This window comes from Neobacillus sp. OS1-32, from assembly GCF_030915425.1.
GTDB lineage: Bacteria > Bacillota > Bacilli > Bacillales > Cytobacillaceae > Neobacillus > Neobacillus paridis.
Map to the genome: position 1 here is coordinate 3,804,882 of NZ_CP133263.1, position 57,671 is coordinate 3,862,552.

Genomic DNA, 57,671 nt, shown 5'->3' on the forward strand with positions numbered 1-57,671 from the left:
GAACATATGGATGAATGCCAGCAGCTTTACTTAATGAGTGAGTTCAATACTGCAACAGCTGAGATGCTGGAAATTGATTTGATGAAAGGATATTTTACGGAACAAGTACGGCCGGATTATCTCCATGATCCGAAAAAATATTGGGAGGTAGTCGACCGGACAAGCGGTGAAGTGGTGAACACGGCTGATTGGGAGGTTGACAAAGAGACTAACCGGGTAGTGATTGCGAAGGCGGTTCCTTGGCACGAATACACCGTATCGTTCCTCGTATATATGATTTGGGATCCGACGCAAATGTACAATCATATCACCAATAATTGGGGGGATAAGCCGCACGAGATTCCTTTTGATGTAAGGCAGCCGCATGCCAATCAGTACATGTCATCCTATTTAAAGCAATGGCTAAAGGATAATCCGGATACCGATGTGGTCCGGTTCACGACGCTCTTCTATCATTTTACACTGGTGTTTAATAACCTTGGTAAAGAAAAATTCGTCGATTGGTTTGGCTATGGTGCCAGTGTATCGGTGGCGGCTTTAGATGCATTTGAAAACGAAAAAGGCTACCGTCTGCGGCCGGAGGATTTTGTTGACCAGGGGTATTATAATAGTTCCTTTCGTGTGCCTACCCCGGCCTATTTGGATTATATTGATTTTGTGCAGCATTTTGTTGCCGAAGAAGCAAAGAAACTTGTCGATCTTGTCCATGAAAGCGGCAAGGAAGCCATGATGTTTCTGGGCGACAACTGGATTGGCACAGAACCGTACGGAAAGTATTTCGCCAGCATTGGTCTAGATGCTGTTGTCGGCAGTGTCGGCAGCGGGGCTACGCTCAGGATGATTGCCGATATTCCAGATGTTCGCTATACAGAAGGGCGATTCCTGCCGTACTTTTTTCCGGACACATTTTATGAAGGCAATAACCCTGTGATAGAAGCGAATCAGAACTGGCTGACCGCACGGAGAGCGATTTTACGGAATCCGGTCGACCGCATCGGCTATGGTGGCTATTTGAGCCTAGCTTATAAATTCCCGGAATTTGTTTCCTATATTGAAAAAGTCACCGATGAATTCCGTGATATTTATGACAAAATCAAGGGTGTGAAGCCGTACTGCGGCTTGAAAGTGGCAATCTTAAATGCCTGGGGCAAACTGCGGACATGGCAGACGCATATGGTCGCTCATGCTTTATGGTACAAACAAATTTATTCCTACCTCGGTGTGTTGGAAGCCTTAAGCGGAGCGCCGGTTGATGTTTGCTTTCTTAGTTTTGATGACGTGATGAACGATGGGGTGCCAGAGGATGTTGATGTGATTATCAATGCCGGTGACGCCGGTACCGCTTTTTCTGGCGGTGAATATTGGGCGAATGAAACATTGGTTGCTACAATCAGAGCCTGGATCCATAACGGCGGCGGCTTTATTGGGGTCGGCGAACCATCAGCCTATCAGTATCAAGGCCATTATTTCCAATTAGCAAATGTGTTAGGTGTCGATAAAGAACTGGGTTTCAGCTTATCGACCGATAAATATTTTGTTACTCCGGTTAACGAGCATTTTATTGCTGCGGATCTAACCAGGTTTGATTTTGGTGAGAGTATGAAAAATATTTATGCCTTGTCAGAGGAGACGGAAATCATTGAGTATTCCGATGGGGAAGTCCATCTTTCCAGTCATTCATTTGGTGCTGGCCGGGCTGTCTATATAGCTGGACTTCCGTACAGTGAGGAAAATACGAGGCTGTTAATGCGGGCATTATACTATGCTGCCCATAAAGAGTCGGAATTTCATCAATGGCATGCCAGCAATATGTATTGTGAGGTTCATGCCTATCCGACGATTAAAAAAATGGCAATTGTCAATAATTCGATGGCGGAACAAACGACGCTTGTTTATGATGGTGACGGCTACAGCAGAAAAGTAACGCTGGAGCCAAGCGAGATTCGCTGGGAGGATTTTTCTGATGAAAGATAAAATTCTGGTTGTCATTAAGCTGGTTGTGTTCGTCCTGAGCTTGGCATTGATTATCATCGGGCAAAAGACGGTTGGCAAACCCGAGCTTGGACTGATGCTGCTTGGCCTTTCCGGCCTGTTGGGCTTGCTTTACGATTATAATCGGAAATATGCTTAAGGGGGAAATGGGGCCGGTCCCAAAAGTTTCGACTGAAAGGACTGCCCCGTTTTTTCCATTGACGAAATGGATCTATGTTTGGTACGATTTGTTTAATTCAATAGAGCGCAATGAAGGCTGTGGATCAAACTATAGCTGGAGCAGCTTCTGGAGAGACCGCGTGGCAAATGGGCTATGTGGCGCCGAAGGATTCATAATCTCAGGCAAAAGGACAGGAGAAGGATGCTGTGCAATAGCGAAACTGTTACACACATTTTTTCCCCTGAGATTGGAGCAATTCCAATCTTTTTTATTTTTCTAAAAGAGGTGGAGGAAATGGAAACAAGACGTGCCGTTGTAAGTGTGATCGGAAAGGACAAGGTGGGCATTATTGCCCGGGTGACGACCGTATTGGCGGAAAACCGGATGAATATCTTGGACATCAGCCAAACGATTTTGCAGGATTTTTTCACGATGATGATGTTGATTGATATCTCGGAAACCGCCAACCTGCATTCCTTACAGGATCAATTGAATCAGGTTGGCGATGAGCTGGGTTTAACGATTCACGTTCAGGCCGAAGAAATTTTTCAAGCGATGCACAGGGTATAAGGGGAGGATGAACGATGAAGATTGCAATGGATGAAATTCTCCAGACGATTCGCATGGTGCAAATGGAAAATCTCGACATCCGCACAGTAACGATGGGCATCAATTTGCACGACTGCGCTAATTCCGATTTTAGCAAAATGCAGCAGCGAGTTTATCAAAAAGTTACTTCCTATGCCCGAAATCTAAAGGCGGTTGCCGAGGAAACGGAAAAGGAATATGGCGTACCGATTGTTAACAAGCGGATTTCGATTACCCCGATTGCTGAAATTCTTGGCAATGCCTCTGTCGCGGAGGCGGTGGAACTGGCGAAAACACTTGATCAGGCGGCAGCGGAATTGGGGGTCGATTTTATCGGTGGCTTTTCCGCGCTCGTTCACAAAGGGCTGTCAAAAAGTGACGAGACCTTATTGAAGGCCCTTCCCGAGGCGCTGAGTGTAACCGAGCGGGTGTGTGCCTCTGTTTCGGTGGCAACCACCAGGACGGGGATTAATATGGATGCCGTATGCGAGCTGGGCTTTATCATCAAGGAAGCAGCGGAGCGGACTAAGGAGCAAAATGGGATTGCCTGTGCCAAACTGGTCGTATTTTGCAATCCTGTTGAGGATAATCCGTTTATGGCCGGAGCCTTTCATGGTGCCGGCGAAGGTGAAGTGGTGCTGAATGTTGGTGTCAGTGGCCCGGGTGTTGTCTTAAATGCCCTGAAGCGCCACCCTGAAGCGGATTTGGGAGAAGTTTCCGATATTATTAAAAAGACGGTTTTTAAAATAACCCGCGCCGGGGAACTGATTGGCCGCGTCGTCGCAAAACGTCTCGGTGTCCCATTTGGGATCATGGATCTTTCCCTTGCGCCGACCAATGCTTTAAATGACAGTGTCGCCGAAATTTTAGAGGAAATTGGCCTGGAACGGGTCGGAACCCATGGTACGATTGCCGCGCTAGCGCTGATGAATGATGCGGTGAAAAAAGGCGGGGCGATGGCGAGCTCCTATGTTGGCGGTTTAAGCGGCGCCTTTATCCCGGTCAGTGAGGATAACGGGATGATTCGCGGGATCGAGGAAGGGGCGCTCTCGCTATCGAAGCTCGAGGCAATGACCTGTGTGTGCTCGGTTGGCCTTGATATGATCGCTCTTACTGGCGATGTCACGCCGTCGACTCTTTCGGGGATTATTGCCGACGAAGCAGCAATTGGGATGATCAATAAAAAGACTACCGCTGTTCGCGTTATTCCGGTTCCCGGCAAGACGGAAGGCGACATCGTCGAATTCGGCGGCCTGCTTGGCCGAGCTCCCGTGATCGGCGTTAATCCCTTCAGTTCGCAAAAAATGATCAGCCGCGGCGGAAGAATTCCCGCACCGCTGCAGGCGTTAATTAACTGATTCGGAAGGGCACTTCTGTATTGCAATAGTTGGGAAGTCCCCAAGCTTTGTTAAAGGAAGTGGAATTTTGCTGCTGTGGTTAATAGGAGATATTGAAGAGGGGATATGCATAGATTAAGGATGAGGGGTGTCACATGACGCCCCTCATCCTTAATCTTTTAATAGAAATAGATTGTGTTTACAAAACTCTTACATATTTATTTTTGCTTTTGTTTTTTGCTTTGTCTATTGCATAAATCGTAAGGGTACTCCGCTTTTTCTGGGCTTTAATTTTGACCTTGAAATTGCCTTTGCTGCTTACGACCGCTTTCCCTAGACTCTGTTTTCCACGGTACACATAAATCGTGCTACCTTTTTCTGCTTTACCTGTTATCGTTTTGCTTTTATAAGTCACCTTATTGACGGTGGGGATTTTTGGCGGTGTTTTATCAATTACCTTTATCACGCTTTGGCTCGTATTATTTGCAAGATCAAAAGCGATGATTTTGATTTCAGTTCCTGCTTTTTGTTTAGAAATGGTAAATGTATATTTCCCATACTTGTCCGCTTTAACTTCTTTTTGATAACTCCCCTTTATATAGAGCTTCACCTTCGCGTTAGGTTCTGTTTTTCCGTAAATGGATGTTGACTGGTCAGAAACTGGATTTATCGAAGGTTTAGCCGGCGGGGTAAGGTCTTTAATGTTTACGATCTTTTTTATTTTCCGTTCATCATCATAACCTGTAACTTCCACGGCTGTCCCGGGAGAAAGTTTAGGAATATTGATGCGGAATGGATTGCCTTTTTTGGCTGTAGCCGTTCCTACCGATTTTCCTTTTACAAGGGCCTCCAGTTTTATTGGGGTGCTGGATGTGACGGATCCGGTTATCGCCGTTTCGGATTTCATGTTATCCGTATAAATGAAAGGTGAGTCAACGATTTTCTTTAGTACCGCGCTTTTTCTTCCTTTTTTATCTTGTGCATATACTTCGAGATTTGTTTTTACGTTAAGTGAATTTAATTTAAATTCGAAAAAACCTTGTGTGTCGGCCGCATCTTTTCCAATTACCACACCGTCTTTTTTTACAAAAACTTCAGCGTTTGCTGCTGTTTTTCCTGATACTTCTTTGTCACTGTTATAAATGGAGCTTACATAAATAGGGACAGCAGGTTGGCTGGCTGGAACGGTAAATTTTTGAACTTTACTCTGATTGCCATCGGGGCTGAACGCATAAACATAAATTGTTGAACCAGCCGGTTGATCAGTTAAAGTAAAAGAAAACTCGCCATACCGGTCAGGTCTTGTTCGTTTGCTTTCTCCCTTTCCATCTTTGACGAAAATACTCAAGTCTTGTCTGTCCGTTTGACCGGTGATTTCTGTATAGTCTTGTTTTAAAAAGGTCACAGGGTCCAGTTCCGTAGGAAACAATTCCTCCCCATCAGCCAAAACAGGCTCCTCTCCATCTCGGTCTGCTGTATTATAGTAGCTATTGAGATTTTGATCCCGGTATTTTTTCAGATTACCGTATAGGTCATGTACTTGAGTGGTAAAAACATTTTCCCTTGTTGTTTCAATTGTATAAGCATTCCCGGTCTGTGCAATCTTCCCTTTCACATATAGATTTCCTTTGTCCAAAGAAATTCCCGTTTGTGTAGGGCCATTGATCGTGGTATCCCCTTCCAGCAGGACGGATCCCTTTTGGATCAACATTCCCTTCTCAGTATCCGTGTCAATCAATAAGTTTTTTATCGAAACAGATTCCGCGGCTATTGTTAAAGGGGTAGTTGGAGAAGTAACCGCATCTTTTGAGTAGGTCATTTTTACATTCTCTAATTTGCTGTTCCAGCTGTAAACTCCTACCGAAGAATTATTAAATGTCACATTCGATAAAATAAGCGGATCCAGTAAAGGCTTGGTAATGGACGACTTATCCAGAGTGCTATCATAAATTTTCAGTTCCTCGGACCCATCCATTAGGCTGTCAACCAGCTGCGAATTTTTAATTGTAAATGTATTGGTAAATCGAAATAATTTAATCGAACTATTTGTAACATTTTCAACGGAGATGCTGCCTGCAGAGTCAATATTTATTAAGCTGTCTTTTAAATGAATAAACTGTAAGCCGGGGCCGGAAAGGAGTTTCATATTTTGAGTCGTAAACGAGAACCCATTTCCATTAATAATTTTGGTAGTACCGGCAATTTGCATTTCCTGATATCTCTGGTCAATTATTATGTTGTTCTCAAAATTAATTTGTTGAATATCGGGATCTTCTAAAGCATTAACCAGTTCATTTGCTGTGCTGACAGATATCACGCTAGCGGCTGCTTTGACGTTTATCAGTGGAAAAAAAGAAAAAATTAGAAATAAGCTGACTAGTTTTGAAGTGAAAACTCTTATCCTCATAAAATGCGATCATCCTTTCATCATTTAAAAAACGGAAAAATTGGGACTTACGTGATTTTCCGTTTTTGCCATTAAACTGATTATACCTCACGCAAACACAGAGATTTTTTACAAAAAAAATTACCGTTTATTCCAATAAAGGGGAATTCCCCTCTTTTTAGTGCTATCACCGACTGATTTTGTAAGCATCCTAACAGTTTTGGTGTTGAAAATTACCACATTGTATTGCGGAATCATCCACAATGGATGGTAACCGATTCGTTTACAATAAGGATGTAGCAATTGCTAGACAAAAAAAATCGGAGAGAAGGGTTTCAATATGTTTAAAAATGTGATTGTACGGGTACCATCAAAATCAGTAGTGGAAGGAATTAGCAGTGCGAATCTAGGTAAACCGGACTATAATCTTGCACTAAAACAGCATGAACTTTATGTAAGCGCCCTCACAAAAACCGGTGTCAATGTAACAGTACTTGAACCAAATGATGAGTTTCCTGACTCTTGCTTTGTTGAAGACGTTGCGTTATGTACAAGGAAATGTGCGATTATCACCCGTCCTGGTGCCGAAACAAGAAGAAATGAATCAGCTTTACCTGACCTTCAAGAAGCTTTAAGTAAATTCTATGAACATATTGAATATATCAAAGCACCGGGGACGATTGAAGCCGGCGATATTATGATGGTTGGCGATCATTTCTACATTGGCGAAAGTGCCCGGACGAACCGCGAAGGGGCAGAGCAAATGATTGCGATTCTCGAAAAATATGGCTTATCCGGCTCGATCGTTCCATTAAAAGAAGTCTTGCATTTGAAAACCGGTTTAGCTTATTTGGAAAATAATAATCTTTTAGTTGCCGGTGAATTCGTTAAGTCTCCGGAATTTGAAAAGTATAATAAAATCATCGTTCCGGAAGACGAAGCCTATGGTGCGAACTGCATTTGGGTCAATGACTATGTATTAGTACCGGAGGGCTATCCAACTGTGCAAAAAGCAATTGAAGACCTTGGCTATAAAGTATTGGTCGTTGATACTTCGGAATTTAGAAAGATTGATGGCGGCTTAAGCTGTCTATCACTGCGATTCTAATAGATTGAAAATCCATGAGAAGAGTATGGGGAATGATTTTCTCATACTCTTTTCTATGTACGTCCAACCTAGGAGGAATTCTAAATGGGAGAGGAAAAAAAACTAAACCTTGGTTCTTTAACCGCTGTCATCATTAGTTCGATGATTGGTGCCGGGATTTTCAACTTAATATCAGATATGGCCTCTCAAGCTGCTCCGGGCGCGATTATTTTAGGCTGGCTCGTTACCGGAATCGGAATGGGTACGCTTGTCTTTTCCTTTAAAAATTTAAGTGAAAAACGACCAGAGTTAGACGCTGGCATTTATAGATATGCCAAGGAAGGTTTTGGCGATTATATGGGGTTTAACTCAGCGTGGGGGTATTGGTTATCGGCGTTATTGGGAAATGTTGCATTCGGAACATTAACCTTTAGTGCCTTAGGCTATTTTTTCAAAACATTTGGCAATGGTCAGAACATTTATTCCGTTTTAGGGGCCTCCATCGTATTATGGATCATTCATTATATTACCATTAAAGGTTCGGGCACTGCTTCCTTCGTCAATTTCATCGTAACCGTGGCCAAAGTGATCCCAATCATTATGTTTATTATCGTCGTTATTTTTGCCTTTAAAGCAAAAGTGTTTTCATTGGATTTTTGGGGAACCATTTCAGGGAATTTTGAGTTTTCATCCGTTGCCACACAAGTGAAAAATGTCATGTTAACCACCGTTTGGGTCTTTATTGGGGTAGAAGGCGGGATTATTTATTCCGGCCGCGCGAAAAGAGCGAAGGATGTCGGTAAGGCCACTTTAATTGCCTTTACATCCGTGCTTGTCCTATATGCTTTAGTCACGATTCTATCCTTTGGTGTCATGCCGCAGGATGAATTGGCCAAAATGCCAAAACCGTCGATGGCACATGTGCTGGAGAGCATTATTGGAAAACCGGGCGCGATTATTATCAATATTGGAGTCATTATCTCGATTATTGGCTGCTGGCTTGCCACTACGATGTATACCGGAGAAGTACCCTATCGGGCAGCACAGACAAAGAACTTTCCGCGTCTGTTTACAAAAGTGAACGAAAATGGTGCGCCGACAGCAGCGCTCTGGGTAACCAATATGTTAATCCAAATCTTTTTATTCACCTTTTTAATCAATGACAGCGCCTATAACTTTATGTATTCCCTTTCAGCTTCAGCCATTTTGTTACCATACGGATTAGTGGCCTTTTATCAATTAAAATACTCACTGGGTGAAGAAAAAGGGACAAAACATCGTGTTCAGAATATTATTTTGGGAATTGTCTCCAGTGTGTTTGTGATTTGGGTAACATTTGCCTCAGGAATTGAGTATTTCTTATTAACGATGTTTGTCTTTGCCGCCGGATTCTTCGTGTTTGCCTGGGTGCAAAAAGAAAACAAGCGCAAGTTATTCGCAACAAAACTAGATTTGCTTTTTGCCGCTATCGTCTTAATTCTGTTTATCACCTGTATCATCCAAATCGCGACGGGCGCAATTGATTTAAGAACGATCTAAAACAAATCATTGGCAGTATAAAACAACGTGTTCCAAACGCACTAATGAAAAATGAGCGACAGGTAAGAGATTAAAAACAGCTCCTCCTACATCTATGAGTTTGTTCAAATGGGGACAAGAACATGGATGTTGGGGGTTTTTGTTGTCTAGGCAGATTTATGCTATTGATTTACTCATCATTCCCGGAAAATCCCCATGACTGATTATGAAAAATATCAGAAATCTGTAAAAATCTTCAGTTTATATGCACAATATTGTGCATTGTTTCACAAGTTATATTGATACAATAAAACGTGTATTAAAATGAAAAGTGTTCACGAGGAGGATTCACATGAAAAAAACAGACGACACTTTATTTAACGAGGTGAAGGATAAAAAATTCACTAGGCGTACGTTCATTAAAGGATTAGGGACTATAACAGTTGTCAGTTCTATCGGTTTTGGAACCGCCTCAAGATCAAAAGATGTACTTGCAAAAGAGAAAAAAAGCGAAACAGGTAAAGTTGTCGGTGGCCTTTGTACCTACAATTGTACGTCGCGCTGTCACTTGAAAGCGCATGTAAAAGATGGCCGTATCATTACCGTCACACCTGGAGAAATGCCAGGAAGAGCAGATTATGCGAACTGCTGCTTAAGAAGCATTGCTTATAGTCAAAGACTGCAAGATGAAGATGCAAGGATTCTTTACCCGATGAAACGAGTAGGAAAGCGCGGCGAGAAAAATTTTGAGAGAATTTCATGGGAAGAAGCATTCGATACAATCGCCAGGAAACTAAAAGAGGCAAAGGAAAAATATGGACCGGAATCCGCCGGGTTTTTTACGATGACGGGGAATCTTGCAAAGCTTGCATGGGAATCTCCTATTCGTTTTGCTAACTGTTTTGGGGGAACTACTTTTGATGTGGAGGCTTTGATGTCTGACCACGGGGCAACGATGGGGATGGGTCTTGTATACGGACAGGGAAGAGGTGGGCACGATACCCGGGATTATATGAATTCGAAATTAATTATCCTTTGGGGAAGAAATGTCGTTGATACTCATACGAGTGAAACAAGATACCTTATCAAAGCAAGAGAAAATGGTGCGAAGATCATCGTTATCGATCCAAGACAATGTCCGTCTGCTGCGATTGCGGATCAGTGGATTGCTATTAATCCTGGGACGGATACAGCATTAGCTCTTGGGATGATGAATATTATTATTTCGAAAGATTTACATGATAAAGAATGGCTGCGTAAGTATAGTTGTGCCCCATATCTTGTCAATGATCAAGATGGAAAGTATATGCGAGACGGGAACCATTATCTCATCTGGGATACAAAAACGAAAAAGGCTGTCTATGCTGATAGTAAAAAGGCTGTTGGAGCTATCAATGGAGAATTTACTGTCAACGGAGTAAAGTGTAAGCCTTCATTTGAATATCTCGTTGCTGAAACCAAGAAATATAATCTAGAAAAGACCGCAGAAATTACCGGCATTGACAACCAGGTCATTGAAACCTTAGCAATGGAATATATCACGATGAAACCCGCAGGTATTCGTATGGGACAGGGCATGCAACGGGTATACAACGCCCATTCCCCATTCCGGACAGTCGCGACACTAGCCGCTGTTGCTGGATACATCGGAATTCCCGGAGGAGGCGCATCTCACATGGGAGGAACCTCTGCTAATAAACCATTGCCGGGTGTAACGACACCTGTTTTTAACTATGAGGATTGGACGGATTATGGCGGGAATTCTGGTAAGATGCAAAAAAGTTCGCTTATGTATGACATGATCACGAAGAAGGATCCCTATCCAATCGATTTTTTATGGCTTGCCGGAACGAATTTCTTGAACCAAAATCCAGATCCAAACAGAGTGATTAAAGAGGTATTCCCAAATATCTCATTTATTGTCAGTGTCGATCCTTTTTGGACATGGACTTCCCTTTATGCCGATATTATTTTACCAGGTAATACATATTGGGAAAAATGGGACTTTTATGATCGAGCACCTTGGGTTTTTATCATGCAGCCAGCCATTAAACCAATCGGTGAAAGTAAATCCGATCCTGAGATCTTTGCCGAATTGGCGAAGAGATTGGACTTTGGCCATTTATGGAAAAAGACTGATGAGGAATGGGTTAAAGGGTTTATTAATCTTGAACATCCGGCATTTGAAGGCTTTGACTGGGATAATGTATTAAAGGATGGTGTATGGGGGCGTAAAGATGGAATTTATGAACCTGTTTTCGCCTTTGGGCCTGAATACCAATATCAAACACCTACCGCTAGATTTGAGTTTTATACAGAGAGCTTGAAAGAATTTAACCAAGAGGTTCCAACGTATACACCAGGATTAGAAAACCCTAAATCCGAATTAGGGAAAAAGTATCCGCTATTAGTGTTTAACTACCATGACCGCTTTAACGTCCATAGCCAGCATGTATTAGAAGAGTCGTTGAAAATTGTCCAAAAAGAACCTGAAGTATGGATCAATACGAAAGATGCTAAAAAACGAGCGATCAACCATGGTGATGTGGTACGGGTATTTAATGATCGCGGATCCTGTACACTTAAAGCTTTTGTTACGGAAGGAGTCGTACCAGGGGCAATCGCTCTGGCCAGCGGCTGGCAGCCTGAAAGTTATATTGAGGGACATCACCAAACCTTAACTCAATTAACGATTAATCCGGTTGAAGAACAGATTAGTGCAACGAATACCGCCTATGGCGATGTATTAGTACAAGTAGAAAGAGTATAGGAGGTGCGAAAATGGTTAAGAAAATTCAATACGGCATGGTGATTGATACAACGAGGTGTATGGGCTGCCATACATGCGTTGTTACATGTAAGGTTTCCCATCAAAATCCAAAAGGGGTGTATTGGAGTAAGGTTAAAACGGTTGGAAGCGATGTTAATTACAAACCAACGGGAAAATACCCAAACCCTGAATTAGTTTTCCAACCATTATTATGCAATCATTGTGAAAACCCTGCTTGTGTAGCTAATTGTCCAACAGGTGCAATGCATAAGCGCGCTGATGGCATTGTAGAAGTGAATCAGGAAGTTTGCATAGGCTGTCAATATTGCAGTTGGAATTGTCCATATGATGCCCCTGTATTTGATCCTGTAAAGAAAACAGTGAGTAAATGTAATCTCTGTGCGGAACGGATTGAAGGTGGAGAAGAACCATATTGTGTGGAAGCCTGCCCTGCTGAAGCACGTCACTTTGGGATGATCAGTGACCCTTCCAGTGAGATTTCTAAATTGATTGCCGCTAAAGATGCTAAGCCATTTAAACCACAATATGGAACAAAGCCGTCTGTTTATTATATTTAATTTGTAGGAGGTGTAAGGAATGAGCGAACTTCCAATTTCATTAATCGTGTTTACGTATCTTAGCGATATTAGTGCTGGTACGTTTATCTTTTATCTTCTTTATCAAGCATTCTTTTCAGGGAATGCAACCGTCGAAAAAATACAGCAACGGAAAGGTGGTATCTTTACTTCTATAGACGCAAAAGTATCCGTACTTTCTATCATTTTATTGGGAATAGGAATGCTGGCCTCAGCACTTCATTTAGGCCATCCTTTCCGATTTTTAAATGCTTTACACAATCCTAATTCGATGATTACCCAGGAAGCTTACTGGTCTATTGGATTTGGAATTCTGTTATTAATCGTTACAATCTGGGCCTTTAAGGGAAAAAAGCCTTCTTTCGCTTTAAACTTATTAACTGCTTTAGCCGGCTTAGGTCTATTAACGGTCACAGCTTTAGCCTATGCGAAACCAAAGGGTATCCCAGCATGGAACCAAGGGCTAACCCCGATCATCTTTATCATAAGTGCGTTGATTATGGGAAGTGTCGTTTTCTTACTGTTATTAGTACTTCAGTCTAACGATACAGATGTACTCAAAAAGATGGTATTTATTTTCCTTGGGTTGTTATTTATCCAATTCTTTGTTGAAATTGCCTACTCTATCCAACTTTCGATGGGAACGTATGGTGTAGAGCTTCCTGACTTGCTTACCCTAAACATCAGCCGATGGTTAATTGGTTTACTTGCTCCATTGGTGGTTCTGTTTGCATTATTCAAAAAATCTTTAAAAATGAAAACGGGAATTACTCTCATATTTGCTACAATCATAATAGGGGAAGGCATCTCCAGAATCATCTTCTTTATGAATGGGGTACATTTATAGACTGGATTTCGGATCATGTTTGTCAAGAGGGGGCAAAGAGTTCATCAATCCTTTTCTCCCTTTTCAGTTAGGGAGGAACTAATATGAGCAAATGCATAAATCCCTTTATTTCTTCAAACGAACAATTAAAATTATTTACAGATATTTTTTCCAACCATTTAGTCCCTTTTTCAAAGAAAAAAGTCAAAAAGGATGATATTATTTTTCATCCTCAGTCTTCCCACCAATATAGCTACTATGTAAAAAGCGGTTTGATTAAAATTTCCGCTTTTGGCTATGAAGGAAAAGAAAAGGTTCTATTTTTCCACCAATCAGGGTCGCTGTTTGGTTTTCAAAATATTAATCTAAAAAAAATCACCATTACAAAAGCAACCGCTGTAACAGACTCAGTGTTATATCAATTTGAATATGAATTCTTCCATGAGTTTTTACGGAACTCACCTGACTATTTTTCTTTATTTCTAAGCTATATTTTTAACATGATGGCTTTACAAGCCGAGGAAGCGATTAATCTCTCTTTTTACCCAACCAACGAACGATTAGCCGGCTTATTGATAATTCTTGAGGAGGAATATAACGGAAGTGCGAGGGAAAACGAGCTCCTTCCGTATAATAATGATGATTTAGCATCAATGTTAGGAGTTTGCCGAAATTCCATCAGTCATGCTATTGGGCTCCTGCAAGCCGATAATATCCTAAAGAAGAAACGAAATGGAATTATAATAAAAGATTTGCAGAAGTTAAAGGAATATGCAACGGATATCGGCATGGAGGCTTAAAATAATGCCAATGGAAAATTTGTTCATGAAAACAAGGGTAAACAAGAATCTGATGGGGTTGTTTACCTCTGTTTTTCTAATCTTTAGTTATAATAACATTTTTATGACGATAACACCTGTCTATTTAATGAAATTAGGAGGAAATCAGTTTCTTGTAGGACTCCAAAGCGCTATTTTCCTTATTTCAGCAATAGGGTTAAGGTTCTTCTTTGGGCCGCTGGCGGATGTAAAAGGTCCAAAACTGACGATGTTCATTGGAGCAGGGGCTTTTTTGGCGGCCGGCATCCTCTTTATTTTTAGCAGCCATGTATGGGAAGTCTTTTTTCTTCGGTTTATTCAAGCCATCGGGTTGGCAGCTTATTTTCCAGGTGCCACAACAACTGTCATGAATGGGGCACCAGAAGGAATGGTAGGAAGATACGTAGGTATTTATCGCTTAGTAACCACATCGACATTACTTTTTGGACCGGTTTTTGCCTTGGGATTAATCGCTGCACAGGGGTATGAAGTATATTATCTCATCATGGCGGTAGTGGCATTAATTGGCTTACTCTTGATTCTGCCGATTCACAACCGAATTCAACCCTTCAATAACAATCGCAAATATAGGCATAGTTTAACAATCGAGAACTTTAAGGGTACATTTGTGATATACTTTACTACCTTTGTTTTTGCCATCGGCTACGGACTTTTATTTAACTTTACGATCTTATTTGTAACAGCACATACCAACATTTCTAACCCAGGTCAATTCTACACCCTATTTGCTATCGGAGGAATCATAGCTAGTTTGACGCTTGGGATGATGTCAGACAAAATTGGGCGGTTAAGAGCTATGACTTTCGCCCTTTTCTTTCTGGGGATTGGGATAGGCGGTTTCTATTTCATACCAGGAGCATCTAGTCTTTTTTATCTTTCGGGGTTATTCACAGGCTTTGGCTATTCCGGCGGTATTGTCATTTCCGTGGCCTGGATTGGTGATTCAGTAAGTCAAAGGATTCGGTCTACCGCTCTTTCATTCCATCAAAATTGCATTGATTTAGGAATTGCCTTTGGCTCCTCTACTTTTGGAATTGTTCTAGGAAAGTTTAATTATTCTCCCATGATTTTTGCCTGCATGGGAATAGGATTGATTGCATATATGCCCATCTTACTTCATTCGAATAGAAAGATAGACAGGATAAGATCTAACGGGGGTGACTTCAGTGGGTCTAATGGAGAAATGGATAGAGAGTCTCGACTATGACTATGAACTAGTCAAATCAGCATGTGTTCGTTACAAGAGCCCCCGGTCAACATGTGATGCCTGTGTTACTGCCTGCCCAGGAAATTCTTGTTTTAGTTTTGGCGTTAATTATTTTTGGGCCAAAGAAACTTCCTTAAATTGGAAGTTCATTTGGACAGACATTACGAGAATTTAAAAAATCCACGAAGGACTTAATTGACGAAGACGAAGAAAAAGAGACTATCAGTTCCTCACCACTTGATAAAAAATAGACTGTTGTGAAATTGGTAACTAGCTTGGGGCTAAATGTTAGCCTAGATTCAATCGAGAATACCACTATAAGAAAAATTAATGATGGAAACACCAAAATACCATCCATTTTAAAAGGAATCTTTGCAGCAAAAAAACTTGAGGTAAAAGTGAATATGGTAGTTCAAAAAATGTAAATGACCAGCAAATATTGCCCATTGATTGAAGGCAAGGAAAAATTGAAATGTACTATATTAGAGGATAAGGAATTCGGTAAGAAAGGTAAAAAAACAACAAAAAGTTAAACAAAAGGCACTCTATCATAATGTTGCGTTAATGACAATTATGATAGAGTTTGCCAATTAAAAAGCTATTTTTCATTTTTAAATAGCTGAAGAAATCTATTTAAAGGAAAAGATAATTTCCGCTTACTTTAGCCTATTTAGAAAATAATCAGGCTGATTGATGATGATCTGTTTATTGTCATTTTGGGAGATGAGTTTGTCCTCTTTTAATTCTTTAAAAATATGGGATACCGATTCTCTGGATGCCCCCGATAGCTTGGCTATTTCCGTTTGGGGGATCGGGATATCTATGATGATACCGTTTTGAATTTTTGTTCCATAATAAATCATTAAATAGGCGAAGGTTAATTCAATCCGGTCTTTAACGTAATTAGTCGTGATGATTTCTATTCGCTTTTCGTGCTGTTCCATGATGCCTGTTAATATTTTGACGACGTGAAATAATCGACTTTTATCCGATAAAATAAAGTTTTCAAAAATAGTCATTGGGATATAATAGACAACGATATCAGTAAGGGCATATGCTGAGAAATGATAATATTCATTTGTAAACATTCCGCGGTAAGGAAAAAAATCGTTTGGTTTTAAATAGTCCAAATACAGGATCGTTGCTTCTTGATTGAACCGTTCCAGCTTAACAAATCCCTCAAGCAAAAAATAAATTTTATCACGCGGATCACCTTCTGTAAAAAGAAGTTGATTTTTTTTGTATGTCCGCTTATACATGTGCTTCTCTAATGATTTAAAATCTTCCTCATCACCTAAGGAAAAAAGTTGACTTTGACCTAGATTCATGCCGAGTTACCCTCTCCTTCCTCCCAGTCATTTCACTCACTTCCAAAAGAAAAACAACTAAATACTATTATACAAAAGTAAAGTCGATAATTTACGTATTTGCTGAATCTTTTAAAAATAATTCATAAATGTTCAGCTGGTATGCGGCCTAAAATTGCACAGAAACAGTGCAAAAAAAGTACTTTTGCTAACATTCATAAGTACAACTTTTGCACAAATAGTTGAGCGTGATTTGGTCTACACACGCATTAAATCAAGGAGTATATTAAAGTCAAGCAATTGCTCAAAGTAAATAAATATACTTTTTTGCACAAACTATTTGTGCAAAGGAGGTACTTTAGATGTCACTAACGCAACGCAGTACTGCCATCTTATCCCATTTAGTAAAAGCCAAAACATTTGTATCTGTTGAAGAATTAATCGAGAAGTTTCATATCTCCAGAAGAACGATTTATTACGATATTGAGAAAATCAATGATTGGTTAAAAAAGAACAATCTGCCAGCCGTAAAACATGTGCGGTCTGCCGGATTTATGCTAGAAGAGGAAGCCATAAACAAAGTTCCGGATAAACTCAGTTTTTTGAAAACCGATCATTATGAGTATTCTGCCAAGGAACGCAAAGCGTGGCTGGCCATCTGCCTAATGACGAGAGATACCCCGCTTTTTCTCGAAGATTTAATCGAGATTTTCCAGGTCAGCCGTAATACAATGCTCGATGACCTTAAGGGGTTAAAGACCGAGTTGAAACGGTTTGACTTAACGCTGGAAGCGAAACGGAAACATGGTTACGTCATCGTTGGGAAAGAGGATGATAAGCGCAAGGCGATTGTTCATTATCTGCAGCATGTGCTGCCGAATCAAAATTGGCAGTTATTATTAACGAAAATTCCGCTCATTTTAAATGCTCACAATGATGGTCTGGATCTGTTTGATTTCGAAAAAATGAAAACGGTTCAAAAAATCATTAGCGACAGTGAACAAGAATTAAGCGTTCAGTTTACGGATGAATTTTTGTACAGCCTAGCGATACGCCTGCTGCTGTTTGGCAAACGGGTGTCGCAAGGGAAGAAAATAACCATTGATCCGGTGGAAAAGGATGTTTTAGCAGAAACAAAGGAATACGTGGCTGCCGAAAAAATAGCTGAAAAGCTTTCGACCCTGTTTGAAATTGAATTTCCCGAAGATGAGATCTTCTATATTACCAAGCATTTGCTTAGTTCAAGAGTGCAATTTTCAGGTGATTTACAACTTGACGCCCATACCGATGCTCGGATTCTTGCCGATGTGGTGACAGAAATGGTGACGGATTTTCAAAAATACGCCTGCGTCTTTTTTGAAGATCGCAAAGAAATGGAGAAAAATCTATTGCTTCATGTAAAACCGGCGTACTATCGGATCAAGTATGGGCTAGAGTTTGAAAGCGAAATGACCGAATCGATCAAGGAGCAGTATCACGATATTTTCGTGATCACGAAAAAGTGCATCTCCCATCTCGAGACAGTTGTTGGAAAACATGTCAATGATCACGAGATTGCTTTAATTGCGATGCATTTTGGCGGCTGGATGCGGAAGGTGGGGATCAAGCCGGCCTCCCGGAGAAAAGCCCTGCTCGTTTGCACAAATGGTGTTGGAACATCACGGCTGCTGCTGCATCAATTGGAAGGTTTATTCTCGACGATTGATTTAATTGGCAGTGTGTCGCTAAGGGAATATCAACAGCAACACTGGGATGTTGATTTCATCATTTCGACGATACCGCTGGAAGAAAAAGAGATACCGGTTTATGTGGTCAGCCCAATTCTCACAGAGAAGGAAAAAGAGAGCCTGTTAAAAAAGGTGGTGGGACTGGCCGAAACGAGCGGCAAACAAAAATCTTCCATAGATGCGCTAATGGAAATTATTCAGAAGCATGCGACCGTTCATGATCAGGAGAGTCTCCTCCGGGATCTCAAGCAGTACCTTTATAAACCGGAGAAGGTTGGCAAGGAGATCGGGAAGCCGAAATTGCGCGACCTCCTGAGACAGGAAAACATCCAAATAAAACCGGAAGTAAGCAATTGGCAAGAGGCCATCCGGACAGCGGCCGAACCGCTGCGGGAAAAAGGTTTCATCACACCAGGTTATATTGATGTGATGATTGATAACCTTGTGAAAATCGGTCCCTATATTGTCATTGCCCCAAAGGTCGCGATCCCGCATGCACGACCGGAGGATGGGGTCAATGAGTTAAGCATGAGCCTGTTAAAGCTTGAAAAAGCGGTGTCTTTTTCGGATAAAGCGGATCACGATATTCAACTTGTGATAGTCTTGGCAGCGATTGATGGGGAAACTCATTTAAAGGCACTTTCTCAATTAACAGAGATGCTTTCTGATAAAAAAAGTTTTACAAAAATCATCCAAGCGAAATCGGCAGTGGATATATATAATGTTATAACTGCCTTCTCTAAAGAATAGCAAGAATTAAAAGGGGGTGATGCAAATGCTTGAAAAATATTTAACAGCAGAAATGGTTCAGTTTAAAGCAGACAGTGAAAATTGGCAAGAGGCGATTAAATTAGCCGCTGAACCATTGGTTCAACATCATTTTGTAGAGCCCAAATATGTCGATACGATGATTGAAAATGTCAAGCAATTTGGTCCTTATATCGTCTTACTGCCAAAGTTTGCGATGCCGCATGCAAGACCGGAAGACGGGGTCAATAAATTAGGCTTAAGTTTATTGATTTTAGAAAAAGCAGTTGAATTTGCTGATGGGAAGATTGCCAATGTTTTCTTGGTGTTAGCAGCGCCTGACAAGGACTCCCATTTGTCCCTGCTTTCCGAGCTGTCCGCTGTTTTAGCCAGCGAGGAAAAGGTGGAGGCAATGGCTTCAGCGAAAACGTATCAAGAATTAATTAAAATTATTTAGGAGGAATTACGAATGAAAATTTTAGTTGTTTGCGGAAATGGCTTAGGAAGCAGTTTTATGATGTCGATGAATGTACAAAAGGCAATGAAGGAATTAAATATTGAAGGAACTTGCTCGCATACAGACTTGGCAAGCGCTAAAACGGAAAATGCCGATTATTACATCGGTTCACCTGAAATCATGGATCAATTAAACGATGGAAAAAGAAAAACAATTCCGTTAGTCAATATGTTCAGCTTGGAAGAAATTAAAAAGGCATTAACAACACACATTTTAAAGGGGTAGATGATCATGTTACATTTAATTATGAATGATATACTGGGAACTCCTGCGATCCTGGTTGGTTTATTTGCACTTATTGGTTTACTTTTACAGAAAAAAGGTGCCGCAGATGTTGTTTCCGGTACGTTAAAAACGATCATGGGCTTTATCATTTTAGGTGCAGGGGCAACGGTTCTCGTTGGTGCACTTGATTTATTTGGTCAAATGTTTGAACATGCATTCCATATTAAAGGGATTATTCCAAATAACGAAGCGATTGTCGCTTTAGCGCAAAAAACATTTGGTGCTGAAACAGCCATGATTATGGTCTTTGGTATGATTATTAATATTTTACTGGCCCGTTTCACGAAATTAAAATATATTTTCTTAACAGGGCACCATACAATGTTCATGGCATGTATGCTTGCTGCCGTATTATCAGCAGGCGGTATGAAGGGGGCGACGCTTGTTTTAGTTGGTTCTCTTATTCTTGGCGCATTAATGGTTGTCATGCCTGCGATTCTTCAACCATATACACGTCAAATTACTGGTTCTGACGATGTCGCTGTTGGTCACTTCGGTTCAATTGGATACTTTGTTTCCGGTACAATTGGGAAATATTTTGGTAATAAAGAAAAGACAACTGAAGAAATTAAAGTGCCAAAATCCCTAGGATTCTTACGCGATTCCTCAGTAGCTCTAGCTTTGACAATGGCATTGATGTTCCTAGTCGTTGCCGCTTTTACTGGTCCAGCTTTTATTGAAAGTAAATTGAGCGGCGGCACAAACTTCGTCGTCTTCTCAATTACGCAAGCGATTACATTTGCCGGCGGCGTTTACATCATTTTAGCTGGTGTTCGGATGATTATTGCGGAAATTGTTCCAGCATTTAAGGGGATTGCCGATAAAGTCGTTCCTAATGCCAAACCTGCATTAGACTGTCCGATTGTCTTCCCATTTGCGCCAAATGCTGTTATTGTTGGCTTCTTATCCAGCTTTATTGCCGGTGTTATCAGCATGTTCTTACTTCCGGTTTTCGGATTATCGGTTATCGTTCCAGGACTTGTGCCTCACTTCTTTACAGGTGCAGCTGCCGGGGTGTTCGGTAATGCCACAGGAGGAAGACGCGGTGCGATTCTCGGCTCATTTGCCAATGGTTTAATTATCAGCTTCTTACCTGCTCTGTTATTACCGGTTCTTGGCTCACTTGGCTTCAACGGCACGACATTTGGTGATGCAGATTTCGGTGTTGTCGGTATTTTACTAGGTAATCTATTAAAATTAATCATGTAATTCTGGGAAGCGGAGGGTGATCGTTATTCACCCTCTATGTTGATGGCTTATAGAAGGCCGCTATCTGCCCTCTAAAAATAGAAAAATTAAACTCAGGCAAAACAAAAGGGGCGGACCTATGTGTATAGCATAAGATCCGCCTCTTTGCTTGCTTTAGCTCCCACCTTTCATCCGTTCGGGCAGACTCTGGATCGATTGGACCACTAAATCGAGCTTTGCTTCAATCCGGTAAAGCAGATAAAGGGTCACGACGATAGGAAAGCCAACCTCGCTGATGAGCGGTACGATTTCCTCCACAATGATTCTCTCCTTTCATTAATATTTTGAAAAAGACCGGATTTCACATGAAACCCGGCCTGCCTTTCGTTAGATAATTTCATATTCGGTAACGTTGCGGTCGATAACGCGTGCGCCCTTCGCAACGGCAAATTTGCCGCTGGAAGTGAAGAAAATATCAGCTGCAATAATTTGCTCCATCGCTTGCTTTACAAGGGCCTCATCAATCGGCTCCTTCGGATTATCAACAGAAATCCGTGCCATCTTACCCGAATCCGTTCCAAACTGCAATTCCAATGTTTTCGCCATTTCATATCACCTCCTATTTGTGTGTGGTGTCAGGCACCGCTCGTGGACATTTGTCCGTGTGGAGTGGACAGTTGATGCTCAGTTCAATCTTACTTCCTGCCTGCCGTTGGCAAACTATTCAGCGAGAATCTCTGAGCTGTCGTTGCGCTCAAGGTTGTTGAGCATGTCGTCGGTCAGCGAGGTAATTGCTGTTGCTGCCTGAAATAATTGATCAGCTGTTGCCTCTTTTCTGACATTACTGAATGTTTTCGATTTTAGAATGGCATTCCCCTCGTCATCCATGCCAACTTGGAATACTAGGCGCAGCTTTGTTCCTTTCAATAATGCTTGTGCCATAGTCTCTCACCTCCTCTCACCCTCTATATAGGGGGAAACGAGGGAAAAAGACATGGTGCAAATAAATATTTTTCATAGTGTCAATTGCCCTTGCATAAAGTTCTTATCTTAAATAATCGCGTCAATTTTACAAAATATTCATAAAAATTTACTTTGAATTAATGCTCCATCAATAATCAAGCATTAATCTTAAACATGTTAGGAAATAGATCAATCAAGGAGGATGGACTATGAAAAAAAGAAGTACAGCTATCGCACTAGCATTGGCTTTAATAATTCCTGCCCTCACACCGGCAGCGGCTGCAGAGAACAAGCAGGTAAAAATTGAGTCGGTGAAGTTTAATGGCATGCCAGCACCAACGACCATCAAGCAAATGGTAGATACTTATTCAACGGCCTCAGTGGATGTCAAATACAGCAATGGAAAGATAAAAAGATTCCCACTCAGCTACAAAAGGCTTTTTAAATCAGAGGATAAAGTGGCAATAAATAATGAAAAACTTATCCCTGCAGGCACTCCGATTGATTATTATGGTGCTCCAATTATGGATCAAAGTGTTCCAGGAAAGCTAACACCCTTTGTTTCTGATGCACCCGATTCCAATAGCTTGCTGAATCCAATTAATGGGAAACTATACATGGTGACACACTATGAATATCAGACATTAGATGCTGCCGGTAATTCCGCATACGGTATTGTGCCTGCCTCCATGTCGTTAACAACGTTAGACCAGGATAAGAAGACTGGTGAGCTAAAGGCGAAAGAGGTTAAGAAGATTGATTTTTCAAGCGTGAACGGACTTTGGATTCCTTGTAATGGTTCGCTCTCTCCCTGGAATAGCCACTTAGGGTCGGAGGAATACGAGCCGGATGCCCGCAAATTTGAATTTGATCCGAAGTCATCAGCAAGAACCCAGGTTGAAAGCTTTGCCCAGCTTTACTTTGGCGACAAATCAAAGGCAAATCCGTATTTCTATGGCTATATCCCGGAAATTCACGTCAAGAAAAACGGTGGGGTAAAGGTAGAGAAACATTATAGTGTTGGTCGTTTTTCCCATGAATTAATGAAAATGATGCCTGACCAGCGAACCGCCTATTTTGGGGATGACGGCGGTAACACAGGTTTGTTCATGTATGTGGCCGATCAAGCAGGGAAATTATCTGCTGGGACGTTATATGCTGCGAAATTCCTGCAAACGGGAACGGACAATGGCGGTTCCGGCAAGTTAGAGTGGATTAAGCTGGGACATGCTACAGATAAGGAAATTAAAAAGCTCATTGATAAAGGGATTAAGTTTAGTGATATTTTTGAAACGTCAGAAATTCCGCAGGAAGGCTACAAAGCTATTAAGCAATATTCCTACGGAAAAATAGAATATCTGAAACTAAAGCCTGGCATGGAAAAAGCAGCAGCATTTTTAGAATCACGCCGCTATGCAGCATACCTTGGGGCGACAACTGAATTCAATAAAATGGAAGGTGTCACCTATAACGCCAAAGATCAAAAGGTATATATTGCAATGTCTTACCAAAGCGGGGGCATGGAGAAGGACACCTCGGGATCGGGATTGCAGGATGATATTCAATTGCCAAGGATTGATGCTGGGGTAACCTATCAATTAGATTTAAACAGTGGTCAAAACGATCATAGTGGTAGCCGCATTCTTAGCGAATATGTTGCAACATCGATGTCTGGTTTAATTGTCGGTGAAGACCTTGCCGCTCCTGATGCTTATGGAAACACCGCTAACGTGGACAAGGTGGCAAACCCTGATAATCTAAGCTTCTCTGAAGCAATGAGAACATTGTTTATCGGTGAAGATAGCGGTATGCATACCAATAACTATGTATGGGCGTATAATGTCGAAACGAAACAGTTATCACGGATTTTATCAAACCCGGCAGGTGCTGAAGCCACTGGCTTATTTGCCGCTGATGACCGAAATGGTTTCTCTTATATCATGAGTAACTTCCAGCATCCTGGAGACGAAGTAGACGGAAAGGCGATTACTGCTGTTAATAAAGCAGAGCTGTTGATAGCGATGGAAAAAGAAATCGGAATAAACAAAACAGGCGGGATTGGCTATATTTCAGGTCTTCCGTCATTTACAAATATGCCGGATTTCACTCCGCCTGCGACTCCAACCATTGACAGAGTGACAGACCAAACAACAGCAGTGCAGGGGAAAACTGAAGCAAACGCTACGGTCAAATTATATATTAATGGAAAATATCAAAAAAGCACCATCGCTGATAAAAATGGTCATTATAAATTTTCCATTGGCAAGCAGCGTGCCGGAACAGAAATAAAAGTCACCGCGACCGACGAAGCGGGGAACGTAAGCACTGCTAAAGTGGTGAAGGTAATCGATCAAACAGCACCAGCTAAGCCATCTGTCAATCCAGTAACGACTAAATCTACTAGTATTACAGGAAATGCCGAAAAGGGGTCGACAGTCTATGTTTATAGTGGAAAAAAACAACTAGGCAAGACCATTACCAATACCAAAGGAAAATACTCTATTAAAATCAAAGCTCAGAAAAAAGGCACAGCCTTAACAATCTACGCTCTAGACAAAACCGGCAACAAAAGCAAACCGGTTACGATTAAAGTGAAATAAGGTGAGCGAAACTTTGGTGTCAGGCACCACTCGTGGACATTTGTACGCGTGGGGTGGACAGTTGGTAAAGCATGGGACGGCTCTGCTGCATGGATGGGAGTTTAAAGATTGTATCGATTTTTTTTGGAAGATAAAAAGTAGAAGAATAATGGTAATCAGTTTTTCGGATACCTCATTAAATATGGATTAATTGAAAAGGCCGTTCTTTCACCACGATAAGTCGGTGTAGGGGCGGCCTTATTGAAAAAATGAAAACCATGCAGTCGGAGCGTAAGGTTCTAGAGAGATTTCAGCGAGGTTTCAAATAAAGCTTCTAATAATGCATAGCAATCTTATTGCATTATGTGCACAAAGATAATGGTAATGTTCGACTGCTTATCTTTTATCCCAATTTTTCACGAATAAAAAAAGAGGTAGCAGTTCAGCTACGCCCTTAATTCCTTTATTTTGCTGATATAGTTAAAAAATAATAATAAAATTTACTCTTTATAGCTGTTTTCTTAATTTCTATACGGAGTAGAGATCGCTATATATGTTATTATTTGATGATGTCCTGTCTTTTATCATAAAACTGAGCACACAAAGAAACAAAGCCATTAGATGATTTCTTATACTGTTGCAATAATCAATTCGGGAGAATATTCAAGTATAATTACCTAACAATCCTGAAAATATGCTATGTGATAGTTGCCAGGGACAATTGATTGAAATTAGCTGTACAATTGTACTTGAAGAAGAGGTAAGGAAAGTCAATTTGCCTATTCTATGTTTTTCATTATCGCTTCGGTGTGTAAAAGTTAATTAATCCTTTTGATAAAAAAGCATTTGTATGTGATCAGCGCTAAAGTAATTAAAAATTCTATTGCCATTATATAGAAAATGAGCATAATAACTTTTTGATTATTTACGCTGTTATTTACCAATGTAAAGACGGTAATGAGAACGCCTGTATTTAGTACAAATCTTCCCATTGATTTTGCTAAAATGTTGATTTGCTTATCTGAGAAATTTTCCTTATCAAAACCGGCTATTAAAAATAGAGCTCTTTTCTTGAAAAAAAGTATTGATATGCCAATGAATAAAATACCAATAGAATATCCCAATAGTGAATCAAATAGTGACATAATTTTACCTCCTAGTATACTGATGGATTCTCGGCATTCCCCGAGTTCAGCGGACAAGGATTCCCTCTCCTCTTCAAATTGACTTTCCCTCGTATTTATTTCCAGCAGACTGCAAGATGGAATAGTCACCGAGAGAAGTACTATACCCCTGGGTACTCATTTTACAAGATCAATGTTTGTGATAGTCCGGATAAATTTAATTGCTATGGAAACTGCTACATAATTATAACGTATTATTCCATTTATTAGAATACAAAAAACGGAAAATTATACATTTTCCACTGAAAAATGATCTATGAGAACAAGGTGCTTGAATTTATTGAATAACTTTTCAGCCACAAGGTTCAAAATTATTATAAATAACACGATCAACTTCTTTTGCACAATAAGTATCGGCAAATAGTGTTGCTAATACTAAGGTTTGTGCGATACTTTCATTTAATATTATTCACTTCCACTCAGTAGTTTGGAACTTACATTAATGTATCCCACCTTTAATAGAGCTCATATCAATCTATCCTAAAGTACAAATATTATCTGCCCCTATCTTCCGTATAAATACAAACATTCAGTTGGCATATTTTGTACAAAAAAACACCTTCGCAAAAATGCAAAGGTATTTTTCATAAAAACTATTTTAACTTTCTCACCTGGTTGGTTACTTCTTCGATCGCTTTTGCCACGTCCTCGACTTCTTTTGTTTGCGTTTCAATGCTGTAGTCTAATCCTTCGGCTTGTTTCATGACGTTGCCCACTTCAGCTGCAATTTCATGACCATATCCTGCTTGGTCATTTGTGGCGTGCATCATTTGCTGCACCATTTCTTTAATGTGGTTGATGTTTCGTGCGATTTCATCGGCGGCCTTTGCCTGTTCTTTTGTGGCATTGGTCACCGAGCCTGATTGCTGGGTCACATTTTTAATTGCTTCTACGATGGCGTGTCCGCCTTGAGCTTGTTCGGACGTTGCATACGAAATTTGTTGGACTTGGCCTTTGGTATTGATAATCCCCCTGACAATTTCTTCAGCTGTAATTGATTGCTCTTTCGTTGAATGCGTCATTTCAATTGTTTGCTTGGTCACATTGGTAACTGCCTGGGTAATTAATTCACTATTTTTCCGTTGTTCTTCCGTTGCTTTTGCAATTGAGTTCATTTCCTCTGATACTTTGGAAATCCCTTCAGAAATTTTCTTAATGGCTTGGTTTGTCTTTTCTGCTAATTGATTGCCAATCATTACTTTCTCGGCCCCTTCATTGATGGAGGAAACGGCAACAGCGGTTTCTGCTTGAATTCCTTTGATCAGGCCAGCAATTTCCTTTGTTGCCTTGGCAGAGCGTTCAGCAAGCTTGCGAACCTCATCGGCGACAACAGAAAATCCCTTTCCATGCTCTCCGGCCCTGGCTGCTTCAATCGCGGCATTAAGGGCTAACAGATTCGTTTGTTCAGCAATTTCATCAATCACTTGAATAATGCTGCCAATTTCTTCAGAACTTTTTCCAAGATTATGCATGATTTCACTGGCTTTATGAATCACTTGGGAAATTTCCTGCATACCATTTAATGTTTCATTTAAGGACATCGTCCCGTTGGCGGCATCCTGTTTAACCGAGTGGCTAAGCTCATTTACGCTTTGGGCAATGTCCGCCACTTGCTTGATGGAGATAATCATCTCATCAACTGTTTTGGAAGTTAGTTCCGCTGTTTCAGTCAGGCTTGCAGCATGTTCACTGACCCCTCTGATGGACGCACTCATTTCTTCAATCGCAGCCGAAATTTGCTCCACCTCAGTACTTGCATTTCCAACATTTCCAGCTACTTGCTCAATCGAAGCCATCATTTGTTGAATTGCCGAGGATGTTTCTTCAGCAGAAGTCGACAAGGTGTTCGCACTCGCTGCCACCAAATTAATCGAAGCGCTCATTTGTTCCACAGCTGCGGAAATTTCATCAACACTTGCAGCTGTTACATTGGTGTTTCCAGCGACCTGTTGAATCGACTCGACCAACTCGCTGACAGAATTATTCGCTTTGTTCATGGAAGCGTCTAATTCTTGAGCACTTGCAGCAGTAAATTGAATCGACCTTTTAATTTCACTGACAGAGTTCGTCGTTACCTCCACACTCTTGACCAGCTTTTTGACCATTCGGGAAATAGCCCGTGTCATGATAAAGGCAATGATCGAACTGAAAATGGAAGCAATTACGGATAGAATCAGAATTTCATAGTTGTCTATGTTGCCTTCGTTATCGGATTGTACGATCGTTTTATGAGCACTCTTTTGTGCAGATTCGTTTAGTTTTTCAAGTGTTACTTGATTTTCTTTATTTATTGAATTGAGTTGATTCAGCTGTGATTCGGTTGCGGTGTAATCATTTTTCCTTGATTCTTCAATAAAGGCAGGAATGAGTTGATTGTAGTTAGAAAAGTTTTTACTTAACTGCGAGAGGTATTCCTTTTCATGAGCGGAATTTTTTAGCTTCTGTACCTCCACCAGTCCCTTTTGAAAGTTGGCAAGGTCTGCATTAATCTGCTTTTCAATTTCCGCTTTCTTGCCGCTGTCGCGCTCAAAGGCATGTTTAACAATATGCTGATGAAGGCTGGAAAGATCCCCTTTTAATTCCCCTGCTAAAACAATTTTTGAAATATCCGTTTCCCCAATTGAAATAATATGATCCCTTAAGTGGTTGATGTTATTATAGGACACGTCTGTAATCACAATAAAAAACAGGATAATAATGATATAACTCCCCATTTGTTTTACATTCATTGACAATTTTTTAAACATACTCCCGTTCGCCCCTATCCATATTCTACTAATATGATAATAAAATACCATTAACACCTACAAAATGGTAGGTAATAAGATGGATTGTTGCGACATTTTTTTTACAATTTGGTGAAAAGGGTCGAAAAAATGTAAATTTATGAGGTTAATGTGATATAAATCATTGGAATATGAGAAGAGTTATAAAATTGAATGAGATGATAGGTCAATCACATCCCTTTTTCAACGAGAAAATAAGGCGTTTTAGAAAACCCGTCTATGGGACAAACCCTCGCATATTTCAAAGCAAACTGTCCCATAGAACCCCCTCAATGGGACAGTCCCCTTTCAATCACCTCTAATTATTACTGAACGAAGGTCGGTCCTACTAATGACTCGGGGTTTTGGCCAAGAACGAGCAAGCAGAGTTTAGCATATCCATTACTCTTATGTTCCTTTAGGATGGCTCTTAATGCTCGGATATTCTCATCATTTTTTAGTTGTTGGATTTCCCTTTTGTAGAGGCGAAGCACAGAACTATGGACAAATCCCGGGGTATTCTCACCGGGGTCCTCGTCCATTAGTAAGCATCCCATATATTGGTATTTAAATTGAAGAGCCCGTGTAAGGTAAATAACATCCAAAAATTTTTCAAAAAGATCGGGATGTGTTTTGTGAAGATCCCTAAATGCCTCCTGGGCACTGGTGAGATCGCCAATACTTGATAATGTAATCATTCAAATTCCCCCTATGATTTGTACCGTGACCGATTTCCAACGAGTTTCTTACAGCAAGATTCCTATTCTTGTTCTCTAACAGTGTTTAAAACATCCCCAAAACAGAAGAATTATTCTAATATAGGATAAGTGTATGTTATATAACAGATAAAGTAAAATAGTTAAAATTTATCCAAACTATAGATATTATCTATGAAGGCAAGAATGGAAATGCGCGGGATAAATAGTCAGACTAGAAGGAAAAAGACAGCCTATTATAAAAATAAGCTGTCTTTTTCCTTATTCCTTTACAAGATGCTGCTTTATGAAGTGAAGCCAGTGTTTGGCGGCGAACGAAAGGTACTGGTCTTTGCCCCAAATGATTGCTAAATTCCAGGATATCGTGGGGTTTCCCACTTTTATCGCCTTTACATTTTCAGGAAGCTGTCGGCAAATACTTGTGGGCAGAAGGGCAATTCCGAGATTAAATGCCACCATTTCTTTGATAAACGAATGCTGGGCACTTTCCGAAACGATATTAGGGTGAAATCCCGCAAGGTTACAGGATTGAATGATGCGGTCGTTCAAGACAAAATCATTATTAAACAAAATAAAGGACTCTTGGGACAAATCGATTAAACTGACTGCATCCCGGACGGAGAGCGGATGTGATTTGGGCAGAATTAGTTGTAAGTCCTCTTCCAAAATTGAAAAATAGTTAAATAGCTCCGGCTTGGTAGGGAGGACGACCATTCCGACATCGAGAAGATTGCTTTCCACATCCTCTTCAATTCTTTTTGATCCTTTCTCCACCAATTGAAACGTTATCCCAGGATATTGTTCGTGAAACTTGCTCATTATTTCGAGAAAATGATGGGCAGCAAATATGGGCGGCAGCCCGATTCGAATCTGTCCCTTTTTTAGCTCTAATAGATTACTTAGTTCCATACTTACATTTTTCATTGCATGATCAATCAGTTTGGCATGCTCCAGGATGACGCGGCCGGCATCTGTTAACGTTAATTGTTTTCGCGAACGGTCAAAAAGAACGACCCCCAGCTCTTGCTCCAGATTTTTAATCATTTTACTGATGGTAGGCTGTGTAATAAACAACGCATCGGCCGCACGTGAAAAACTATTCAGCTTGGCCACTTCAAGAAAATACTGTAAATGCTTGATATCCAATTGTTCCACCTGCCTCCTGTGCGGGAAGCAGATTTATTCTTCTCCGTGCTTCCCCACATGTTTTCTGGCGATCTTAACGTAATTGGTGAAGATGCCGTCAACATTCCAGCTGTTCAATTTTATCATAGCGGTTTCGCTGTTGACCGTCCAGCAATGAACAAGGAGGCCGTGCCGATGGGCTAGTTTTACAAATTCTTCGTTAAGGGTGGAAAAGTTTGGGCCGACACCGTCGGCATATTGGGCGATTTCCGCCAGCTTCATTTCAGCTGCATCCTCGCCCAATTGGATGAGGAGCAGTTCAGGTGCTTTGTGGCGCAGGTATTTCAGACTGTCCGAATGAAACGATTCGATGATGATCTTTCCGCGGTCAGCAGGGCCTGTACGCTTGCCAATCAATTGCTGCTGTCTTAAAACCCTTAGCAATTCATCAGCCATTTTTGGAGTCTGCTGTGGTTTTTTTATTTCGATATAGTAGTTGATAGATTTTCCATAATGGTTGATGACCTCGGCTAGAGTGGGAATTGTTTGTCCGTGGTAATACGGCTGCGCTTTTCCCGGGTATTTGTGGTTAAACCATGAACCGGCATCAAGCTGCTTTATTTCTGCAAGTGTAAAGGCGTGCACCTTTCCGCTGCCATTTGTGGTCCTGTCAAGAGTATCGTCATGAATGGCAATGAGCTGCCGGTCTTTCGTCATATGTAAATCTAATTCGATATAATCGGCCCCCTGTTCGACAGCAAGCTGATAGGCGGCGATTGTATGCTCAGGGGCGTCTCCAGAAGCACCGCGGTGAGCAATAATGGTCATCCTTTCCTTACCAAAACCTGCTGCTGTCGTATGGACTGGGAAGGTCACTAACCATAAAAGCAAAAGAACACGCACATCATCACCACTCTCCTGTGAAGGCTTAAAAAATTTTCACGGATATCATGTCATTTTAGTATATTTTAGCTAATAGAAATATGTAAATTTTTTACAATTGTTATCCTTTCCTATGTCGTATAAATTCAGCTACGTCCCATGAACCGCTCGAACGGACTCGTTAAATGGTGCGTTTTCATTTAATATTTGATTTGTAAGAAAAATCATTCGCTATTATCGGGAGAAATGTGTAAGATATAGTCGAATATCCATGATTTACTAAATAAATGGGAAACAACACAAATGAAGGGAATGGGACTGTGTGGTACGGACAAATCGACACCTTCACTATTTATGGAAGGAACACGGTCTAGTTATTGTAATATCATTCATCATTCTGATAAGTGCGGTCATTTTTCGTCAACCTTTATATGGAATTTTTGGTGAACAAAACTATCTGGCGATTCATTTTCTCATGGAGTCGCTCATTTTAACGATTGCCCTTATGATTACAACGCAATCTTGGACGATTTTCCCGCATAATTTATCAAAATATCGCCTATGGATTGGTTCAATCTTTTGTTCCGTTGCCCTTTTAGAAATGGCTCACATGTTGACTTACAAGGGAATGCCGCATTTTTTTGGTGATAGTTCGGCGTATAAGGCGACATGGTTCTTTATTGTCTCACGCTTAACAGAAGTATTCGGAATATTGTCGGTTGTCGCTTTGAAAGATAAGGTGGTGACCTATAAAAGCAGAATGATCGCTTATAGCCTTGCCTTTATTTATTCGCTTTTTTGGATTATCGTAATTTTTTATCCAAAGCAATTACTTCCACACCTTGTAATTGATGGAATCGGTACAACCAGCCTAAAGGACAATTTGCAGTATGTTGCCATGGGGGCGGAATTTCTCATTATTATTTTGTTACTGTTTCGGATTCGATCGAAGGAAATTTTTAATACGATGCTGATTGTGGCCTCGATCTATATGATTTGTGCTGATTATTTATTTACAACGTATAAAAGTGTGTATGATATTAATAATTTTGTAGGGCATTGGTTTCAATTGGCCGGCTTCTATTTTTTACAACGGGCCGTTTATCATTCCGCGATTGAAGAGCCCTTTCATAAACAAAAGGAGGTGGAAGATCTATTAATCCAAAATGAGCGCTTTCTTCAAGCAATCACCTCCAATATGGGTGAAGGCCTTGTCGTAATGGATCCAACTGAAAAGGTAACGTATATAAATAGAGAGGCGGAGCGGTTACTCCAATGGTCAGCGAGGGACATCCTCGGCAAGAATTTTTATGAGCTTGTTCTGAGAAAAAACAAGGCGGCAAACCGGGGCAGCGATTTATTCAAAGATGGAGAGGAAATGCTGCTGAAAAAAAGCGGAGAGCTTTTCCCAGCTTCAGTTGTGGAGACGCCATTTTTTGAAAAAGAACAGTTGGCTGGCTCTATTATGGTCTTCCGGGATATTACACAGCAAAAAAAAGACCAGGAATTGATTCAATACATGGCTTTCTATGATGAGTTAACGACTCTACCCAAAGCGCGGTTTTTACATGATAAATGGAGCGAACTCGTGCAGCGAGATCCGAATCAAAAACGAGCGATCTTGATTTTGGATATTGACCGCTTTAAAAAAATCAACGAAGCTCTGGGGCACTCTTTTGGTGACGTGATTTTGTGGGCAACAGCGGAACGGCTCAAAAGTTATCTGTCGCCAGAGTTGATTTTGGCGCGGCTGACAGGCGATGAATTTGCCTTAATCCTGCCAATTTTCAACCAGGAAGATGATGTTACCGTCGTAGTGGAGCAAATTCACACGGCTTTAAGGGAGCCCCTTCAAGCACAAAATCAATTCGTCAATGTCACGATGTGTATTGGGGCTGCTGTTTATCCCGATCATGGCAGAACGACTGAAGAATTACTGCAGCACGCGAACATGGCACTTATGGAGGCTCATGCCCAAAATCAGTCGTTTGGATTCTATCATCCATCAATGGATGGGAAGGCGCTCGACCATCTCGTGTTAGAGAATGATTTATATCATGCATTGGAAAATAATGAATTATACTTGGTTTACCAGCCGCAAATTAATCTGGATAATGGCGAGATAACTGGTGTCGAGGCGTTGCTGCGCTGGCGTCACCCCAAATATGGAATTGTCTCGCCGGCTAAATTTATTCCAATTGCCGAAGAAACGGGACTCATCGTGCCCATCGGGGAGTGGGTATTGCGGACCGCCTGCCGTCAAGTGAAGCAGTGGCATGATCAGAATCTCCCGCCAATTGCTGTCGGCGTCAACTTGTCGGTACGGCAGTTTTATCAACAAAACTTAGTTGATAAAGTACGGCAAATCTTAGCGGAGACCCAGCTGCCGCCGCACTATCTGGAATTGGAAATTACCGAAAGCATGATGATGAATATTGATCATACCCTTAAAATGCTGCAAGCGTTGAAGGAATTGGGGGTACATATTGCGATTGATGATTTTGGGACTGGATATTCTTCCTTGTCTTACTTGAAATATCTAAAAGTCGACCGCATCAAGATTGACCAGTCATTTGTCCGCGATCTGCTGTTGCATGAAAACGAAACAACCATCGTATCAATGATTATTTCAATGGCACATCACTTGCATTTTAATGTTATTGCCGAAGGTGTTGAAACAGAGAAACAAAAGGAAATCCTTCATCAGGAAAAATGCCAGCAGGTCCAAGGCTATTTATTTAGCCCGCCGCTACCGTTTGACCAATTAGTCGATCAATTTGGACTTAAAGCACAGGAAAGCTCAGTTACAGGCGAAGGGATCGAGTAAAAAGGCAGCTGTCAATCCGTTTGATAGCTGTCTTTTTTAGGGGGAAATGTCGAATAATGTCGAAATTATTTTGAAAGGGATAACAAAAAATATATTTTGAAAACAATAGATTGATGCTATACTATAACAGACTGGTAATGACATCATTACTAATGAAGTTTCATGTTTATCAATCTATCTGCATGGGGGTGGTAAAGGCCACAGAACTTAATAGGGTGGGATATAAGAGAAAGTGGGCCTATTTTTTATGCTGATATATAACAGTTGATTATAACTGGTCATAACATCGTGATGTCACTATTACCCTGCTCAAAAATCTATTAATCTGTTAAGAAGGAAGGGAAGCATTGTGAAAAAGTGGTTGATTATGTTGGTAGCCATAGTGTTGGGATTATTAGGATTAGCCGGATGCAGTTCAAGTGATAAATCATCCGGGGAATCGAAAGATGGAAAAGTTGAAATTACCTATGGATTTTGGGATAAGAAACAAGTTCCGGCAATCAACGAGATTATTAAAAAGTTTAACGAAAAATATCCAAACATTAAGGTGAAAACAGAAATTACTCCGTATGGTCAGTATTTCCAAAAGCTTGAGACCGCAGCAACAGGCGGGGCATTACCAGATGTTCTATGGATGAATGGGGCTCACGTGCAGCAATATGCAGAAGGAAAGGTTATTATCCCGCTGAACGACCTTGTTAAAAAAGACGATTATAGTTTAGATAACTATCCGAAGTCATTGGTTGATCTCTATACAGTCAATGACCAAGTATACGGAATTCCAAAAGACTACGATACGATCGGCTTATGGTATAACAAGAAGATCTTTGATGATGCAGGTGTAGCTTATCCTGATGAATCTTGGGACTGGAACAAATTAAAAGAAGTGGCGAAAAAGCTGACAAATAAGGATAAAGGGATTTGGGGTTTTGCTTCTACACTGATGAACCAAGAAGGATACTATAACTTCATTTGGCAAAATGGCGGTGAAATTGTTTCTGCTGATGGGAAAACCGCTGGGTTTGACAAACCTGAAACAATTGAAGCCCTGAAATTCGATGTAAGCTTTATTAAAGAAGGTTTATCGCCAACACAAGCGCAAATGACAGAAACGGCCGCATCTGAATTATTCTCATCAGGAAAAATTGCGATGATGTTCGATGGTCCGTGGATGGTTCCGGAATATAAGAAAAATCCTGACATTAATGTTGCCGTACTGCCAAAAGGCAAACAACGTGCTGTTTCGATCCATGGTTTAGCCAACGTGATTGCGGCCAATACAAAGCATAAGGATGCAGCTTGGAAATTTGTCCAATTCTTAGGATCAAAAGATGCGGCTGAAATATTTGCCAAAACCGGAACAGTCATTCCGGCCTATAACGGCACGCAAGATGCTTGGCTAAAATCAGTTCCGAATATGAATCTTAAGGTCTTTATCGACAGCGCCGAATATTCTGTGCCCCTTCCAAGTGTGAAAGCAACAGGGGAAATTTGGCAATATGAAGTGGATGTGTTGAAAAAAGCCTGGAGCTTGGAAGTTAGTGTTGAAGATGCCGCCAAAGAATTAAATAAAATGGCAAATGATGCACTCGCCAAGAACTAGAATAAATAAAGAGGGGAAATGGATCTTTCTCCTCTTTGTTTTCTAAAGAAAACTCGCCGATTGGCGAGCCTTTAAGGCGAAGACAGAGGCGTAGTTCGCCCAAAAGCACTACTTTTGGGCTGCGATGACTACCCACAGGAAGTCTTCCCTTGTGCACTTATACCTGATAGGAAAGTTATACTTTCCTATCGGCTAAAAAAAGGAGGGAAAACAGTGAAGGAACTTCCTCTGAATGGTGATGTGAAGGGAAAAAGGAAAAAATCCGTCTCCAGTTTAGCAAAGACGAAGAAACGGTCTGACTACTTCTGGGCTTATGTGATGATTGCTCCAACGATGCTGGGCTTGTTTATTTTTTATCTCTGGCCGATTCTCCAAACTTTTTACTATAGTTTTACTGAATGGGGTGCGTTTGGACAGCATATTTGGATTGGATTGGAAAATTATAAACGAATGCTCACTGACGCAAACCTATTTCAATCGATTAAAAATACGGCCATTTACATTATTTTTACCGTCCCGATTGGAATTTTTCTTTCGATCCTGGTAGCTGTTCTCCTGAATCAAAAGATAAAGGGAAAAACCGTATATCGAACCTTGTATTTCCTGCCTGTTATTACTATGCCTGCTGCGATCGCTATGGTGTGGAGATGGTTATACAATGCAGATTACGGTTTATTGAATTATCTCTTATCACTGTTCGGAATAAAAGGGCCACATTGGGTTAGTGATCCAAAAATAGCTTTATATTCAATTATAGTAGTAGCCATTTGGAGTGGAGTCGGCTATAACATGGTTATTTTTCTTTCTGGTTTACAGGGGATTCCCAGAGTTTATTACGAAGCGGCGGAAATTGATGGTGCCGGGCCGTTCACGGTATTCTTTAAAATTACGCTGCCATTGCTGTCTCCTGTCATTTTCTTTGTGACGATCATGTCCTTAATTGGCGCTTTTCAAGTATTTGATTTAATTTTTATGATGATCGGCAAAGGCAGTACAGCGTTGGAACATACACAATCCATTGTTTATTTATTCTATCAGCATGCCTTCGTCTTAAATGATAAAGGATATGCAGCTGCAATCGCTGTCGTATTGTTGATTGTCATCCTAATTATTACGGCGATTCAAATGGCCTTGCAGAAAAAATGGGTTCATTATGATTAAAGGAGGGGGAACCATTGGAAAAAACAAAACGGCTTTTTACCGGTAAGACATTTTTGATTCATTTCATTCTCATTCTCGGCTCTGTGGCAATGGTAGTGCCCTTTTTATGGATGATTCTCACATCATTAAAGACCTATGGTGAGTCGATTCATGTTCCCCCAGTGCTGATTCCAAAGGATTTACAATGGGGGAACTACAAGGAAGTTTTCGATTTGCTGCCCTTTTTTAAATTCATGCTGAACACGTTTATCGTAACCGTTGCCCGAACGGCTGGACAGTTGTTTTTGTGTTCGCTCGCAGCTTATGCTTTTGCTAGAATCGAATTTCCGGGCAGAAACTTTTTATTTTTGCTGGCGCTTTCGGTTTTAATGGTTCCCGGGCAGGTATTTTTGCTTCCACAATACATGATCATGGTCAAATTAGGCTGGTTAAACACCTTGCAAGCAGTCATTGTTCCCGGTTTATTTAGTGCCTTTGGGACATTCTTATTGCGGCAATTTTTCATGGGGCTTCCAAAGGAACTGGAAGAGGCCGCCCGGCTTGACGGCTGTAACCATTTTCAAATCTATTGGCGGATCATGCTGCCTTTGGCTCAGCCAGGGCTGATTGCTTTAGGAATTTTCACCGCTCTATGGAGCTGGAATGAACTAATGTGGCCAATGATTGTCAATAGTTCACCAGACCAAATGACATTATCTGTAGGCTTAGCTTCACTACAAGGCCAATATTTAACCAACTATCCAATTTTGATGGCAGGTTCGTTCTTAGCAATTTTGCCAATGTTAATCTTATTTATTATCCTGCAAAAGCAATTTATTGAAGGGATTGCCTTAACAGGTGGAAAATAACAGAATTCACAAGCAGGGAGGAATCATAATGATACAAGCAGCGTTAATTGGTGCAGGGAATAGAGGATTCTATGCCTATGGTTCATATGCATTAAGGTATCCTCATGAAATTCAGTTTATTGCCGTAGCTGAACCTGATAAGGAAAAACGTAATAAATTTGCCGAGGCACACGGGATTCCGGAGAGTAGGAGATTCGCAGATTGGACGGAACTGTTAGAAAAAGAGAAACTATGTGAGGCATTGTTGATCTGCAGTCCTGACCGTGATCACTATAAACCTGTGATGCAGGCAATTGAGAAAGGCTATAGTATTTTGCTGGAGAAGCCAATGTCACCGATCCCGCTTGAGACATTAGAAATTGCCGAGGCGGCTGAAAAGCATCAAACAATCTTGACCGTTTGCCATGTATTGAGGTATGCCCCATTTTATCAAGCATTAAAAGAAATCATCGATAGAAAAGTAATTGGGGATATTGTTTCCGTGCAATGGAATGAAAACGTCGGTTTCTATCATCAGGCACATAGTTTTGTCCGCGGCAATTGGCGCAATTCCCAGGAATCGAGCTCAATGATTTTGCAAAAATGCTGCCATGATATGGATATGCTGGCATGGTTAATTGATACGGAATGTAAGAGTGTTTCTTCTTACGGCAGCTTAACCTATTTCAAAAAGGAAAATGCCCCTGAAGGTGCCGCCTTACGCTGCCTTGACGGCTGTAAGGTGGAAAAGGAATGCCCATATTCCGCTGCTAAATGGTATTTACATGACCGCGATGAATGGCCGGCCAACGTGATTACCGCCGACTCAAGCCTTGCCAGCAGATTAAAGGCGATTCAAGAAGGACCATATGGGCGCTGCGTCTACCACTGTGATAATGATGTGGTTGACCATCAAGTCGTTAATTTATTATTTGAAAATGAGGTGACCGTCTCCTTTACGATGACCGCCTTTACGAAGGATATTTGCCGCCACTTTAAGATTATGGGTACAAAAGGTGAAATTATTGGAAATGATGCAAAAAATGAACTGCTGATAAACTATTTTTCCGGTCAGACGGAAATGGTTTACCCGGCAACCGTGAAGGGCGGACATATGGGGTCTGACACGAAAATTATGGCTGATTTCATCCAGCGGGTAAATGAGAAAAATCATAGCAGCTTAACATCAGCACGGGCATCGGCTCAAAGCCATATGATTGCTTATGCCGCCGAAGAATCCAGAGTAACCGGGAAAACAATTTCCTTAGAGGAGTATGTCTCCAATTTGAAAAAGGAGAAAGCAGAAACTGTTTAATAAAATTCACAGCTGAGGTGGTAATCTTTTCTAACTTATGTATATAATAGAATAGCAGAAAACTGGTCATAACAAAGATACCACTTTAAAGGAGTTTATCATGGTAGAAAAGGATTCTCGACTCCCACTTTATCACCAACTAATGGATATCTTGTTGGAAAAAATTGAATCAGGTGAGCTTGGAGAGAATGATCAGCTCCCATCTGAACGGGAATTATGCGAAACTTATGAAGTCAGCCGGACAACGGTAAGGCAAACGATGCAGGAACTGGAAAAGGAAGGGTATATTTATAAAATTCATGGAAAAGGGACATATGTTTCCCCGAGAACATATAAACAAAGCCTGGTGAAATTTTATAGTTTTACCGAAGAAATGAAGAAAGCAGGGAAACATCCAACGACACAGGTGATTTCCTTCAGTAAGGTGGTTGCTGATAGCAAATTGGCAAAAGTCATGAACCTGCGGGTCGAAACAGAACTTTTTAAAGTAACTCGCCTCAGGCTTGCAGACGAAGAGCCGATGTTATATGAAACCTCTTATTTGCCGGTGGATGTTTTTAGTAGCCTTTCCCGTGAAGACTTGGAGCATGCCCCAATGTATGAAGTATTTCGAGAACAATACAATGTAAACATCTCGAGTGCAGTGGAAAGCTTTAAAGCAGTAAGTGCGGACAAAATGGAGGCGGACATGTTACAGATCGTCGAAGGCTCTCCATGCTTACTGTTAGAACGAATCACGTATGATCAAAGCAGGGTCATTGAATATACCGTTTCCATTGCCAGAGGTGATAAATTTACTTATACAGTAGAGCTGAAATAGATGCATTTTGTGTCTATTTCCAGCTAAACTGGTAATGACGACATGAACAGTTGTAAGGAGGAGAATTCATGGACCTTTTAAAGTCTAATGAGACGGTGAGAATGAAGGTTGGCGCCGTCCATACTGCTAAAGAAATAGCGCAACAGCCGGGGTTATGGAAAGAGACTTTGGAGATTCTTTTAGATAATCGTGAGCGGATCATTCAATTTATCAAGAGCATCGAAAAAAAGCACGAGCAAGTGCGCGTTATTTTAACAGGGGCAGGAACATCGGCCTTTGTTGGCGAAACGGTGCTTCCCCATTTAAAAGGGATTGTTAATTACAAAAAAATAGTCGTGGAAAGTATTGCGACAACCAATATTGTTTCGAATCCCTACTCCTATCTGGATGCAGACTTTCCGACGATTATGATTTCCTTTGCTCGCTCAGGAAACAGTCCTGAGAGCCTGGCGGCGGTTCAGTTGGGTGAACAAATGATCAAGGATTTTTACGGTATTATCTTAACCTGTAATCCTACAGGGCGCTTAGCTGAGGAAAAGAAACATGATGAAAACCACTTGGTAATTTTTATGCCTGAAAAAGCGAACGACCAGGGCTTTGCGATGACGAGCAGCTATACGACCATGCTTCTTTCAGTGCTTTTGCTATTTCACATTGATCAGCTGGAGGCTCAGGTAACCACGGTTGATGAAATCATTCACGCCGGTGAAGCGGTCATTCAAGAAAGCGAAGAAAAGATTAAACAACTGGCTGGATTATCATTTTCCAAGGTTGTGTATTTAGGTTCCGGAGTCTTTGAAGGTTTATCACGGGAGGCATCGCTAAAACTGTTGGAATTAACAGGTGGAACGATTTCAACAACCTTTGATACATCGTTAGGGTTTCGGCATGGTCCGAAATCAGTTTTAGATAAGGAAACGATAGTATTTGTATTTTTATCAAGTAACCCTTATACAAGAAAATACGATCTTGATATTTTAGAAGAAATTTATCGTGAGCCGGACCGCGGGAAGTTGATTGCGATTTCTTCTGTTAAGGATGAGGCTGCTGAACAATATTGTGATGTTTGCTTCCATCTTAATCTCGAGAATATCGCTGACGATATTTTCCTCGCCTTCCCTTACATTTTGTATGCTCAAACCTTTGCCCTGTATAAATCAGTGGAACGCGGCTTTATACCGGACAATCCTTCCCCTTCAGGTGTCGTGAACAGAGTTGTGAAAGGTGTAACGATCCATACTTATCAAAATGAATAACGGAGAGGAGTAGCAGGATGATTATTTCAAAGAGTACAATTTTACTAGATGCTCAGTCAAAAGGTTATGCTGTGCCGGCATTTAATATTCATAATTTGGAAAATTAAAATCCTTGAAAAGGGGCGGAGATCAGTGCGGATGAGCAGATGCTATTTTTGCACGAATTCGCGGAAATTCTTGTAAGTACGAATTTGTCAAGCAAATCAAGGTACATGATTTAACGAGGAGGTCTTAAGTTGGACTATATCGCCTGCTTTGATATTGGTGGCACGTTTATCAAATATGGCCTGATTGATCGCGATGGCCAGCTTCATTTGAAGGATAACGTGCCGACCCCGAAAGAGAATCTCCAAACGGAGCTTCCCGAGGTTTTAACAGGAAAGATTAGGGAATTAACAAGAGCATTTCCTCTTACCGGTATTGGCATTTCCTCCTGCGGTCTTGTTGATTGCGAGAAGGGGGAAATTTTGTTCTCGAGCAATCTTAAAGGCTATTCCGGCATGAAACTGGCAAAAATTTTAACCGCTAAAACCAACTTGCCGGTTAGTGTTGAGAACGATGTAAAAAGTGCCTGTTACGGAGAAATGTGGAAAGGCGCCATTAAGGGAAAGAAAAATGTTGTTTTTTTAACATTAGGAACAGGTATTGGCAGTGCCATTATTATCGATGGGAAAGTTGTTAATGGTTCGGGTAACCTGGCCGGGGAATTGGGCCATACGGTAATTGTTGACAATGGGCGGCCGTGCAGCTGCGGTCGGAAAGGCTGCTATGAAAGATATGCCGCCACTTCTGTGTTAGTCCAGGACTATATCGAAAAAAAACAGCAAAATAGCGAAGTGATTGAGCACATTTCCGGAGAAGAAATAATTGCCCTCGTCGCGAGGCGGGATCCGCTTGCTGTCGCAGTGTATGAACAGTTTATTCATTATATTTGTGTCGGATTGGCAAATGTAACGCATCTGTTAAACCCAGAGGCGATTGTGATCGGGGGCGGCATCGCCGAGCAGGGTGATCAGTTTTTCGCCGCCATTAACAACGGCTTGAAACAGGAAATTATGCCCCTCTATCATCAGGACACGCTTGTATTTCCGTCTGCTTTGGGCAATCTTGCCGGTCTGTACGGTGCCTGTTATTTGACGTTAAAAAAATTCAAACATCCGATTGCTTAAACCCGCCGATAAATCGGCCCAACAGGTGATGATGTCGTTCAACTCGCAGTAAGCTGATTTGAAGCAAGGGAGCTGTCTCTTGCTTCTTTTTCGTGTTGGCGGGGTCGAAAGCTGTTTTGGTTGAAGTTATGACGTATAATATATATAATGTATAAACAATTTTCTCCATAAATAAATCAAGTTTGGAGGTTCCCAATGAATTTACACGAGTTTAAGCGGATCATTTTAGAATATCATCGTGAAATAAATGAAAATGTGAATACTGCTTTCCGTTTTTTAGGGGTAAATTATGGCTTAACCATGCTGCAGTTCCGGCTTCTAATGGAAATATACCGTCAAGGACCGCATACAATCGGCAGTCTGGCTGAAGCCTGTGGGATCGCCGGTGCCAATATTTCGACGATGTGCAAAAAGCTTGAAAAGCAAGGCTTTGTCAGGCGGATGAGGGACCAAACCGATGAAAGAGTAGTTCGAATCCGATTAACTGATTTCGGCGAAGGGACAATTCGCGAAATTGATCGCTATTTAAATGACAAGTTGACCCGTATTCTCGCAAACGAGGCCGAGGAAACTTTTGAAATGATTACAGCGGGAATGGGCAAAATAAGCTCATTGCTGCTAAAAATGGGTAGTGATGACGAAGGAGAGGCAGGAGAAACACCATGAAAGAAATCAAACCGCCAAAAAAACCGCTTATTTTTTATTATGGAATTATTCTAATTGTTGTCCTATTGTTAAATTCGGTGATTTTTCCGGAAATTACTCGCCATTCGGTAAAAGAGGTTGATTATGGAACGTTTTTAACAATGGTCGATAAAGGACAGGTAAAAGAAGTCCAAATTGAGGAGAATTATATTGTTTTTAAACCAGAAAATGCCGGTAACTATAAGTACTACAAGACGGGCGTCATGGACGATCCGCAACTGGTGGATCGGCTCCATCAAGCGAATGTGAAATTCACCAAGGTCATTCCGAAGGAAAATTCGCCGCTGTTGAATTTCTTCTTGACGTGGATTCTCCCGTTTCTGATTTTTATCGCGATTGGCCAATGGTTAACGCGCAAATTCCAAAGCAGGATGATGGGCGGCGGCAATGCTTTGTCGTTTGGAAAAAGTAATGCCAAAGTTTATGTCGAAGCGCAAACAGGCATTACCTTTAAAGATGTTGCCGGACAGGACGAGGCAAAAGAGGCATTACAGGAAATTGTTGATTTCCTCGATAATCCGAAAAAATATAAAGAAATTGGTGCCAATATTCCCAAAGGGGCGCTGCTCGTTGGACCTCCTGGTACCGGGAAAACGTTGCTGGCCAAAGCTGTTGCCGGAGAGTCAAAGGTGCCGTTCTTCTCGATGTCGGGATCTGAATTTGTCGAGATGTTCGTCGGCATGGGCGCGGCGCGGGTCCGCGACCTTTTTAAACAAGCACAGGAAAAAGCTCCGTGCATTGTGTTTATCGACGAAATTGACGCCATCGGGAAAAGCCGGAATTCCGGCATGGTCGGCGGCAATGATGAACGCGAGCAGACCTTGAACCAGCTGTTGACCGAGATGGATGGTTTCGATGCTGATAAAGGGGTTGTTATCCTCGCTGCAACCAACAGACCTGAAACATTGGATAAAGCCCTGCTTCGTCCGGGGCGGTTTGATCGCCGTGTTCCAGTTGAATTGCCAGATTTAGCAGGCCGCGAGTCGATTTTACGAGTTCATGCAAAAAAGGTGAAGCTTGACGATAACGTTGACTTTAATGTGATTGCCAGGGCAACATCGGGGGCCTCTGGTGCGGATTTGGCGAATATTATCAATGAAGCGGCGTTGCGTGCCGTCCGGCTTGGGCGCAATAAAGTTACGCAAAGTGACTTGGAAGAGTCGGTTGAAGTGGTCATTGCCGGCTACCAGCGGAAAAATGCCGTGATTTCGATGAAGGATAAACTAACGATTGCCTATCATGAAATTGGCCATGCTTTGGTAGCAGCGAAACAGAGCCACTCAGCGCCTGTTCACAAAATTACGATTATTCCAAGGACGTCAGGTGCCTTGGGCTACACGATGCAGGTCGATGAACATGAGACCATTTTGATGACAAAAGAGCAGGCATTAGATAAAATTACCACCTTTATGGGGGGCCGCGCCGCGGAAGAAATTATTTTTAAAACAATCACGTCTGGCGCCTCCAATGATATCGAGCAGGCGACCAAGATTGCCCGCTCGATGGTAACAAGATTCGGGATGAGCGATGAATTTGACATGATGGCGCTGGAAACGGTGAATAACCCATATTTGGGCGGGGACACCACGTTGATGGTCTCAGCCGAAACAGCTTCAAAGGTCGACGACGAAGTGCTGAAAATCATCAAGGCCAGCCACCAAAAGGCCAAGGATATTTTGCAGGAAAACATTGACAAGCTGCATGAGTTAACGAAGTACCTTTTGGAAAAAGAAACGATCACCGGTGAGGAATTCATGGCGATCCTAACTGGAAAGCAGGAAGTTGATCTTTCTAAGTCCCTTGTATAAATTCAGGATGTCTTGGAAATGTTTGTTTAGGAAAAACATGATTGGAAAAATCGGTGATTGTGTTTAAGCACGGGGTTCCTCAGGATAAATTGGTTCAAACTGTCCTTCATCGTGGCGATGAAGGACAAAATGGCATGAAAAATCGGCCCAACTGTCTTTCATCGTGGGGATGAAGGACAAAATAGCATGAAAAATCGGCCCAACTGTCCTTCATCGTGGTGATGAAGGACAAAACGGCACAGGAAATCGGCCAAACTGTCCTTCATCGTGGTGATGAAGGACAAAATAGCATGAGAAATCGGCCAAACTGTCCTTCATCGTGGTGATGAAGGACAAAATAGCATGAGAAATCGGCCAAACTGTCTTTCATCATGGCGATGAAGGACAAAATGGCATGAAAAATCGGGCAAACTGTCCTTCATCGTGGTGATGAAGGACAAACCAGCATGCAAAAACATCAACTTGTCCCATAGCGGAGTTCTATAGCATATTCTCATTCGCAACCACCGTTAACCTGTCCGACAACGATGAATGCTATTACCAAAAAAGCTTGGGTATTCCCCCCAGCGCTCCCTAATCAAAATACCGCCGTAGCAAGTAAGCCACCCACTTGCAATGGGGATGCTTGCGGATGTTTTCAAGCAATCCTACAACCACTGCTGGCGGGAACTTAGGTTCAAGCAGCTCCTCCTTCAGCAAAACCAACGATTCTTTTTCAAGCGATTCTTCCATTTCCGCTATTTTACTGTCGACGACGGTGATAATTTGTTCCTTCGTCACCTCTTCATTCAGCGGCTGGCATAACCTAATCAAATCAACCAGATCCTCCGAAATAAATGGGACGGTCATATGCTTGGCCAGCAGACTTGTTTTTTCCACAAGCGACTGTGCCAGCACGTTTAAATCCAATGGTATGACAAAAAACACAAATAACTGGGCATACGTATTGATCAAGCCTTTAACGCAGTACATCAAATCGTATTTGATCTCCTTGACTGCTTCGCCAAATAAACGGTCTATCATCGAAAGGATGCTATTTGTTAATAATTTATCGTAGTATTGCATCTTTAAAATCAGCGCTTTGTTAAAAGTTTGCGATTGTTCCTTAAAGAGAACTTTTGCAAAATCAGAATGCTTATAAAAATATTTATAGATCGTATAAAAAAACTGATATAAAAGTTCCTCTTCCTTCGTGTTTCTGACTATGTGGTCAATATCGGAGGTAATCTGCCTCATAAAATGGTCAATTAAGGCCAGGATCAATTCATCCTTTGACTTGAAAACTAAGTAAAAGGCTCCCTTTGATATTCCGCAATGCGATGTGATTTCCTGGACGGATGTTGCTTCAAATCCCTGTTTTGCAAAAAGCTCCAACGCTGTATCCATAATCAATTGTTTTTTTGACATTTTTACATCCGCTCCCATGTCTATTTGTTGACAAATGACTAACCGGTCATTATTATAAATAATTGAGTCTTATTAGTCAATTAAGGGTAGGTGTAATAGTGAAAGGATTAGTCAATTTTGTCATTCGGAATAAATTAGCAGTGTGGCTTTTAACCATTATCATCACGGCATCTGGGATCTATTCAGGGACAAGAATGAACATGGAGACGATCCCAAACATCTCTATTCCATACTTAATGGTGACGGATGTTTATCCGGGGGCCACTCCTGAACAGGTAATGCAGGATGTGTCCAAGCCGATTGAAAAAGCAGCCGAAGGTCTTGACCATGTAAAGGCGGTTTATTCCAATTCCTATGCCAACATGGCGAGCATACAAGTGGAATACGAGTATGGTATTGACATGGACGAGGCGAAGCGTGAGCTGAAATCAGCGCTGGACTCGATAAAATTACCGGAAGATGCGAAGGAACCGACAACTTCAGCGATCAGCATGAACATGATGCCGGTCATCGCCTTAAGTGTCAGTAGCACGAAAGAAAATATTGTGGATTTAACGTCAACAGTTGAGGCGAGCTTGCTGCCAAAGATTGAAAAACTGGATGGCGTTGCCTCGGCAACGATTACCGGTCAGCACATCGATGAAGTCGACCTGACATATAACAAAGCAAAAATGGATCAATTTGGCTTAACCGAAGATAAAGTCAAAGAGATTATCCAAGCGAGCAATATGTCTGTTTCCTTAGGCCTGTATGAGTTCAAGCAAGGCGAGCAGGCCGTTGCCATCGACGGCAAATTCATGACTGTAAAAGAACTGAAGAACATGAAAATCCCGGTCACACCGTCAGCGGCACATCCATCACCATTTGTTAAACTGGGTGATATCGCCGACATTAAAAAGGTCGGTAAAGTCCAATCGATCTCACGGACAAACGGTAAAGACGCGATCGCGATTCAAATTGTCAAAGGTCAGCGGGCCAATACCGTCGATGTCGTCAACAAAGTAAAAAAATTAATTAAAGATGAAAAGGCGAAAATCGATGGCTTGGTGATCAATGTTACCCTTGACCAAGGAAAGCCAATCGAAGAGTCGATTTCAACAATGGTGGAAAAAGCTGTATTTGGCGGCTTGATTGCCGTCCTTATCATCCTTTTGTTCTTACGTGATTTTAAATCGATGATGATTTCAATCATTTCAATCCCAGTGTCCATTTTTATGGCATTAATGCTGTTGCACTGGCTCGATATTACCCTCAATATTATGACGCTCGGTGCGATTACCGTTGCGATTGGTCGGGTCATCGATGACTCGATCGTCGTCGTCGAAAATATCTACCGGCGCCTGCATTTGAAAGAGGAAAAACTAAACGGCCGGGCCCTGATTCGCGAAGCAACGATTGAAATGTTCAAACCAATTTTAGCCTCAACATTAGTAACGGTAGCTGTATTCGCGCCATTAATGTTTGTCGGCGGGATGGTGGGCGAACTGTTCGTACCGTTCGCTTTAACGATGGCCTTTGCGCTTGGTGCTTCATTGCTGGTGGCAATCACTGTCGTACCAGCATTCTCCCACACCTTATTTAAGAAAAAGCTCTACGGCGAGAAAACGGAGAAGAGCCACAAAGAGGCTGGAAGACTAGCAAAATGGTACAAAGGTTTTCTCGATAAAGTGCTGAACCATAAAATTATCGCCTCGGTTCTTGCCTTACTTTTATTAGCCGGCAGTGTAGCTTTGACACCACTGATTGGTTTTAGCTTTATGGGCAGTGACGAGGACAAAGTGATGTACTTAACGTACACGCCAAAGGCTGGCGAGCTTCATGAAGAAACTGTGCAAAACGTCAAAGTCGTCGAAGATAAGATGCTGAAACGCAAAGATATTGATACGGTTCAAGTATCGATTACTGAAGCCGGTGACGAATCAGCAGTGATGATGGGCGGCGGTGGCAGCGGCGCCTTAATGTACCTGATCTTTGATCCGGACATGAAGAACTTCCCGGAAGTTCGCGATAAAATTGAAGATGAATTGAAAAATATCAATCAATCTGGCGAGTGGAAGAGCCAAAACTTCTCATCAATGTCGGTCGGCGGTAATGAGGTCAGCTATACCTTCTACAGTGAAGATCTCGGTAAACTGAATAAATCAGTTAAGATGGCCGAAGATACGTTGAAGAAACAAAAAGGCTTAAAAGATGTTACTTCCAGTGTTGAAGATGCGTTTGTTAAGTATACCTTCCGCGTGGAACAAGATAAATTAATCAATTACGGTCTAACAGCCGGTCAGCTGGTCATGATGCTGAACCCGCAAAGAACGGAAAATGTATTAACGACGATTGAAAAAGATGGGAAATCGATGGATGTCATCGTGCAGCAGCCACAATCCAAGCAGCCTAAATCGATTAACGAGATGTTAGACACACCGGTCCCGACAGCGCTTGGTAAGACCATGCCGCTCTCTGAGCTTGTCACGGTGAAAAAGGGCACAACTCAAAACACCCTGACACGCAGTAAAGGCGAATACTATGCCACGGTTACCGGGAAAATCACCGACAAAGATGTTTCCAAAGTCACTTCGAGTGCCCAGAAAAAAATTGATAAGCTGGACTTGCCAAAAGGGGTGACAACCGGTGTTGCCGGTGTCCAGGCCGATATGAATGAAACGTTCACACAGCTTGGTGTCGCGATGCTTGCGGCGGTGGCGATCGTTTACTTTATCCTGGTGGTTACCTTTGGTGAAGGTCTCGCGCCGTTTGCGATTCTGTTCTCGCTGCCATTTGCCGTGATCGGTTCGTTCGTTGGCTTATTCCTAGCCGGCGAAACGATTTCTGTTCCGGTCATGATGGGACTGTTGATGTTAATCGGAATTGTCGTAACGAACGCGATCGTGCTTGTCGATCGGATTATTCATAAAGAGCGGGAAGGTCTCGTCATGCGTGAAGCGATTCTCGAAGCGGGGGCAACACGTCTTCGGCCAATCTTGATGACCGCCATTGCGACCATTGGTGCACTGATGCCGCTCGCGTTTGGTGCAGGAGGCAGTGCCCTAATTTCCAAAGGCCTTGCTATTACCGTTATCGGCGGTCTCACCAGTTCAACGCTATTAACGTTGGTGGTCGTACCGATTGTATATGAAATCTTATCCAAGCTCTTCAAGAAAAACCGCAGGGACATTGAAGAAAACTAAATAGCATGAAAGACAGAGGGCGAAAGGGCTCTCTGTTTTTTATGGAAAAGGTGGAGTTATTTTTGGAGGCAGTATTTACTTGCGGAAAGTCACCTGTTACTTACATGTGCAGAGGTTACTTGCGGATGGGTCTCCTCACTTGCTGGCAGCTCTCTGAAATTATTTTTTTGCTTGACTATTTAAAAAACAAGGAATATAATTTGAATAAATTTTCAAAGTAAATAAGCAAATTAAAGCGTTGAAGAGGGAAAGTACGATTCAGGTATTTTTCACAGAGAGCTTCGGTAGCTGAAAAGAAGCAAAAGTACGAATCCGAAAAATGGCCTCAGAGCTGCGTGCTGAAACAATCTATTCAAGCATGAGCACAATAGATTGAAGTAGGTTCCGACGAGATTTGGTACTCGTTATCAATACCACAGTATAAAGAGCGGCATTCGCGCTCTCGTACTTGCAGAGGCTGATTTGCGTGAGCAGACAGCGAATTAAGGTGGTACCACGTGGATGATTTAACCACGTCCTTATCTATTTTCTAACAATGGATAGGGGCGTGGTTTTTTATTTTTCCCGCCTTAACGGGCAGTAAGATCCCCACCTCGAGAGTCCAAGTCTATAAATGGAATCTAGGTGGGGGATCAACTGCCCGTAAAGGTCCGATTGGTTCAACTAACCATGAGTGGGGGATGAAGAACCCCCCCACTCATGGAAGTTTCACTTTATCTAAAACGGTCAAGACCGAGCATTTTACGAAAGGGAGGAAAATACAATGAATAACAATCTCGTATTGCAAACAGATTTTGGCTTAAGTGATGGTGCCGTCAGTGCAATGTATGGCGTTGCGATATCAGTGAATCCGGGGATTCGAATTTTTGATTTAACTCATGACATACCGCAGTACAATATTTGGGAAGGTTCCTACCGCTTGTATCAGACGGTTGCATATTGGCCGGAGGGAACGGTATTTGTATCCGTAGTCGATCCGGGGGTCGGTTCGGAGCGTCGCAGTATTGTCGCCAAAACCGCTTTGGGTCAATATATTGTCACACCTGATAACGGCACGCTGACACATATTAAAAGCTGTATCGGTATAGAAGAGGTGAGAATGATTGATGAATCGGTCAACCGCCTGCCGAACTCCGGTGAATCGTATACATTCCATGGGCGTGATGTTTATGCCTACACGGGTGCCAGGCTGTCATCCAATATCATTACATTTGAACAAGTGGGACCAGAAGTGCCGGTTGATTCGGTAATTGAGCTGCCGAAGGACGAGCCGAAAATTACCAACCAAGTCCTGACAGGAAACATTGATATTCTTGATGTTCGTTTTGGTAATTTATGGACCAATATTGACCGCAAGCTGCTAAAGGATTTAGCCGCTGATTATGGTGATTCCTTTGAAGTGACGATTGAAAATGATACCCGCCAAGTCTATAAAAATATCATGACCTATGGCCGGACATTTGCTGATATCCATTTGGGCGAGCCACTGCTTTATGTCAATTCACTGGATAAAATTGGCGTAGCGATTAACCAAGGCTCTTTTGCCAAAGCATACCATATTGAAACGGGGGCATCGTGGAAAATTTCTATTCGCAAAATACCGAAGATTGTTTACAATTGAAGTAGAAAAGCGGAAGCGCCTTGGTCATCGCCGTACAAACTGGAGGGGCTTCGACTGAGATAAAGGAAACACGATGAACGTAGTGAATCGATGTTGACTTATCGTAGGGAGGAGACCTGAAGTTTGCTAGGCGATAGGCGCTGGAGCTAGACAAGTAGAAAAGCGGAAGCGCCTTGGTCATCGCCGTACAAACTCCTCGAAAAAGCTAACGCTTTTCCTTCGTGCGATGTTGATTCTGACGAAGCCTTCCTTGTGGTGGGGCTTCGAATGAGATAAAGGAAACACGATGCTCCTGCGCCAAAGACGATTCGAGGAAGTGAATGTTCAGCTCGTCGCAAAGCTCCATGATGATTTTTCATAGAAGCTGCTTTGTTGACTTATCGTAGGGAGGAGACCTGAAGTTTGCTAGGCGATAGGCGCTGGAGCTAGACAATTAGAAAAGCGGAAGCATCTTTAAATGAGATATTAATAGAAAAACAGGAGGAGAAAACAATGAAAAGAAATCAGTTATCAATAAAAACGATTGTAGCGATCGGAATTGGTGCTGCCGTGTTTGTGATTTTAGGGCGGTTTGCGGTAATTCCAACAGGGGTTCCGAATACAAACTTTGATACATCGTACGGCTTTTTAGCGTTAATGGCGATTATCTTCGGACCGGTTGCCGGCGGTTTGATTGGCTTAATTGGCCATGCCTTAAAGGATGCCATTTTCTACGGAACACCGTGGTGGAGCTGGGTCGTTGTGTCTGGCCTAGTAGGCTTCTTCATCGGCTTAGCTACGAAGAAAATCAATATTGAGTCCGGAATTTTTAATGTAAAAAAAATCATTCTCTTTAATGTCGTGCAAATTATCGTTAACGCAATTGGCTGGATGGTAATAGCGCCAACATTGGATGTCCTGATTTATGCTGAACCAGTAAACAAAGTGTATTTGCAAGGCATTGTTGCCGGTTGCCTGAACATCGTAACAGTCGCTGTTCTCGGTACACTGCTATTATCTATCTATGCCAAAAGCCGCGGCCAAAGTGGCAGCCTCACCAAGGACGTGTAGTTCCTGCGGTTATTGGGAGTAGTATCCGATATCGACAGCAGTTTCGCTGGTATCATCAAAGGAATCGCCGATATCGACTGCAAAATCTCCGATATCTAGAGGGAAATCACTGATTTCGACAAAGAATTTCCGTTATCATGTGAGAAATCACTGAAATCATCATGAAAAATTCGCACATAACCAAATTTAACACATTGTTTTTTGAAAAATAACAGCCAAAACGAGCTTTGTACTGCTAGGAGATATATTCTATGAGGAAACCGGTCATTCAATTCGAGAATTTTAGCTTTCAGTACCGCAGTCAGACGGCACCAACATTACAGGACATTAATTTAACGATCTATGAAGGGGAAAAGGTTCTCATTGTCGGTCCTTCCGGGTCGGGAAAAAGCACCCTTGGCCATTGTCTCAATGGCCTTGTTCCCTTTTCTTATAAAGGGAAGGTGACAGGCAGTTTAACAATTGACGGTGAGGATACCCAAGGGCTCGACATATTCTCCCTTTCGAAAAAAGTCGGTACGGTTCTGCAGGACCCCGATGGTCAATTCATTGGTCTGACGGTGGCTGAGGATATTGCCTTTGCCTTGGAAAATGACTGTCTCCCGCAGCCGCAAATGATCACGAAGGTATCCGAAGTGGCAAAAATTGTGGATATGGAACCCCATCTGGAGGCCTCGACCCATCAGCTATCTGGCGGGCAAAAACAACGGGTCTGCCTCGCCGGAGTCATGGTTGATGAGGTCGAGATTTTGCTGTTCGATGAGCCGCTGGCCAATCTGGACCCGGCAACTGGAAAATACGCAATTGAACTGATTGATCGGATTCAGCAGGAAACAAACAAAACGGTCATCATTATTGAGCATCGTCTAGAAGATGTGCTTCATTGCCCGCTTGACCGCATCATCGTTATCGACGACGGCAGGGTGATTAGTGACATGACTCCGGATGAACTGCTGGCCTCGCCTGTTTTAGAGCAATGCTCAATCCGCGAGCCGCTGTATGTAAGAGCGGTAAAATATGCTGGCTGCCGGCTGACGCCGGAACTGAGGCCTGCCCATCTAGATACCTTTCAAATCAACGCTTGTAAAAAACAACTCCACGATTGGTTTGAAAAAGTGGACATCCCGAAGGCCAGAGATAAGACAGAAACGATTTTGGAATTAAAAGCGATTGATTTCAGCTATTTTCCGGGGCAGCCGACGATTCACGATGTATCTTTTTCGATCCAAAAAGGTGAGATGGTCAGCATCGTTGGCAAAAATGGCGCCGGGAAATCAACGCTGTCAAAACTAATTTGCGGCTTTGAAAAGCCAAATGCGGGGAAAATTTATTACCGCAGTCAGGACATTACCGCAGATACAATTAAAGAGCGAGCATTGCGGATCGGTATGGTGATGCAAAATCCGAATCAAATGATTTCGAAACAGATGATCTACGATGAAGTGGCCCTCGGCCTTGTGATCCGTGGCGTCCCGGAAGCAGAAATCAAAGAACGGGTCCTTGCTACATTGAAAATCTGCGGCTTGTATCCATTCCGCAACTGGCCCATTTCAGCGCTCAGTTTTGGACAGAAAAAGCGCGTCACCATTGCCTCGATTTTAGTGCTGGAACCGGAGGTCATCATTTTGGATGAGCCGACGGCCGGGCAGGATTTCCGCCATTATACCGAAATCATGGAATTCTTGCTGGAGCTGAATCAGCGGGGTGTGACGATCATCATGATTACCCATGACATGCATTTGATGCTGGAGTATACACCAAGGGCGATTGTCATTGCTGGCGGTCGGAAAATTGCTGATGACACAGCGGTCAATGTCCTCACGGATGCCCGCATTATTGAAGAGGCGAATTTAAAGGAAACGTCGCTGTTTGAATTAGCAGTTCGGGCGGGAATCAGTGAACCGAAGCAGTTTGTCGAGCGGTTTATTGCCTATGATCGGGAGGTGCGGCAATAATGGCAGTCGAAATGCTTTCTTATATTGAACGGAAGTCTCCGGTGCACCGGCTGACAGGAGTCACCAAGCTGCTTTGCTTTTTGATCTGGTCGACGGTGGCAATGCTAACCTACGATACCCGGGTGCTCCTGTTCTTGTTCCTGTTCAGTGTCGCGATATTTAAAGTTTCCAAAATAAAATGGAAGGAAGTCGCCTTTGTCCTCCTGTTTATTTTAGTATTTTTATTGATTAATAATCTGGCAATCTATGTTTTTTCGCCGCAAGAAGGGGTGAAAATTTACGGAACGCGTCACGTCCTTTTGGATATTGGCGGCGGCCGCTATTCACTCACGCTGGAGCAATTGTTTTATCAATTCAATGTTACGCTGAAATATTTTACCGTGATTCCGGCGGCGCTGTTGTTTCTCGTAACGACGAATCCGAGTGAATTTGCGGCGTCGCTTAACCGCATCGGCGTCAGCTATAAAATCGCTTATGCGGTTGCCCTGGCACTGCGCTATATTCCTGATATTCAGCGCGATTTCCGCAATATTTCATTGTCACAGCAGGCACGCGGAATTGATATGTCACGCAAGGAAAAACTGTCGAAGCGACTGAAGAATGCCGCCTCCATTATTGTCCCACTGATTCTTTCAAGCCTTGATAAAATTGAAATGATCAGCAACGCGATGGAACTGCGCGGATTTGGGAAAAACAAAAAGCGCACCTGGTACCGCGCCCGACCATTTCAAAAGATAGATATCATCACGCTTATGTTATTTATCATCATGCTCATCGTATCACTTTATATTACCTTTTATGACGGCAACCGGTTTTATAATCCGTTTTAAAGGAGTAAACACGGAGGATAAATCGGGTCTTGGCACCACATTGTAATAAAAGCAAAAAGAAGATTCTTGACGTCAATACAACGAATTTGCCAACATAGGCAGTAGGCTCAGTCTTATCAAATTGAAAATAGACCACCTAAAGATTTTTGAGGTCAAGGGGTGGTCTATTTGTCTTTTCTAGAAAGTGGCACATGAAGATCCGAATTGAATCATCATTTTTCCTGGTTTGACCTCCAATGCTGATCGCTTCTGAACCGGAATCGTCCGTACTGGTGATAAATTGTCTGCTGTATATTATCACCTCATAAGGAACATGCGCTTAATTGAGATATTGTAGATAGTATTGAGAGAATCATCAAAAATAGTAGAATGCTAAATACAACAGTCCTTTCTTTTCTAAGAATAAAACATAAAAAGACACTAATAAGGCCTAACTTATAGATTAGTTCTAAAAGGAGAATATCCCAAAATAAACTAATAACCATAACTATTAAAGAAGGCATTATTAGCATTGCTTTTATTGAAGATAAGATACCCCTTATTCCGTTTTCTTTGGTTTTCCAATTTCCGATTAGATTAAATGTTTTAATTGTCGCACTGGAAGGATCAAAAATTCCATCGAACTTCACATATGCTGGTTGCAAATAAGGGGCGCAACCATTCAACGATTCTTGTCCCCAATAGAATGGAGTATTATTAATATAAAGTGGTTTAATTATTATCGACTTTTCCACACAATTTATATAAGAAGGTGAGAGTTTAATTTCGGCATCTTTTGAAAAAATAATTCTTTGTCCCTCTGTTTGGCCAAAGTATTTTTTCCAATGCATAGTTCTTATGTTGCTAATTAAAAAACTAAATCGATTATTCTTTTGTATATTAGCCATACTCGTATCTACTGAAAACCATCCTATATCTTCTAAGAAAATTTCGTTCCACGCATGACCATTCATTTTTCCGTTTGACCATCCGCCAAAAATCGTCCTTGTTGGAATCCCAATGGATCTACATAATGAAGAAAACAAAAAGGAAAACTCCCCACTAAAATGGTACCTATGTCAAGGACACAATAAAAAAAGAGGTTAAGCAACTAGAAGATGATTTCTATATTGAATAGGGGTCATCTTTTTTAAATTCCATTGATATCGATAATTGTTATAGTAAACCATATAGTGATTTATTTTTGCTTTTAGTTCTTTTAAGGATTTACAAGATTGATAGTCTACTTCATCTTTTAAATGACCAAAGAAAGATTCTTGAGGGGCATTATCCCAACAGTTCCCTCTTCGAGACATAGATTGGCCTAGGCCATATTTTTTTAATAACTTTTGATATCTTGGGCTCGTATAATGGCTCCCTTGATCAGAGTGGATGAAGGCATCTTTATGCAGTGTAATCTTCTTGTTTTTCATTAGTTTGTGAATCGTCTTTGTTGCGATGTCTAGGGTGATACGGTCAGAAACATGGTAAGCCAGGAGTTCGTTAGTGGACGCATCTTTTATGGTTGACAAATAAGCCATAGAATTTCCGTTATATGGCAAATAAGTAATGTCCGTTAATAACACTTTTCCTGGAACTCCTTGTTTAAATTCCCTATTTAACTTGTTTGGAACAACCTGATGCTCCTTGGTTGCTTTAGCAATCCTTTTATAAGGATTTGGCTTTCTATGAGGACAGACGATTCCATATTTCCTCATGATTCTTTGTATCTTTTTACGGCTAAAGAGAATGTTAAATTCATTCTCCAATATCATTTTAATGGAGCGTGAACCTTTCTTATATCCGCGTCGATCAAAGGCCTTTAAAATGATTTCCTTCGCTTCAAGGTCCAATTTCTCCTTTGCTTCCCGGAAAGAGGCAGCCTTTAGGTAGCTATAATATCCAGACCGGGATACCTCTAAGAGTTCACATAAATACTTGGTCATCCCCTTAAATCCATTTTGTTCAATAGTCTCCTGAATCAATTGATATGCATTATTCGGATTTAGATTTTCGCTTGAGTTTAGCAGCCTCCTTTCTGTCGTTTCTAGCTTTTTTAACAGCTCAACCTGTCCTTCCAACAGCTCGATTCTTGCCTTTTGTCTTTCAATCACTTCGGACGGTGTAAGCTCACGTTTCAAGGGTCTACCGGATGCGTTTTTCCTCGTATCTGTAAGCCCAATCAAACCATTCTTCTCATAGGCTTTTTTCCACCTGCAGGCTGACTGTTCGATTCGTTTTATTCCTATAACGTCCACATCGAAGCCGTTCTCCGCAAAGATCTGACGAGGGAGTTTGCCGGCTAGGTACTCATCCATAAATCTATTTTTAAAATCGTCAGTATAGGTAATAGACCGATCGCTGACACGATGTACATTTGGATTCTTTTGAAGTGTGTTTATCTCTTTGATTGAAAAAGTTATTTTACTCATGTTGTCCCCTAATCCCCATATTCTGAAATTCAAGTATATAAAAAAATACCTGTAGGTGAAACACTCTTTTTCAAGTGTCCTACCTACAGGTACCATTTTACACAATCTCCTTCTTTTGCTTTTAAAAATGATAGTGCTCCTCTACTTCTAGGTGGATATTTATATTTAAAATTATTAACAATATATTCAAATATATCACGCGCTTGATCCTTTTTAGTATTTTTTCCTTTAGTGATTTCCATCGCAAGAGCAGTTATTTCTGCATTAATAGGTGATAAGATAGTATTTCTTAAATAATATTTTTCTTCTTCATTGTTCAAATAAACTTCATAGCTTTTTGGGTTGTACCAATCCACGTCAAAATTCAAATGGATTTTATCATTTTTATGAAGAATGAAATATCCTAGACTTTCTTCGGTGGGAACTCTATGGA

44 protein-coding genes, 2 pseudogenes, 1 riboswitch and 1 other annotated feature (2 of these 48 cut by a window edge) are annotated in these 57,671 nt (G+C 41.6%); of the genes and pseudogenes, 32 read left to right on the forward strand and 14 right to left on the reverse strand.

The genetic code is table 11. The features are described 5' to 3' along the window. The 4 genes from gnpA to RCG24_RS18750 all read left to right on the forward strand — a co-directional run. On the forward strand, positions 1-1,974 hold the 3' portion of the coding sequence (gnpA, locus tag RCG24_RS18735) for a 1,3-beta-galactosyl-N-acetylhexosamine phosphorylase (protein WP_308077738.1). Its footprint begins 198 nt before the window's first position; 1,974 of the gene's 2,172 nt are visible here — the last part of the coding sequence; its start codon lies off the left edge, out of view; its stop codon occupies positions 1,972-1,974. After that, entirely contained in the window at positions 1,964-2,131 is a 168-nt protein-coding gene (locus RCG24_RS18740) for a DUF6903 family protein (protein WP_202655905.1), read from the forward strand. The genes gnpA and RCG24_RS18740 overlap by 11 nt, the downstream gene beginning before the upstream one ends. 137 nt (positions 2,132-2,268) lie before the next feature. Next, positions 2,269-2,356, forward strand: a riboswitch (glycine riboswitch). Between the two features lie 90 nt (positions 2,357-2,446). Beyond that, positions 2,447-2,722 (forward strand): ACT domain-containing protein, encoded by a 276-nt coding sequence (locus RCG24_RS18745; RefSeq protein ID WP_202655904.1) that lies wholly within the window; start codon positions 2,447-2,449, stop codon positions 2,720-2,722. 14 nt (positions 2,723-2,736) lie between these two features. Continuing rightward, entirely contained in the window at positions 2,737-4,098 is a 1,362-nt protein-coding gene (locus tag RCG24_RS18750; RefSeq protein ID WP_308077739.1) for a PFL family protein, read from the forward strand. A gap of 178 nt (positions 4,099-4,276) precedes the next feature. Here RCG24_RS18750 and RCG24_RS18755 read toward each other — a convergent pair whose 3' ends face one another. Continuing rightward, positions 4,277-6,394: an Ig-like domain-containing protein gene (locus RCG24_RS18755; RefSeq protein WP_308077740.1), complete on the reverse strand. Its 2,118-nt coding sequence runs from the start codon at positions 6,392-6,394 to the stop codon at positions 4,277-4,279. 409 nt (positions 6,395-6,803) lie between these two features. Here RCG24_RS18755 and RCG24_RS18760 point away from each other — a divergent pair, with 409 nt between their 5' ends. The 8 genes and pseudogenes from RCG24_RS18760 to RCG24_RS18795 all read left to right on the forward strand — a co-directional run bounded on the left by RCG24_RS18760 (position 6,804) and on the right by RCG24_RS18795 (position 15,557). Then, the gene (locus RCG24_RS18760) at positions 6,804-7,571 is read left to right on the forward strand and encodes a dimethylarginine dimethylaminohydrolase family protein (protein WP_202655901.1); all 768 of its coding nucleotides are present in this window, start codon (positions 6,804-6,806) and stop codon (positions 7,569-7,571) included. Between the two features lie 84 nt (positions 7,572-7,655). Then, the gene (arcD, locus tag RCG24_RS18765; protein ID WP_308077741.1) at positions 7,656-9,089 is read left to right on the forward strand and encodes an arginine-ornithine antiporter; all 1,434 of its coding nucleotides are present in this window, start codon (positions 7,656-7,658) and stop codon (positions 9,087-9,089) included. Positions 9,090-9,420: 331 nt separating this feature from the next. Next, positions 9,421-11,838 (forward strand): molybdopterin-dependent oxidoreductase, encoded by a 2,418-nt coding sequence (locus RCG24_RS18770; RefSeq protein ID WP_202655899.1) that lies wholly within the window; start codon positions 9,421-9,423, stop codon positions 11,836-11,838. Between the two features lie 11 nt (positions 11,839-11,849). Next, complete coding sequence (locus RCG24_RS18775; RefSeq protein ID WP_202655898.1) at positions 11,850-12,416, forward strand: 4Fe-4S dicluster domain-containing protein; 567 nt, start codon at positions 11,850-11,852, stop codon at positions 12,414-12,416. A 19-nt stretch (positions 12,417-12,435) separates the two neighbouring features. Continuing rightward, positions 12,436-13,281 (forward strand): dimethyl sulfoxide reductase anchor subunit family protein, encoded by an 846-nt coding sequence (locus RCG24_RS18780; protein ID WP_202655897.1) that lies wholly within the window; start codon positions 12,436-12,438, stop codon positions 13,279-13,281. Between the two features lie 83 nt (positions 13,282-13,364). After that, positions 13,365-14,060 carry a Crp/Fnr family transcriptional regulator gene (locus RCG24_RS18785; RefSeq protein WP_202655896.1) on the forward strand — a complete coding sequence of 232 codons (696 nt, stop codon included), beginning with the start codon at positions 13,365-13,367 and terminating at the stop codon, positions 14,058-14,060. A 52-nt stretch (positions 14,061-14,112) separates the two neighbouring features. Beyond that, entirely contained in the window at positions 14,113-15,306 is a 1,194-nt protein-coding gene (locus RCG24_RS18790) for an MFS transporter (protein WP_308079211.1), read from the forward strand. A 56-nt stretch (positions 15,307-15,362) separates the two neighbouring features. Continuing rightward, positions 15,363-15,557 (forward strand): annotated as a pseudogene (locus RCG24_RS18795) (twin-arginine translocase TatA/TatE family subunit). Between the two features lie 405 nt (positions 15,558-15,962). On the opposite strand, the gene RCG24_RS18800 reads toward RCG24_RS18795, so the two are convergent. Beyond that, the gene (locus tag RCG24_RS18800; protein ID WP_308077742.1) at positions 15,963-16,634 is read right to left on the reverse strand and encodes a Crp/Fnr family transcriptional regulator; all 672 of its coding nucleotides are present in this window, start codon (positions 16,632-16,634) and stop codon (positions 15,963-15,965) included. Between the two features lie 341 nt (positions 16,635-16,975). Between RCG24_RS18800 and RCG24_RS18805 the strand changes: the two genes are divergently transcribed. The 4 genes from RCG24_RS18805 to RCG24_RS18820 are packed head-to-tail and all read left to right on the forward strand — an operon-like array spanning position 16,976 to position 21,098. After that, a complete protein-coding gene (locus RCG24_RS18805) occupies positions 16,976-19,090 on the forward strand; it encodes a BglG family transcription antiterminator (protein WP_202655893.1) in 2,115 nt (704 codons plus the stop codon). Between the two features lie 25 nt (positions 19,091-19,115). Then, positions 19,116-19,544, forward strand: a complete 429-nt coding sequence (locus RCG24_RS18810; RefSeq protein ID WP_308077743.1) for a PTS sugar transporter subunit IIA — start codon at positions 19,116-19,118, stop codon at positions 19,542-19,544. A 12-nt stretch (positions 19,545-19,556) separates the two neighbouring features. Further along, the gene (locus RCG24_RS18815) at positions 19,557-19,829 is read left to right on the forward strand and encodes a PTS sugar transporter subunit IIB (protein ID WP_202655891.1); all 273 of its coding nucleotides are present in this window, start codon (positions 19,557-19,559) and stop codon (positions 19,827-19,829) included. Between the two features lie 6 nt (positions 19,830-19,835). Beyond that, entirely contained in the window at positions 19,836-21,098 is a 1,263-nt protein-coding gene (locus RCG24_RS18820; protein ID WP_308077744.1) for a PTS ascorbate transporter subunit IIC, read from the forward strand. A 153-nt stretch (positions 21,099-21,251) separates the two neighbouring features. Here the strand turns inward: RCG24_RS18820 and RCG24_RS18825 are convergent, their stop codons facing one another. From RCG24_RS18825 to RCG24_RS18835, 3 genes are all read right to left on the reverse strand, one after another. Next, complete coding sequence (locus tag RCG24_RS18825) at positions 21,252-21,395, reverse strand: YvrJ family protein (protein ID WP_202655889.1); 144 nt, start codon at positions 21,393-21,395, stop codon at positions 21,252-21,254. Positions 21,396-21,464: 69 nt separating this feature from the next. Next, a complete protein-coding gene (locus RCG24_RS18830) occupies positions 21,465-21,683 on the reverse strand; it encodes a DUF2922 domain-containing protein (RefSeq protein WP_202655888.1) in 219 nt (72 codons plus the stop codon). Positions 21,684-21,797: 114 nt separating this feature from the next. Then, positions 21,798-22,019 carry a DUF1659 domain-containing protein gene (locus RCG24_RS18835; protein WP_202655887.1) on the reverse strand — a complete coding sequence of 74 codons (222 nt, stop codon included), beginning with the start codon at positions 22,017-22,019 and terminating at the stop codon, positions 21,798-21,800. A gap of 230 nt (positions 22,020-22,249) precedes the next feature. Between RCG24_RS18835 and RCG24_RS18840 the strand changes: the two genes are divergently transcribed. Next, positions 22,250-24,640, forward strand: coding sequence for an Ig-like domain-containing protein (locus tag RCG24_RS18840; protein WP_308077745.1), 2,391 nt, complete (start codon positions 22,250-22,252; stop codon positions 24,638-24,640). A 797-nt stretch (positions 24,641-25,437) separates the two neighbouring features. Here the strand turns inward: RCG24_RS18840 and RCG24_RS18845 are convergent. From RCG24_RS18845 to RCG24_RS18865, 5 genes are all read right to left on the reverse strand, one after another. After that, entirely contained in the window at positions 25,438-25,764 is a 327-nt protein-coding gene (locus RCG24_RS18845) for a DUF3784 domain-containing protein (protein WP_308077746.1), read from the reverse strand. A gap of 632 nt (positions 25,765-26,396) precedes the next feature. Next, complete coding sequence (locus RCG24_RS18850) at positions 26,397-28,550, reverse strand: methyl-accepting chemotaxis protein (RefSeq protein ID WP_308077747.1); 2,154 nt, start codon at positions 28,548-28,550, stop codon at positions 26,397-26,399. A 344-nt stretch (positions 28,551-28,894) separates the two neighbouring features. Beyond that, positions 28,895-29,266: a hypothetical protein gene (locus RCG24_RS18855; RefSeq protein ID WP_202655884.1), complete on the reverse strand. Its 372-nt coding sequence runs from the start codon at positions 29,264-29,266 to the stop codon at positions 28,895-28,897. A 279-nt stretch (positions 29,267-29,545) separates the two neighbouring features. Continuing rightward, the gene (locus RCG24_RS18860; RefSeq protein ID WP_202655996.1) at positions 29,546-30,430 is read right to left on the reverse strand and encodes a cidABC operon transcriptional activator CidR; all 885 of its coding nucleotides are present in this window, start codon (positions 30,428-30,430) and stop codon (positions 29,546-29,548) included. A gap of 33 nt (positions 30,431-30,463) precedes the next feature. Then, positions 30,464-31,285 carry a glycerophosphodiester phosphodiesterase family protein gene (locus tag RCG24_RS18865; protein ID WP_308077748.1) on the reverse strand — a complete coding sequence of 274 codons (822 nt, stop codon included), beginning with the start codon at positions 31,283-31,285 and terminating at the stop codon, positions 30,464-30,466. 328 nt (positions 31,286-31,613) lie between these two features. On the opposite strand from RCG24_RS18865, the gene RCG24_RS18870 reads away from it, so the two are divergent. From RCG24_RS18870 to ftsH, 10 genes are all read left to right on the forward strand, one after another. Then, a complete protein-coding gene (locus RCG24_RS18870) occupies positions 31,614-34,118 on the forward strand; it encodes a bifunctional diguanylate cyclase/phosphodiesterase (protein WP_308077749.1) in 2,505 nt (834 codons plus the stop codon). Positions 34,119-34,467: 349 nt separating this feature from the next. Continuing rightward, the gene (locus RCG24_RS18875; RefSeq protein WP_202655881.1) at positions 34,468-35,721 is read left to right on the forward strand and encodes an ABC transporter substrate-binding protein; all 1,254 of its coding nucleotides are present in this window, start codon (positions 34,468-34,470) and stop codon (positions 35,719-35,721) included. Positions 35,722-35,949: 228 nt separating this feature from the next. Beyond that, entirely contained in the window at positions 35,950-36,882 is a 933-nt protein-coding gene (locus RCG24_RS18880) for a carbohydrate ABC transporter permease (RefSeq protein WP_308079212.1), read from the forward strand. 89 nt (positions 36,883-36,971) lie between these two features. Beyond that, positions 36,972-37,730 (forward strand): carbohydrate ABC transporter permease, encoded by a 759-nt coding sequence (locus RCG24_RS18885; RefSeq protein WP_308079213.1) that lies wholly within the window; start codon positions 36,972-36,974, stop codon positions 37,728-37,730. A 28-nt stretch (positions 37,731-37,758) separates the two neighbouring features. After that, positions 37,759-39,024 carry a Gfo/Idh/MocA family protein gene (locus RCG24_RS18890; RefSeq protein WP_308077750.1) on the forward strand — a complete coding sequence of 422 codons (1,266 nt, stop codon included), beginning with the start codon at positions 37,759-37,761 and terminating at the stop codon, positions 39,022-39,024. A gap of 100 nt (positions 39,025-39,124) precedes the next feature. Next, positions 39,125-39,844, forward strand: coding sequence for a GntR family transcriptional regulator (locus RCG24_RS18895; RefSeq protein ID WP_308077751.1), 720 nt, complete (start codon positions 39,125-39,127; stop codon positions 39,842-39,844). Positions 39,845-39,912: 68 nt separating this feature from the next. After that, a complete protein-coding gene (locus RCG24_RS18900) occupies positions 39,913-41,100 on the forward strand; it encodes an SIS domain-containing protein (RefSeq protein ID WP_202655878.1) in 1,188 nt (395 codons plus the stop codon). 236 nt (positions 41,101-41,336) lie between these two features. Continuing rightward, positions 41,337-42,269 (forward strand): ROK family protein, encoded by a 933-nt coding sequence (locus tag RCG24_RS18905; protein WP_308077752.1) that lies wholly within the window; start codon positions 41,337-41,339, stop codon positions 42,267-42,269. Between the two features lie 195 nt (positions 42,270-42,464). Continuing rightward, entirely contained in the window at positions 42,465-42,935 is a 471-nt protein-coding gene (locus RCG24_RS18910) for a MarR family winged helix-turn-helix transcriptional regulator (protein ID WP_308077753.1), read from the forward strand. Continuing rightward, positions 42,932-44,782 (forward strand): ATP-dependent zinc metalloprotease FtsH, encoded by a 1,851-nt coding sequence (gene ftsH, locus RCG24_RS18915; RefSeq protein ID WP_308077754.1) that lies wholly within the window; start codon positions 42,932-42,934, stop codon positions 44,780-44,782. Before RCG24_RS18910 ends, ftsH begins: the two co-directional genes overlap by 4 nt. A gap of 573 nt (positions 44,783-45,355) precedes the next feature. Here the strand turns inward: ftsH and RCG24_RS18920 are convergent. Continuing rightward, a complete protein-coding gene (locus tag RCG24_RS18920; protein WP_202655874.1) occupies positions 45,356-46,189 on the reverse strand; it encodes a TetR/AcrR family transcriptional regulator in 834 nt (277 codons plus the stop codon). 98 nt (positions 46,190-46,287) lie between these two features. Here RCG24_RS18920 and RCG24_RS18925 point away from each other — a divergent pair, with 98 nt between their 5' ends. From RCG24_RS18925 to RCG24_RS18945, 5 genes are all read left to right on the forward strand, one after another. Continuing rightward, a complete protein-coding gene (locus tag RCG24_RS18925; RefSeq protein ID WP_308079214.1) occupies positions 46,288-49,371 on the forward strand; it encodes an efflux RND transporter permease subunit in 3,084 nt (1,027 codons plus the stop codon). Positions 49,372-49,600: 229 nt separating this feature from the next. Next, positions 49,601-49,894: a binding site (T-box leader), on the forward strand. A 240-nt stretch (positions 49,895-50,134) separates the two neighbouring features. Beyond that, positions 50,135-50,992: an SAM hydrolase/SAM-dependent halogenase family protein gene (locus tag RCG24_RS18930; protein WP_202655872.1), complete on the forward strand. Its 858-nt coding sequence runs from the start codon at positions 50,135-50,137 to the stop codon at positions 50,990-50,992. 492 nt (positions 50,993-51,484) lie between these two features. Next, positions 51,485-52,042 carry an ECF-type riboflavin transporter substrate-binding protein gene (locus RCG24_RS18935; protein WP_202655871.1) on the forward strand — a complete coding sequence of 186 codons (558 nt, stop codon included), beginning with the start codon at positions 51,485-51,487 and terminating at the stop codon, positions 52,040-52,042. 251 nt (positions 52,043-52,293) lie between these two features. Then, positions 52,294-53,997: an ABC transporter ATP-binding protein gene (locus tag RCG24_RS18940; protein WP_308077755.1), complete on the forward strand. Its 1,704-nt coding sequence runs from the start codon at positions 52,294-52,296 to the stop codon at positions 53,995-53,997. Further along, a complete protein-coding gene (locus RCG24_RS18945; protein ID WP_308077756.1) occupies positions 53,997-54,827 on the forward strand; it encodes an energy-coupling factor transporter transmembrane component T family protein in 831 nt (276 codons plus the stop codon). The genes RCG24_RS18940 and RCG24_RS18945 overlap by 1 nt, the downstream gene beginning before the upstream one ends. Positions 54,828-55,129: 302 nt before the next feature. Here the strand turns inward: RCG24_RS18945 and RCG24_RS18950 are convergent. The 3 genes and pseudogenes from RCG24_RS18950 to RCG24_RS18960 form a co-directional block, all read right to left on the reverse strand. After that, positions 55,130-55,855, reverse strand: a pseudogene (locus tag RCG24_RS18950) (transglutaminase-like domain-containing protein); the annotation flags it as partial. Positions 55,856-55,909: 54 nt separating this feature from the next. Continuing rightward, complete coding sequence (locus RCG24_RS18955) at positions 55,910-57,238, reverse strand: IS3 family transposase (protein ID WP_202654807.1); 1,329 nt, start codon at positions 57,236-57,238, stop codon at positions 55,910-55,912. Between the two features lie 83 nt (positions 57,239-57,321). Then, positions 57,322-57,671, reverse strand: partial view of a transglutaminase domain-containing protein gene (locus RCG24_RS18960; RefSeq protein WP_308077757.1) — the 3' portion only. The gene runs 115 nt beyond the window's last position; only the last 350 of its 465 coding nucleotides appear in the window; the start codon falls outside the window, past its right edge — the gene reads right to left on this strand; the stop codon is at positions 57,322-57,324.

Coding starts and splice junctions, on each gene's coding strand:
- RCG24_RS18740 (WP_202655905.1), top strand. CDS start 1,964: ATGAAAGATAAAATTCTGGTTGTCATTAAGCTGGTTGTGTTCGTCCTG.
- RCG24_RS18745 (WP_202655904.1), top strand. CDS start 2,447: ATGGAAACAAGACGTGCCGTTGTAAGTGTGATCGGAAAGGACAAGGTG.
- RCG24_RS18750 (WP_308077739.1), top strand. CDS start 2,737: ATGAAGATTGCAATGGATGAAATTCTCCAGACGATTCGCATGGTGCAA.
- RCG24_RS18760 (WP_202655901.1), top strand. CDS start 6,804: ATGTTTAAAAATGTGATTGTACGGGTACCATCAAAATCAGTAGTGGAA.
- arcD (WP_308077741.1), top strand. CDS start 7,656: ATGGGAGAGGAAAAAAAACTAAACCTTGGTTCTTTAACCGCTGTCATC.
- RCG24_RS18770 (WP_202655899.1), top strand. CDS start 9,421: ATGAAAAAAACAGACGACACTTTATTTAACGAGGTGAAGGATAAAAAA.
- RCG24_RS18775 (WP_202655898.1), top strand. CDS start 11,850: ATGGTTAAGAAAATTCAATACGGCATGGTGATTGATACAACGAGGTGT.
- RCG24_RS18780 (WP_202655897.1), top strand. CDS start 12,436: ATGAGCGAACTTCCAATTTCATTAATCGTGTTTACGTATCTTAGCGAT.
- RCG24_RS18785 (WP_202655896.1), top strand. CDS start 13,365: ATGAGCAAATGCATAAATCCCTTTATTTCTTCAAACGAACAATTAAAA.
- RCG24_RS18790 (WP_308079211.1), top strand. CDS start 14,113: ATGGGGTTGTTTACCTCTGTTTTTCTAATCTTTAGTTATAATAACATT.
- RCG24_RS18800 (WP_308077742.1), bottom strand. CDS start 16,634: ATGAATCTAGGTCAAAGTCAACTTTTTTCCTTAGGTGATGAGGAAGAT.
- RCG24_RS18805 (WP_202655893.1), top strand. CDS start 16,976: ATGTCACTAACGCAACGCAGTACTGCCATCTTATCCCATTTAGTAAAA.
- RCG24_RS18810 (WP_308077743.1), top strand. CDS start 19,116: ATGCTTGAAAAATATTTAACAGCAGAAATGGTTCAGTTTAAAGCAGAC.
- RCG24_RS18815 (WP_202655891.1), top strand. CDS start 19,557: ATGAAAATTTTAGTTGTTTGCGGAAATGGCTTAGGAAGCAGTTTTATG.
- RCG24_RS18820 (WP_308077744.1), top strand. CDS start 19,836: ATGTTACATTTAATTATGAATGATATACTGGGAACTCCTGCGATCCTG.
- RCG24_RS18830 (WP_202655888.1), bottom strand. CDS start 21,683: ATGGCGAAAACATTGGAATTGCAGTTTGGAACGGATTCGGGTAAGATG.
- RCG24_RS18835 (WP_202655887.1), bottom strand. CDS start 22,019: ATGGCACAAGCATTATTGAAAGGAACAAAGCTGCGCCTAGTATTCCAA.
- RCG24_RS18840 (WP_308077745.1), top strand. CDS start 22,250: ATGAAAAAAAGAAGTACAGCTATCGCACTAGCATTGGCTTTAATAATT.
- RCG24_RS18845 (WP_308077746.1), bottom strand. CDS start 25,764: ATGTCACTATTTGATTCACTATTGGGATATTCTATTGGTATTTTATTC.
- RCG24_RS18850 (WP_308077747.1), bottom strand. CDS start 28,550: ATGTTTAAAAAATTGTCAATGAATGTAAAACAAATGGGGAGTTATATC.
- RCG24_RS18855 (WP_202655884.1), bottom strand. CDS start 29,266: ATGATTACATTATCAAGTATTGGCGATCTCACCAGTGCCCAGGAGGCA.
- RCG24_RS18885 (WP_308079213.1), top strand. CDS start 36,972: ATGGTAGTGCCCTTTTTATGGATGATTCTCACATCATTAAAGACCTAT.
- RCG24_RS18890 (WP_308077750.1), top strand. CDS start 37,759: ATGATACAAGCAGCGTTAATTGGTGCAGGGAATAGAGGATTCTATGCC.
- RCG24_RS18895 (WP_308077751.1), top strand. CDS start 39,125: ATGGTAGAAAAGGATTCTCGACTCCCACTTTATCACCAACTAATGGAT.
- RCG24_RS18900 (WP_202655878.1), top strand. CDS start 39,913: ATGGACCTTTTAAAGTCTAATGAGACGGTGAGAATGAAGGTTGGCGCC.
- RCG24_RS18910 (WP_308077753.1), top strand. CDS start 42,465: ATGAATTTACACGAGTTTAAGCGGATCATTTTAGAATATCATCGTGAA.
- ftsH (WP_308077754.1), top strand. CDS start 42,932: ATGAAAGAAATCAAACCGCCAAAAAAACCGCTTATTTTTTATTATGGA.
- RCG24_RS18920 (WP_202655874.1), bottom strand. CDS start 46,189: ATGTCAAAAAAACAATTGATTATGGATACAGCGTTGGAGCTTTTTGCA.
- RCG24_RS18930 (WP_202655872.1), top strand. CDS start 50,135: ATGAATAACAATCTCGTATTGCAAACAGATTTTGGCTTAAGTGATGGT.
- RCG24_RS18935 (WP_202655871.1), top strand. CDS start 51,485: ATGAAAAGAAATCAGTTATCAATAAAAACGATTGTAGCGATCGGAATT.
- RCG24_RS18940 (WP_308077755.1), top strand. CDS start 52,294: ATGAGGAAACCGGTCATTCAATTCGAGAATTTTAGCTTTCAGTACCGC.
- RCG24_RS18945 (WP_308077756.1), top strand. CDS start 53,997: ATGGCAGTCGAAATGCTTTCTTATATTGAACGGAAGTCTCCGGTGCAC.
- RCG24_RS18955 (WP_202654807.1), bottom strand. CDS start 57,238: ATGAGTAAAATAACTTTTTCAATCAAAGAGATAAACACACTTCAAAAG.